General features: G+C 51.5%; 35 protein-coding genes and 2 CRISPR repeat arrays (2 of these 37 cut by a window edge). Of the genes, 22 read left to right on the forward strand and 13 right to left on the reverse strand.

What is annotated here, in order from left to right; translation table 11 throughout:
• The 5 genes from Q2J34_RS07625 to Q2J34_RS07650 all read right to left on the reverse strand — a co-directional run.
• Positions 1-814, reverse strand: partial view of a diaminopimelate dehydrogenase gene (locus Q2J34_RS07625; RefSeq protein WP_300969793.1) — the 5' portion only. Its footprint begins 95 nt before the window's first position; only the first 814 of its 909 coding nucleotides appear in the window; its start codon is at positions 812-814; its stop codon lies beyond the left edge, outside the window.
• A 29-nt stretch (positions 815-843) separates the two neighbouring features.
• Positions 844-1704, reverse strand: coding sequence for a KPN_02809 family neutral zinc metallopeptidase (gene ypfJ / locus Q2J34_RS07630; protein WP_298887906.1), 861 nt, complete (start codon positions 1702-1704; stop codon positions 844-846).
• Complete coding sequence (gene lipB / locus Q2J34_RS09905) at positions 1701-3254, reverse strand: lipoyl(octanoyl) transferase LipB (protein ID WP_306424755.1); 1554 nt, start codon at positions 3252-3254, stop codon at positions 1701-1703. Before lipB ends, ypfJ begins: the two co-directional genes overlap by 4 nt.
• 5 nt (positions 3255-3259) lie before the next feature.
• Complete coding sequence (gene murB, locus Q2J34_RS07645) at positions 3260-4303, reverse strand: UDP-N-acetylmuramate dehydrogenase (RefSeq protein WP_298887908.1); 1044 nt, start codon at positions 4301-4303, stop codon at positions 3260-3262.
• A 91-nt stretch (positions 4304-4394) separates the two neighbouring features.
• Positions 4395-4874, reverse strand: coding sequence for an SPOR domain-containing protein (locus Q2J34_RS07650; RefSeq protein WP_298887910.1), 480 nt, complete (start codon positions 4872-4874; stop codon positions 4395-4397).
• Positions 4875-5291: 417 nt separating this feature from the next.
• On the opposite strand from Q2J34_RS07650, the gene ruvA reads away from it, so the two are divergent.
• Positions 5292-5900 carry a Holliday junction branch migration protein RuvA gene (ruvA, locus tag Q2J34_RS07655; RefSeq protein WP_298887912.1) on the forward strand — a complete coding sequence of 203 codons (609 nt, stop codon included), beginning with the start codon at positions 5292-5294 and terminating at the stop codon, positions 5898-5900.
• A gap of 152 nt (positions 5901-6052) precedes the next feature.
• Positions 6053-13528, forward strand: a complete 7476-nt coding sequence (gene sov, locus Q2J34_RS07660; RefSeq protein WP_300969796.1) for a T9SS outer membrane translocon Sov/SprA — start codon at positions 6053-6055, stop codon at positions 13526-13528.
• A 221-nt stretch (positions 13529-13749) separates the two neighbouring features.
• Here the strand turns inward: sov and Q2J34_RS07665 are convergent, their stop codons facing one another.
• On the reverse strand, positions 13750-13971 hold the full coding sequence (locus Q2J34_RS07665) for a hypothetical protein (protein WP_298887916.1): 222 nt from the start codon (positions 13969-13971) through the stop codon (positions 13750-13752).
• Between the two features lie 1085 nt (positions 13972-15056).
• Positions 15057-15900: direct repeats of the CRISPR family, unit length 37 nt; unit sequence CTCGCAGAGCATCTTCCATTAGAACAAGGATTAAGAC.
• A gap of 365 nt (positions 15901-16265) precedes the next feature.
• On the opposite strand from Q2J34_RS07665, the gene Q2J34_RS07670 reads away from it, so the two are divergent.
• From Q2J34_RS07670 to Q2J34_RS07735, 14 genes are all read left to right on the forward strand, one after another.
• On the forward strand, positions 16266-17303 hold the full coding sequence (locus tag Q2J34_RS07670; RefSeq protein ID WP_300969017.1) for an IS110 family transposase: 1038 nt from the start codon (positions 16266-16268) through the stop codon (positions 17301-17303).
• Positions 17304-17924: 621 nt separating this feature from the next.
• The gene (locus Q2J34_RS07675) at positions 17925-18593 is read left to right on the forward strand and encodes a CRISPR-associated endonuclease Cas6 (protein ID WP_298887918.1); all 669 of its coding nucleotides are present in this window, start codon (positions 17925-17927) and stop codon (positions 18591-18593) included.
• A 15-nt stretch (positions 18594-18608) separates the two neighbouring features.
• Entirely contained in the window at positions 18609-20105 is a 1497-nt protein-coding gene (locus tag Q2J34_RS07680; RefSeq protein WP_298887919.1) for a Cas10/Cmr2 second palm domain-containing protein, read from the forward strand.
• Between the two features lie 11 nt (positions 20106-20116).
• Complete coding sequence (locus tag Q2J34_RS07685) at positions 20117-20659, forward strand: RAMP superfamily CRISPR-associated protein (protein ID WP_298887920.1); 543 nt, start codon at positions 20117-20119, stop codon at positions 20657-20659.
• The gene (locus tag Q2J34_RS07690) at positions 20659-22131 is read left to right on the forward strand and encodes a hypothetical protein (RefSeq protein ID WP_298887921.1); all 1473 of its coding nucleotides are present in this window, start codon (positions 20659-20661) and stop codon (positions 22129-22131) included. The genes Q2J34_RS07685 and Q2J34_RS07690 overlap by 1 nt, the downstream gene beginning before the upstream one ends.
• Positions 22132-22148: 17 nt before the next feature.
• The gene (locus Q2J34_RS07695) at positions 22149-23549 is read left to right on the forward strand and encodes an RAMP superfamily CRISPR-associated protein (RefSeq protein ID WP_300969797.1); all 1401 of its coding nucleotides are present in this window, start codon (positions 22149-22151) and stop codon (positions 23547-23549) included.
• A complete protein-coding gene (locus Q2J34_RS07700) occupies positions 23546-23947 on the forward strand; it encodes a TIGR04423 family type III CRISPR-associated protein (RefSeq protein ID WP_300969798.1) in 402 nt (133 codons plus the stop codon). The genes Q2J34_RS07695 and Q2J34_RS07700 overlap by 4 nt, the downstream gene beginning before the upstream one ends.
• Before the next feature lie 6 nt (positions 23948-23953).
• Positions 23954-26305, forward strand: a complete 2352-nt coding sequence (locus tag Q2J34_RS07705; protein ID WP_298887925.1) for a TIGR03986 family type III CRISPR-associated RAMP protein — start codon at positions 23954-23956, stop codon at positions 26303-26305.
• A gap of 2 nt (positions 26306-26307) precedes the next feature.
• Positions 26308-27303: a Card1-like endonuclease domain-containing protein gene (locus Q2J34_RS07710; RefSeq protein ID WP_298887927.1), complete on the forward strand. Its 996-nt coding sequence runs from the start codon at positions 26308-26310 to the stop codon at positions 27301-27303.
• Positions 27304-27308: 5 nt separating this feature from the next.
• Positions 27309-29009, forward strand: coding sequence for a TIGR02221 family CRISPR-associated protein (gene csx2 / locus Q2J34_RS07715; RefSeq protein WP_298887929.1), 1701 nt, complete (start codon positions 27309-27311; stop codon positions 29007-29009).
• A 136-nt stretch (positions 29010-29145) separates the two neighbouring features.
• Complete coding sequence (gene cas1, locus Q2J34_RS07720; protein WP_298887931.1) at positions 29146-30126, forward strand: CRISPR-associated endonuclease Cas1; 981 nt, start codon at positions 29146-29148, stop codon at positions 30124-30126.
• A gap of 2 nt (positions 30127-30128) precedes the next feature.
• The gene (locus Q2J34_RS07725; RefSeq protein ID WP_306424756.1) at positions 30129-31136 is read left to right on the forward strand and encodes a CRISPR-associated primase-polymerase type B; all 1008 of its coding nucleotides are present in this window, start codon (positions 30129-30131) and stop codon (positions 31134-31136) included.
• A 199-nt stretch (positions 31137-31335) separates the two neighbouring features.
• On the forward strand, positions 31336-31632 hold the full coding sequence (cas2, locus tag Q2J34_RS07730; RefSeq protein ID WP_298887935.1) for a CRISPR-associated endonuclease Cas2: 297 nt from the start codon (positions 31336-31338) through the stop codon (positions 31630-31632).
• 752 nt (positions 31633-32384) lie between these two features.
• A CRISPR array of direct repeats spans positions 32385-33081; the repeat unit is 37 nt; unit sequence GTCTTAATCCTTGTTCTAATGGAAGATGCTCTGCGAG.
• Between the two features lie 427 nt (positions 33082-33508).
• Complete coding sequence (locus tag Q2J34_RS07735) at positions 33509-35194, forward strand: IS1182 family transposase (protein ID WP_300969006.1); 1686 nt, start codon at positions 33509-33511, stop codon at positions 35192-35194.
• An 803-nt stretch (positions 35195-35997) separates the two neighbouring features.
• On the opposite strand, the gene Q2J34_RS07740 is transcribed toward Q2J34_RS07735, so the two are convergent.
• From Q2J34_RS07740 to Q2J34_RS07770, 7 genes are all read right to left on the reverse strand, one after another.
• Positions 35998-36477: an ATPase gene (locus Q2J34_RS07740; protein ID WP_293964855.1), complete on the reverse strand. Its 480-nt coding sequence runs from the start codon at positions 36475-36477 to the stop codon at positions 35998-36000.
• A 37-nt stretch (positions 36478-36514) separates the two neighbouring features.
• The gene (locus Q2J34_RS07745) at positions 36515-38344 is read right to left on the reverse strand and encodes a V-type ATP synthase subunit I (RefSeq protein WP_300969803.1); all 1830 of its coding nucleotides are present in this window, start codon (positions 38342-38344) and stop codon (positions 36515-36517) included.
• Entirely contained in the window at positions 38341-38961 is a 621-nt protein-coding gene (locus Q2J34_RS07750; protein WP_297173865.1) for a V-type ATP synthase subunit D, read from the reverse strand. Before Q2J34_RS07750 ends, Q2J34_RS07745 begins: the two co-directional genes overlap by 4 nt.
• A gap of 8 nt (positions 38962-38969) precedes the next feature.
• On the reverse strand, positions 38970-40310 hold the full coding sequence (locus tag Q2J34_RS07755) for a V-type ATP synthase subunit B (RefSeq protein ID WP_007365952.1): 1341 nt from the start codon (positions 40308-40310) through the stop codon (positions 38970-38972).
• A 23-nt stretch (positions 40311-40333) separates the two neighbouring features.
• Positions 40334-42103, reverse strand: a complete 1770-nt coding sequence (locus tag Q2J34_RS07760; RefSeq protein WP_300969807.1) for a V-type ATP synthase subunit A — start codon at positions 42101-42103, stop codon at positions 40334-40336.
• Positions 42104-42111: 8 nt separating this feature from the next.
• Positions 42112-43098: a DUF2764 family protein gene (locus tag Q2J34_RS07765; protein WP_300969809.1), complete on the reverse strand. Its 987-nt coding sequence runs from the start codon at positions 43096-43098 to the stop codon at positions 42112-42114.
• Between the two features lie 80 nt (positions 43099-43178).
• Positions 43179-43772: a hypothetical protein gene (locus tag Q2J34_RS07770; RefSeq protein ID WP_293964851.1), complete on the reverse strand. Its 594-nt coding sequence runs from the start codon at positions 43770-43772 to the stop codon at positions 43179-43181.
• 1240 nt (positions 43773-45012) lie between these two features.
• Here Q2J34_RS07770 and Q2J34_RS07775 point away from each other — a divergent pair.
• The 6 genes from Q2J34_RS07775 to Q2J34_RS07800 form a co-directional block, all read left to right on the forward strand.
• Positions 45013-46236 (forward strand): DUF4876 domain-containing protein, encoded by a 1224-nt coding sequence (locus Q2J34_RS07775; protein ID WP_298887612.1) that lies wholly within the window; start codon positions 45013-45015, stop codon positions 46234-46236.
• 275 nt (positions 46237-46511) lie between these two features.
• A complete protein-coding gene (locus Q2J34_RS07780) occupies positions 46512-49331 on the forward strand; it encodes a TonB-dependent receptor (RefSeq protein WP_300969811.1) in 2820 nt (939 codons plus the stop codon).
• Between the two features lie 6 nt (positions 49332-49337).
• Positions 49338-51014 carry a DUF6850 family outer membrane beta-barrel protein gene (locus tag Q2J34_RS07785; protein WP_300969814.1) on the forward strand — a complete coding sequence of 559 codons (1677 nt, stop codon included), beginning with the start codon at positions 49338-49340 and terminating at the stop codon, positions 51012-51014.
• 66 nt (positions 51015-51080) lie between these two features.
• Positions 51081-52649, forward strand: coding sequence for a hypothetical protein (locus Q2J34_RS07790; RefSeq protein WP_300969816.1), 1569 nt, complete (start codon positions 51081-51083; stop codon positions 52647-52649).
• Between the two features lie 36 nt (positions 52650-52685).
• Entirely contained in the window at positions 52686-55616 is a 2931-nt protein-coding gene (locus tag Q2J34_RS07795; protein WP_300969818.1) for a hypothetical protein, read from the forward strand.
• Between the two features lie 50 nt (positions 55617-55666).
• Positions 55667-57671, forward strand: the 5' portion of a protein-coding gene (locus tag Q2J34_RS07800) for an InlB B-repeat-containing protein (protein WP_300969820.1). Its footprint extends 3281 nt past the window's final position; the window shows 2005 of its 5286 coding nt (coding positions 1-2005); the start codon lies at positions 55667-55669; its stop codon lies off the right edge, out of view.

Raw genomic sequence — 57671 nt, forward strand, 5'->3', positions numbered from 1 at the left:
GCGTAGCACGGGCGGAGGCGACCATCATTTGGGCGGTTAGGGCGGGGTTGTTGATCTGCATCTCGAAGGTGAAACGCTGGTTGTGCGTTACGCCCGATACCCCTTTGCGCATCATGTGTACGCCATGGCCTACGTCCTCCAAGGCAGCGACTGAGGGGACAATGGTGACGATTGTTTCGTCATGAGCGAAGTAATCATCAGCGAGTATCGCTTGACGCACTTGCTCCTCGTTGGCTCCTGCCTCTAGCTCTACATAGACCTGTCGGCGGTGCTGTCCGTAACCTACGGGAAGCGTCATGGAGAGCGCATCACGGACACCTGCAATGGCACGTGCCGCGACGGAGTGTCCCATGCTCATGCCTGGGCCGAAGTCTGTGTAGGTGATTCCCTCGGGTGCCATCGCCTGCATCAAGGTGCGGACGATCGAGTCGCTCCCGGGGTCCCAGCCAGCGCTGATGATGGAGACTGCTTGATGCTCCTGAGCTACCGCCATCAAGTCGTGGCGTAGCGTGGCTATCTGGGTATGTATGTCGAAGCTGTCTACCGTGCAAATGCCCTGCGCAAGGTAACGCTTGGCATAGTCAGGCACGGAGCGTGTCGGTACGGCTAATATAGCGACATCTGCTTTGGGTAGGGTGTCATCCTCTCCGTACACGGCAATGCCGTGAGCGGTCAATACTTGGCTTTGAGGATCATTCTTAGAGCGACGGACTACACCGACCAGCTCCATGTCGGGAGCGGTGCGTACGGTGGTCACAACTTGCTTGCCTACGTGTCCGTAGCCTACGACGAGTACTTTTATCTTTTGGTTCATCTGTAATCTGCTATAGAATTGGTTGTTGCTTACAAGCGGTAACGGCTTGCGCCATCCAAGCTGCCTGTCTCAAAGCCAGAGCGAAAGGCTTGCATGCGCTGTGCTGAGGTACCGTGTGTGAATGAGTCTGGGACGGCGTAGCCCTGCGCCTCTTTTTGCAAAGTGTCATCGCCGATAGCGTTGGCAGCTGTGAGTGCATCCTCGAGGTCTCCAGGCTCGATGAGTATGATGCCGAGTCGCTGGGCGTGGTATGCCCATACGCCAGCAAGGTAGTCAGCTTGCAACTCTAGCTGTACACTGGCGCGGTTGTACGCTTCCTGAGAGACATGCCCTTGCTGTTGGTGCAACTTGTCGGAGATGCCGAGGAGGTTCTGCACGTGATGCCCTACCTCGTGAGCGGTGACATAAGCCATGGCTAGGTCTCCCGGCGCTTTGAAGCGAGAGGCGAGTAGATTGAAGAAGTCTAAGTCAATGTAGACGGTCTGGTCGGCCGGACAGTAGAAAGGTCCCACCTCGCTGGTAGCTCCTCCGCAACGGCTCTGCACCTGATCGGTGAAGGTCACTAGTGTCGGTGCCGCATAGGAGCGTTGCAATTCGGAATTGAAGAGGTCTGTCCACACGTCGTTGCAACTGTTGAAGACGCGTAGCGTGAAGACTTTGAACTCTTCGTTTTCGTTGACACGCGAGGGGTCTACCTGCTCCGTCTGCGAGCCAGGCAAGACATTGTTTGCCACCTGCATCAGTCCCGTGAGGTCTACGCCGAAGAAGAGGCTGGCGAGGACGATGACGATACCGCCGATGCCACCTCCGAGGGCTAGTCCTCTGCCAGAGATGCGTCCGCGTCTATCTTGGTAGTTTGCTGAGCTATCGTTGGGTCTAAGCCATTTCATAGTATGTCATCGTTAGGTAGGTGGTACAGAAGGTGCGTGAAGTGCTTGCGAAAGAGTCCCTCCAGCTGGTGCTTGACTAGCGGAAAGTAAACTTCCCCACGACCTATCTCTTGCTCCATCGAGGTGACCCCCTTGTCGGTAAAGCCACACGGATTGATGAGCTGGAAGTAGCTTAGGTCGGTATTGACGTTGAGCGCGAAGCCGTGCATCGTTACATAGCGAGAGGTGTGCACGCCGATCGCACAGATCTTACGAGCTTGCGGTGTGTGTGCATCGATCCAGACGCCCGTAGCACCCTCGAGACGCTCTGCACGAATGCCGTAGAGGTAGAGCAGGTCGATGATGCACTGCTCCATCGTGTGGATGTACTCCTTGATCCCCACGCCGTAATGCTCTAGGTCAAAGATCGGGTAACCGGTGATTTGCCCAGGACCATGGTAAGTGATGTCGCCACCACGCTCTATCTGGACTAGCTGAATGCCTTTAGAGTTGAGCAGAGCCTCCGAAACGAGCAGGTTCGTCTGCTTGCCATGCTTGCCAATGGTCAGCACCGGCTCATGCTCGCAAAAGAGTAGCACGTCCTCAGGCACCGTCTGATGCGCTACCTTGGCATCAATACGCTCCTGCCAAAGCCGCAACTGCATCTCCAGTGCCTCTCGGTAATCGATCCTACCACAATCCCGATAGGTAAAAGGTTCGGCACCGCTCCGCACTAGCTTGTCTGGTGTAGGTTGTGGGGTATAACCCGTCCCCTCCGTGTAGCGTAGGGTCAATCCGTCGTAGCCCACGTAGACCCCCTCGGGCAGTCGCTTTTGTAGCTCTGCCGTAGGCGGCGCATGGTGCGAAAGGTGAATGATGTAGCTGCGCTGTGGCTGAACCCGAGCGGTCAGCTCAATAGCCTCCTCGATCGTTTGGTGCGTCGGGTGAGGCTTGGTGTAGCGCAGTCCATTGACAAAGAGTAGCTCCACGCCTCGGAGCTTCTCTAGCTCCTCTGGGGTGATGCTCTTCAGGTCGGTTAGGAAGCCAAAGCTCCCGATGCGATAGCCTAGTATTGGTTGCTTGCCGTGCATCACCCGTATCGGCTCTATCGTCAGGTCGTAGAGTGTAAACGGCTCTAGCGACGAGATGGGGTGTAGCGTCAGGTGTGGCGTGCCGGGATAGCGATGAGGCCCGAAGTAGTAGTGCAGTCGGGACTTGATCGACTCTAGTACGTTAGGCTCTGCGTAGATGGGTAGCTCCGTGCGCCACGAGATAGTGCGCAGGTCGTCCAGCCCTCCGATATGATCGTAGTGCTGGTGCGTTAGGATGATCGCATCTAGATGGTCTATGCCCGCTAGGAGTGCTTGCTGCCGAAAGTCTGCGCTACAGTCGATCAGTATTCGTTTGCCTGCAGGTGAGACTACCAGAGCCGATGTACGGGTGCGCTGGTCGCGCGGGTCTAGGCTGAGACAGGTGCGACAGTAGCAACCCACCTCAGGTACGCCTGTGCTGGTACCTGAGCCTAGTAGCTCGACGATCTGTGGCGAGGGGAGATTGTGGCGAGAGGGCATAGGGCTCAGTCTATATAGCGCACCTCGGGATGTAGTGAGATGCCGAACTTACGACTCACCTCCTGCTGCACATGCTCTGCTAGTGCGACTACCTCTTGGCCTGTCGCTCCGCCGTAGTTGACGAGGACGAGCGGTTGCTTGTCGTAGACTCCCACAGCACCTGTGCGGTAGCCCTTGAGTCCTATCTGGTCTATGAGCCACGCTGCTGAGAGCTTCACCAGCCCCTCGTTGTGAGTAGGGTAGTGAGGCACGGGCGTGTCGTATTGCTTTGCCAGCTCCTCGTACTGCGCTAGCGGTACGATCGGGTTCATGAAGAAGCTCCCGCCATTTGGTATCTCCTCAGGGTCGGGCAACTTAGCACGGCGAATGCGTATCACCTCTTGGCGAATCTCCTCAGGCGTCGGCATCGTGTCGCGACCCTCGAAAGCTTTTGCCAGGGAGGCGTAGCTCAGATTGCAGGTCGGTTCGGTGCTTAGTATGAAGTGCACGTGTGTGACGATGTAGGAGTGGTACTGCGGATCTTTGAAGATGCTGTACCTATATTTATAGTCACATAGGGCGCTCGGTATGCGGAGCTTCATCCCTGTCGCTAGGTCGACCACATCGACCGCTACGATGTACTGAGAGACTTCGCTCCCGTAGGCACCTATATTCTGTATGGCAGCAGCGCCCACGGTGCCTGGTATGAGCGATAGATTTTCTATACCATAGAGACCCCGGCTGAGCATCAGCTCCACAAAGTGATCCCAGACGATGCCACTACCCGCCCGCACATGCTGCTGCCCTGGGTGGGTCAGCGCACTCTCGGTCTCATCGTAGCAGTGGAGGTCGTCGATCTGCGAGTAGAGGATGACGCCACGATACTTATCGTGCGTAAAGAGCAGGTTGCTCCCAGCACCTATCGGTAGATAAGGCTGTGAGACAAAGTACTCATCACGTGCCAGCTTCTGAAGATCCTCAGCACTGCTGTAATTGATCCACCAGTCGGCGGTGGTCTCTGTGGCAAATGTGTGGTACTCCCGAAGCGGTTGATGCTGTATGATCTCCATAGTTTATAGTGTCCGAAGAAGGAGCCTTAGAGTCTATCTATGTAAACTCTAAGACTCCTATTTTATTGTATGGCTATGTGGGGAGACCCGATTAGCGGATCTTCTCCAGAATCCAAGCGTCCTGGAAGTCAGGAGCGAAGCGTCCCTTGACCTGCTCTCTTGAAGCCTCAGCCTCACGGCGGTTGTCAAAGCTAGTGATGATAACGCGGAGCATACCAGCCTCGTTCTGACCGAGTACGGGGTTGTAGCCCTGAGCCTGTAGACGCTCCTTGAGCGAGTAAGCGTTGGTGTGGTTTTGGAAAGAGCCGACGACCACGTTGTAGGTCTTGAGCATGTTTGCGTCCTCACCCTGGACAGCCTCTAGACGCTCACGACGTAGCTGGATGTCTGCGACTGGCTCACGAGCGACGACAACACTAGCGGGAGTCGTTTGCTCTGGAGCTTGCTGTGTGGCGACTTCACGCTGCTTAGCCTTCTCATACACCTGACGATAAGCACTTTGCTTAGGTCCGCATGCACTCACTGAGAGCAGGAGTAGGGCGGAGGATAGGAGGATTAATGCCTTTTTCATATCTGTATCTTGTTTGAACTTGTTGATTCGTTGCATTCTACACGACAAAGGTAGTAGTTTTTGCGCAAATACCACTATCTTTGTGGACACTTACTAGAGCTGAGGCATTGCAGAGCAAGGATTGCTGGTGTAGATCGATGCTTTTCGACTTAGGAGAGACCAATTCCTACGGAGGAATTTTCAAATCTCCACGTGGAAAATAAAAAACTCCTCGGAGGAATGAAATGAAACTTCGGAGGAATGAAATGAAACTTCGGAAGAATGAAATGACAAGTCCGAAGAATTTTTTATTTCCCACGTGGGTGTTTCAAAACAGCTACCGAGGGATTTCGAATTTCCTCAAGAGCAATTTGGAGAGGGTCTCGAATTGCGATGCAGTAAGCTCTAGCTTAGATACTTACTCAAGACAAGAAGATTATGATTGCATACTTGCGTGGCACGATAGATACGCTCACACCGACCAATGCCTATGTGGACTGTAACGGGGTGGGTTACGATGTCAATATATCGCTCTCTACTTATGATACGCTGCATGGGCTGGAGCGTGAGGCGCCTGTGCGGCTCTGGATCACGGAGGTGATGCGTCAGGGGGAGGTGTGTGACCTGTACGGCTTCTACACGAGGGAGGAGCAGGCGCTCTTTGCGAAGCTGATCACCGTCTCTGGTGTGGGTCCCGCTACGGCTCGTGTGATCCTCTCTAGTCTGGCACCGCTGGAGCTGGCGGAGGTGATCGAGAGTGGCGATGACAAGCGGCTCAAGACGGTCAAGGGCATAGGACTCAAGACGGCACAGCGCATCATCGTGGATCTCAAGGGCAAGCTCCCCGAGACGCTGACAGATCGTGACGATGTGACGGCGGGTATCGGTTCGCGGGCTGCTCGTGAGGTGGCTGAGGAGGCGATCTCGGCACTCAAGATGCTGGGCTTTGCCGAGGCGAATGTGCGCAAGGTGGTGAAGCAGATTATGACTGTCAAGCCCGACACACCCGTAGAGCAGGTGATCAAGCAAGCGTTGGCACAGCTTTGACCTAGGAGGCTTGGGTACAACAAAACGGGCCCCCGAGCGTTACATTACTGACTCTATATTATAGTAGACACTAGATGATCCCTAGGCGCAGGATACTATGTGCATGGCTTGCGTTGCTCTGCGCATTGGTGGGTATGGTGAGGTTGTTCGCTATGCCACCGCTCTCTGTATCTGCTACGGAGCATCCTGCGCAGCCGGATAGTCTGCGCTACCCAGTGCAGCCGACAGCGCCCGAGTCGTATGAGTGGCTCGAGCAGGAGTCGGCGGTCGATCTGCGCACGCCGAGCGTGGTGACGCACGAGTTTGTCTACAATCCCGCTACGGGCCTTTATCTGCTGGTTACTAAGGTGGGTGGCAAGCAGGTAGGCACGCCGATCCCCTACACGCTGGAGCAGTACGTCGCCTATGTGGAGCGCAATGGCGTGCAGAGCTACTTCCTGGAGCGTGCTGCGCAAGATGAGAAGGAGCAGCAGGGCAAGGGGTTCAACCCGTTTGACTTTGGCTTCGAGCTGGGTCCTGCGGAGAAGATCTTTGGCCCTGGTGGCGTGCGGGTGCGGACACAAGGCTCTGCGGAGGTGTCGATGGGTGTCAAGAGCAATGCTACGGACAACCCCTCCATACCGATTCGTTCACGGAGACACACTTTCTTTGACTTCGACCAGAAGATTCAGGCCAATGTGCAGGCATCGGTGGGTACGAAGCTTAACTTCAATCTGAACTACAATACGCAGGCTACTTTTGACTTCGACAGTAAGAAGCTCAAGCTGGCCTATGAGGGCGAGGAAGATGACATCATCAAGGTGCTGGAGGCGGGCAATGTGTCGCTACAGTCGAAGAACTCGCTGATACAGGGCGGTGCATCGCTCTTCGGCATCCACAGCAAACTGCAGTTTGGCAAGCTCGATGTGGACTTCGTCGTGAGCCAGCAGGAGGCGGAGACGAAGCGCGTCTCGACAGATCGTGGGGCGCAGACGACGCCCTTTGAGTTTTCGGCCAACCAGTATGACGAGAATAGGCACTTTTACCTAGGACACTACTTCCGCGACCACTACAACAAGGCGATGTCTACGCTGCCCTTTATCTCTTCGGGAGTTAAGATCAACCGCATCGAGGTATGGGTGACCAATAAGCGGGGCAACTTTGACGAGGCGCGCAACATTGTCGCTTTTACCGACCTTGGAGAGGCAGATCGTGTGACAGCTCGTGGCGTTACGACGACAGGATCGACACAAGGACTGCCTGCCAATCAGGCGAACTCACTCTACAGTTGGCTACTCGGACAGCCTGCTCTGCGCCAAGTGGATCAGGTGAGCCAGATACTGGAGGGGCAGCTGCGTGGCGGTATAGACTATACGAAGATAGAGAGTGCTCGCCGTCTGAATGCCAACGAGTACCGCATCAACGACCAGCTCGGTACACTCTCGCTGCAGGTGCGTCTCCAGCCGGATGAGGTGGTGGGCGTAGCCTTTGAGTACACTTATCAGGGCAAGGTCTATCAGGTGGGTGAGTTTAGCTCGGACCGCTCGGATCGTACGGCTGACAACCTTTTTGTTAAGCTACTCAAGGGCGCATCGATGACCCCGACGGCTCCTTACTGGCCCTTTATGATGCGCAACGTCTACAGCCTCGGGAGCAGCGTCTACAATCTCAAGGCAGATCACTTCAAGCTCGACGTCTTCTACCGCAACGATAGCACTGGCACCGCTGTACCTTATATTAATGAGGGTAAAGTGGCGGGGCAACTCCTCACACGGGTCTTGGGAATGGATCGTCTGGATTCGCGCAATGAGCCACACCCTGATGGAGTCTTTGACTTTGTCCCCGGCTATACGGTTGATGCGGAGCGGGGACTCGTCATCTTTACCTCTACGGAGCCTTTTGGTAGTTACTTGGCCGAGCAGATAGGCGATCCCGCCATTGCCGAGCGATACGTCTATCGTGAGATCTACGACACGACGATGGTCGCAGCGCAGCAGGTGGCTGAACGCGATAAGTTTATCTTGCGAGGTGAGTACGAAGCGGCAAATAGCGGGCAGATATCGCTCGGAGCGATGAATGTGACCCCAGGGTCTGTGCGTGTGACCGCTGGTGGAGCGACGCTCGTGGAGAATGTGGACTACACGGTCAACTACGCCATGGGTACCGTCACGATCCTCAACGAAGCAATCCTCAACAGTGGTACGCGTGTCGATGTCTCTCTGGAGAATAGGGGCTTCCTCAACCTGCAGCGCAAGACGGTGCTGGGCTTGGACCTTAACTATCACTTTACGCCAAACTTAACGCTGGGCGGTACCTTTATGTATCTCAGCGAGATGCCACTGACTGCCAAGCCGGTCATGGGGCGTGAGTCGATGCAAAACAGCCTTTGGGGACTCAATCTCTCGTGGCGCACCGAGTCTCAGTGGCTGACGCGTATCCTCGACTACATCCCGCTCCTAGACTTGACCAAGCCGTCGGAGGTCGCGCTCAATATGGAGTTTGCTCACCTGATCCCAGGGCACTACGAGGGGCGCTACACCAAGGGGCATAGCTATATTGACGACTTTGAGACGTCGCAGAGTAGCATTGATCTGCTCAACCCCTACGCTTGGATGCTGAGCTCTACGCCGTGGCACGACCCGGCAGACGGGGCGGCCGATCTCTTCCCCGAGGCTCGAATGGTCAATGATCTGCGTTACGGCAATCGGCGAGCCTTGCTCAACTGGTTTTACATAGACCCGATGCTGAATCGTGCTGGCTCTTCGCTGACGCCTTCTTACCTGCGCAACAATCCCGACATGCTCTCCAACCATTACTCGCGAGAGGTGCGTATGTCGGAGCTGTTCCCCTATAGAGATGAGAACTTTGCCCAGCAGTCCTACCTGCAGACGCTCTGCCTCGCTTACTATCCCAATGAGCGTGGCCCGTACAACCTCAACAGCGATCAGGTCGGTAGCGATGGTAAGCTCATGAACCCCACCGAGAACTGGGGCGGTATGATGCGCAAGATAGACCAGAGCGACTTTGAGGCAGCCAATATCGAGTACATCGAGTTCTGGATGATGGATCCCTTCATCTATCCCGAGACGGCACCGACGAGTGGCAAGCTCTTCTTCAATCTGGGCGAAGTATCGGAGGAGGTGCTGAAGGATGAGAAGAAGTTCTTTGAGAACGGTATGCCGCTCAACGATGATCCCTCGGCAACCATCGAGACAGTCTGGGGGCGCGTGCCTATTCGTCAGACGGCGGGCTACTCCTTTGACAATGCTGCTGGGGCGCGTAGCAAGCAGGATGTGGGCTTCAATGGACTAAGCTCTGAGCAGGAGAAAGCTTTCCCCGCTTATGCCGACTACCTCTCCGCAATCCGTGGCAAGGTGTCGGGCGAAGTGCTCGAGCAGTGGCAGGGCGATCCGATGAGTCCGCTGAATGACCCGGCGGGTGATAGCTTCCGTCACTATCGCGACGAGCGATATGATCAGTTACAGGCTTCTATCCTCGAGCGATACAAGTACTACAACGGAGTCGAGGGCAATAGTGCTGAGGCGACCAATGAGACTGGCTCCTACAGCGTGGCGAGCCGTGTCGTGCCTGATGTGGAGGACATCAACCAGGACAACACGCTCAACGAGCAGGAGCGTTACTTCGAGTACGAGATAGCGCTTTCGCCAGCCGAGATGCAGGTGGGGCGCAACTACATCGTTGACGAGCGCTCGGTCAATGTGAAGCTCGCCAACGGCAAGCAAGAGACGGTCAAGTGGTATCAGTTCAAGATCCCCGTACGAGAGCCGACCCGCAGGGTAGGGGGCATAGCCGACCTCAAGAGTATCCGCTTCATGCGCCTTTACCTGACGCAGTGGGACAAGCCTGTCGTACTGCGCTTCGGTACCTTCAAGATGGTGCGTGGCGAGTGGCGACAGTATGACCGCCCGCTACACGCTCCCTCCGTCACACCTATATCTAATGGCACGATGGAGGTCAATACGGTCAACATCGAGGAGAACGGTGACCGCAAGCCAATCAACTACATCCTCCCGCCAGGCGTCTCGCGTAGCGTCAGCCCCAGTCAGGCGCAAGCTATTCGTCAGAACGAGCAGTCGCTCAGCTTACGCATCAAGCGACTAGCTCCAGGCGATGCACGAGCTGTCTACAAGAATACGGGACTAGACCTACGTCGCTACAAGCGCATTGAGCTATTTGTCCATGCTGAGGAGCTGCCCGAGGAGGGGACGCCCACGGGCAATGGCGAGATGACCGCTTTCCTCCGCTTAGGCTCTGACTACACAAACAACTATTACGAGTACAGCGTCCCTCTAGAGCTGACCCCCTTCGGCACTTACAGTGACAATGCTAAGGATAGAGAGATGGTTTGGCCACGGGATAACAAGGTAGACTTCCGCTTTGACCTCCTCACGGGACTCAAGATGCGACGCAACGCTGCCCAGGCTAATGGCGAGACCGACCTCTACACGCCTTACTCGGTACCCGACGCTGAGCGTCCACGCAACACGATCACCGTGATGGGTAACCCCTCGCTGAGCAATGTCAAGACCATCATGATCGGTGTGCGAAACAGTGCCGGGCAGATCAAGAGTGCCGAGATCTGGGTCAATGAGCTACGCCTGAGCGAGTACCAAGAGCAGGGCGGCTGGGCAACCAATGCTGATCTGCAGGTGCAGCTGAGTGACTTAGGCTCGTTTAACGCTCGAGGCTCTTACCGCACGGCGGGTTTTGGCGCACTCGATCAGTCACTCGCGCAGAGGCAGCTAGAGGATACGGGCTTCCTCAACCTCTCGACGCAGGTGGAGCTGGGTAAGTTCTTCCCCGAAAAAGCGAAGGTGCGCATACCGCTCTACTACAGCTACCAAGACGAAGTGATCCGTCCGCAGTACAACCCGCTAGACCAAGACCTGCTCCTCACGGAGGCTCTCGACAATGCCGCCAACGAGTCGGTACGCGACTCCATCAAGACGATGGCACTGACACGGACACAGGCTCATGCCCTGTCGCTCTCCAATGTGGGGGTCAACATACAGAGCAAGACCCCGATGCCGTACGACCCAGCCAACTTCACGCTTGGCTACTCAATGTCGTGGGATGAGAAGAACAGCCCCGAGATTGTCTACGACCGCAATCGTACGTGGCAAGCTACAGCGCAGTATCAGTACACGCCCGTGGTGGCTCCGTGGAAGCCTTTTGCCAAGCTACAACAAGGCAAAGCCTCCTCCGAGGCGATCCGCACCGTCTCCTCGACGCTGAGAGGTTATCAGATCAACTATCTCCCCTCACGAATCGCTTTCAACAGCTCCATACTGCGCAACTACAGCGAGCATCAGGTGCGCAACCTTGTGCCTGGTGGCGGTGCTATGGCTGACTGGTCACTACCCGCTACCTTCGTGCAGAACTTCGTCTGGCAGCGTGCCGCAAATGTTGTCTGGAACCCCACGACCAATCTCAAGCTCTCCTTTAACTCTGGCACCAACGCCCGCATCGTAGAGCCACACGTACAGGTCAATCGTGAGCTAGCTCCCGACGACTACACGCTATGGCGCGACTCCGTCTGGCAGAGCATACGTAGCTGGGGACTACCGATGCAGTACAACCAGACTGCCAACGCCACCTACACGCTCCCGCTCGCACTCATTCCCTTTATGGACTTCGTCTCAGCCACCGCCACCTATATGGCTTCGTACAATTGGGATCGCGGAGCTTTGACCCAGCAGGGCGCCTCCATGGGCAATGTGGTGCGCAATCAGATGAAGCTCGACGGACGGGTCAACATCCTCTTCCAGACACTCTACCGTAAGTTCGACTGGTACAAAGATTACGAGAAGCGACAGAACAAGAGCAGCAGCCGAAACAACCGCTCCGCCTCCCGCCGAGATGCTCGTACCAGCCACTCAGATCAGGAGTCAGAGGACAAAGCTCCCGCAGCAGCACAGCGCAAGAAGCCTGCGCCACTGCGCTTCACCAAGGAAGTGGTCCTACGTCCCGACACGACGATTACCATCAACCACCAGCTGGGCAGTGCTAAGCCGGAGGTGACCGCCAAGGATTCGCTCGGACACAACTACCCCGTCAAGTATGCCGTGGTCAATCCCAACAGCATCACCGTCACCGGCACCGACTCCGTCACGATCCGGGTCAACGTCTACGCAGCCGACAAAGCTCGTGAGATGCGCATGGAGCGTCTCTACCCATACATTGATGCGGGTATCTCCGTGCTCACCTTCCTGCGCGATATCTCGCTCACTTACACCCGCACTTCGTCGCTCCACTTGCCCGGCTTCCTCCCCGACATCAAGGCTGCGGGCGGACAGGGTTATCCGATGCAGGGCGTGATGGCTCCGGGCCTTGCTTTTGCTTTTGGCTTTACAGACAACGACTTCGTTCGTGAGGCGGCGCAGCGTGGTTGGCTGCTCAAGCAGGCGGAAAACATCAACCCCGCCATGTATTCTATCTCGGAAGATGCTACGGCACGTCTCAATCTCGAGCCCCTCAAAGACCTCAAAGTGACGCTCACCTGGGACTACCATACCAATAGGGCGGTGCAGACGCAGTATATGTTTGAGGGTACTCCCGAGACTTACAGCGGAACCTTTACCGCCGGGACCATCGGTCTCAAGGGCTTCTTCGCTAGTGCTAATGCCAGCAATGGCTACAAGACGAGTACCTTTGACAACCTCCTCAGCTATCAGCAGGAGATGGTGCAGCGACTGACTAACCAGTACAGCGCTATCGCTGGAGCTGACGCGCCCGAGGTGCGACCCAATAGTCCCGATGTCCTGATCCCCGCCTTCATCGCTGCTTATACGGCTCGTGGTCTAGACGGGGCGACGCCTTTCCACTCGATCTGGCGCACCCTCCCCAACTGGAGCATCACCTACACGGGGCTAACTAAGATTCCCGCACTGGCAGACCTCTTCCGCAACTTCTCCCTCTCCCACACCTATCGCAATAGTTATAGTGTGGCAAACTACAACTCCTTCATCTCGTGGCAACCGATAGAGCCGGAGCTACGTATGGGCTACATAGAGATGCCCGCTGATGATCCTGCTGGTGGTGCCAATGGGATGCGTCGTGTCGCTTCTTCTCCCTACGATATCACGCAGGTCTCTATCCGTGAGTCTTTTGCTCCACTCATTGGGGTTGAGATGACCTTGCAGAGTGGACTGGGACTCAATGCTCGCTGGAATAAGTCGCGAGACCTGATGCTCAACCTCACCTCCTTCCAGGTTATCGAAAACAGCCGCAACGAGATATCTGTTGGGATCAACTACAAGATTGATGACTTCAGCAAGCTCATCGGCATCAAGCGTCGGGCACCTCAGCGCACGGGAGCACAGGCGCAGGGAGGCAAAAAGGAAAATCCGCTCTTTGCTTCGGGTGGTGCTATGACCCTGCGCTGCGAGTACTCGTACAATCACTCCTCGATGCTCATTCGCAAGATTCAGGAAGCCTTCACGCAGGCAACCAATGGCAACGTGGCGCACGTCATCAAGTTCAGTGCCGACTACGCTCTCAGCCGTATGCTCACCATACGAGGCTACTTCGACTGGAATATGAATCACCCGCTCGTGAGCACCGCTTCCTTCCCCGTGAACAACACCTCCTTCGGCGTCGCCCTCCGCATCAGCCTCACTCAGCAGTAACACCAGCCACCAGCCAAGAGCTAACGGCCAAAAGCCAACAGCTAACGGACGCCACAGACGCCACTAGCCGTGACTGAATCCTGTAGGGACGCACGATCTGTGCGTCCGTTGTAGTACAGCGATACGAGTAGCCCTTTGACATAACGGACGCCACTAGCCGTGACTGAGTCCCTACACGGCGCAGTAACACCAGCCAAGAGCTAACGGCCAAAAGCCAACAGCTAACGGACACCACGGACGCCACTAGCCGTGACTGAATCCTGTAGGGACGCACGATCTGTGCGTCCGTCCCTGTCAAAGCGAGACGAGTAACCAATGACGTGTGACGATGATACGAATAACCCTTTGTAGGGACGCACGGTCGTGCGTCCGTTGTAGTACAGCGATACGAGTAGCCCTTTGTAGGGACGCACGGCTCGTGCGTCCGTCCCCGTTAAAACCACGATGCTGTAACCTTTGACACAATGGACGCTCGACCGAGCGTCCCTACAAAGGGTTATTCGTATCGTGTTGTTTCCGTAGTATATACGAGTTCCAAAAACGGTTCCCCTCTTGGAACTTTTTAGTTCCAACGGAGGAACTTTTCGTTTCCTAGGCTGGAAATCGAGAATATCCACGTGGAAATTTTCAAATCCCCACGGAGGGATGAAATGATCCCCACGGAGGGACGAAATAAAACTTCGGAGGAAATGAATGACGCCCACGTGAAGAATAAAAATAGCCACGTGGAGATTTGCTGTTTTCCATGTGGCTGTCGAATTAGAGATTAGAAGTTAGAGATTAGAGATGTGCGTCCGTACTAGCGAATTACTCGTGAGATCGCTCAGGGCTGACGCATTATAATTGCTCTGTCAGAAGCTACACATTAGCGACAAGCGAGGAGTAGATGAGGAGGCTGTTGCAAAAGTCAATAGTCTCATGAGGTCACTATATATAGTGTGTCACCCCTGCCCTCTAATCTCTAACTTCTAATCTCTAGCCTCCATTTACATATCTTTACGGGGAAATTCGTCCAACACCCTCCTTTCTCGAATATCCACGTGGGGAATCTCAAATCTCCACGTGGATATTTTTTATTTTCCACGTGGGCGTGATTCATTTCTTCCGAAGTTTCATTTCATTCCTCCGAAGTTTCATTTCATTCCTCCGAAGAATTTTTTATTCTCCACCTGGATATTTCGAAATATCCACGTGGAAATCACTTTTCCCCGACACGGTGCCATTTCGATATGTAGTCGGCTCTAAATTATTGTAACGAGCCGACGTTGAATTTCCCCAGCCAAGACTGACGCATTATAATCGCTCAGTTAGGAGCTGCACATGAGCGACAAAACGAGGAATAGGGAGGTCGATGAGCTCATTGTATACAGTGCGTCAGCCCTGAGAGATCGCTCACTGAGGGTAAGGCATAGTCTGGAAAATTCGTATATTTGCAAGCGGTTAGGTACACTTTTTCCTCGAAAATCAAGCGGATTTCTCGAAAATGGCACTGTAACCGACTGACACTCAATGCGTCTTAAAATTAGCTCTCGCAGAGCATCTTCCATTAGAACAAGGATTAAGACTTCTTGGAAGACCTTTTAGTGGTCTTCTTTGGCTGTCTCGCAGAGCATCTTCCATTAGAACAAGGATTAAGACTCGATGGCTTTACGCATTACCACCTTGAGGTTCTCTACTCGCAGAGCATCTTCCATTAGAACAAGGATTAAGACTTGGCTTTGAGGGCTTGCCAGCGGGCGGTCGTGGTCTCGCAGAGCATCTTCCATTAGAACAAGGATTAAGACAGTCTTATCTCTTTGCCGTCCGTTAGGTTGTAGATTCTCGCAGAGCATCTTCCATTAGAACAAGGATTAAGACTCTAGCACCTCTTTGCTTGCGATTCCTGCGTACTGCTCGCAGAGCATCTTCCATTAGAACAAGGATTAAGACAGATAGAGCAGTGTTGTATCGGGTTGTCTGTCTGTCTCGCAGAGCATCTTCCATTAGAACAAGGATTAAGACTGAAATTATTCTAAATATAATACAACCTTCTCCACATCTCGCAGAGCATCTTCCATTAGAACAAGGATTAAGACTCCTAGATATCCGTTGATCCTCCTGCGAATCTCCTCGCCTCGCAGAGCATCTTCCATTAGAACAAGGATTAAGACGCCCCCTCGGGGAGACGGCCACCCATGAGCTGAGCTACTCGCAGAGCATCTTCCATTAGAACAAGGATTAAGACCATAGTTTTGATTGGTTTTAATGATTAGGCAAACAATCTCGCAGAGCATCTTCCATTAGAACAAGGATTAAGACCCCTTGAGGTCGCAGCTCTCTAGCTTTGCTCTTAGGTCTCGCAGAGCATCTTCCATTAAAACAAGGATGTTGAGGAGAGAGGTTGGGACGAATAAGAAGAGGAGACTGTTGTGTCAACAGGCTCCTCTTGTTGGTATACGTCTTGCTTTGACACAACGGACGCACGAGCCGTGCGTCCCTACTTTAAGTTTGCAGAGTGAAAAGAAATCGACCCGAGAATAGGTCAGTTGAACGGGTTGTTTTTACCTTTGTTGTAGTAAGGTAAGGACAGCAACCAGAGGGTAATCTATCGTCCCTACGAGGCCTTGAGCCTAAGCTCTGTTAGAGACCCTCTGGAGTTCAGCTACTCGAGACTTATTAGAAAGAGAGGACCAGAGCCTAATTAAAGTAATAGCCTAATGTAGCCTAGCTGCCTTATCAAATATTCAAGTACAAAGTTATGAAATACTTTTTCATCGGCATCGATGTATCCAAAGAGAAACTAGACGCCACAATGATTCACTACGAATCTGAATCAGACAGCGAGCAGCAGCTCGCCTACACTACAGTAGAAAACAACCCTAAGGGGTTCCGGAGCCTCGTCTCTTGGAGTAAGAAGAACGCTGGTCGAAGAGTCAAGACCGACACCATGCTCTTCTGCTGTGAGACTACAGGAGGATACGATCGCGCACTCTGCGACTGGCTCTACGGCAACGGCCTAAACATCTGGCGCGAAAGTGCTCTGCAGATCAAGCGCAGCATGGGTCTGCGCAAAGGCAAGGACGACAAAGCCGACTCAGAGATGATCGCTTACTACGCCCTACGCTTCCGCTCCCAAGCCACTCTCTATAAACCTCTGGACGGGAACATGCGTAGCCTACGTGACCTCTTTCTCTATAGGCAGTCTCTAGTTGCCGAGAGACAGGCTAAGATGGTTAGTTCCAAGGAAAAACAGCACATCTCTAGCAAGTCTAAAGTCGACAACTTCATCTACCGAGATGCTCAGAAGGGCATCGACATCCTGACCAAAAGCATCAAAAAGTGCGAGTGCCGAATGCTTGAAATCATCAAGGAAGACGAGGAGATGTACCGCAACTACCTGCACCTCATTTCCTGCAAAGGAGTGGGCCTCATCACCTCTGTCATGCTGATCATCTACACCGACAACTTCAAGAGCTGGAATGCCAAGAAGATGGCTAGCTACTGCGGTATAGCACCCTTCTACGAGAGCTCTGGGAGCTCAGTCTTTCACAAAGCCAACACAAGTGGCTACAGTAACCGACGGCTAAAAGGAATCTTGACCCAAGCAGCCCGAAGTGCCATAACGTATAACCCAACATTAAGACAATACTACCTACGCATGAAAGCCCAAGGCAAGCCCTACGGGGTCATCCTCAACAATGTCAACAATAAGCTCGTACACATTCTCTTCTCGTTGGTTCTGCACGACTGCGACTTCGAGCTGGACCACGAAGCGAAGAGAGCTCTTCGAGCCTAGTCCAAGGAAGGAAAGTCTCCGCTCGGGGAGCGCCCCCGCGGCAAGGGGTGGGAGCCCCCACCCCGACGAGCGGTTCACCCGAAGAGAAGCGAGTCCTCCGAGTCAAGTTCAGAAAGGAAAGTCTCCGCTCCGGGAGCGCCCCGCGGCAAGGGGTGGGAGCCCCCACCCCGACGAGCGGTCCCCCGAAGAGAAGTAGACCGAGCTTGCGAAACGAGAAAAAACTTCGCTTTTTACTTGCACATGAACTTAGAAAGCAAAGGGCTACACGTCGGGCTACTCGTATCGATTTGATACAACTAGACGAGTAACGATATTGTATGGGCGGACCTGCGTGTCCGCCCATATGGCATACAACGCTCTGACGAGAACGGGCGGACACATAGGTCCGCCCCTACAAAGGGCTACACGTCTCGCTTTGACACAATGGACGCCCTCCGACTAGATACGAGCCGTGCGTCCGTACATCATTGTTACTCGTCTCGTCGTTCGGGAACGGACGCACTGCGTCTATACAAGTTCTTTTTTGTTATCTTTGCGGAGAGACACATTTATAACTCTTTAAGAGCTTATAAGGAAGCATAGAGGGGACGTAAAGGTGTAGACCAAGACTTAGCAATAGATATGGGCGAACTGAGAACGTTGCAAGTGCGATTTGACACACCGATCGCAAGATGGGAGCTACCGCTACTGCGTGGCGCCATCATCAGCTTGCTGTCTCGAGACAATACGATATATCACAATCATGAGGCTGGGGGGCTACGCTATGCTTACCCGTTAATCCAGTATAGACAGATCGATGGCAAGGCGGCACTGGTCTGTGTGGCCGATGGTGTGGATGCGCTCGGGGACTTGCTCCAGGCGGAGAGCCTAGAGACGATGATCGGCAAGCGTCACGTGACGCTAAGGATAGAGCATATCGATGCGGATAGACATGAGGTGGAGATGCGTGACGTGCCGGTGATCTATCAGCTGAGTGACTGGCTACCGCTGAATGATAAGAACTACAAGCTCTTTGAGCGTGAGAGAGGGCTGGTGGCTCGTGTACTGAAGCTGCAGCAGATCCTCACGGGCAATATACTCTCGATGCTCAAGGGGGTGGGCATCTTCGTCCCTTCGCAGCTCGAGACGGAGATTACAGCCATGACACCTATGCGATCTGTGAAGTACAAGGGCGTGCCACTGGTGACACTGGACATACAGTTTGCCGCCAACGTATCGCTGCCCGATCAGATCGGATTGGGACGGCACGCTAGTGTAGGCTTTGGAACATTGACAAGAATTAGGAACTAAATAAAGGACTTACTCATGGGATACTTATATGGTGCCTCTGTGCAAGGGATCCAAAACTTTATCTTTCAGACGAATGAGCTGAAAGATATCGTGGGGGCCAGTGAGCTGGTGGCGCAGATCTGCACGCAACTCTTTCGCGAGACGGTCGGAGCGCCCTATCGTGATGAGGCTCTGATCATCGGTGCTGCGGGAAATGTGCGCTACTACTTTGACGATCTAGAGGTCTGTGCTAAGACTGTGCGCGACTTCCCTCGTCGTGTGATGATCGAGGCGCCTGGCATCACGATCAGTCAGGCTGTCGTAGAGATGACGGGAGACTTTCCCGATAGCATCAATGAACTGGAGGAGAAGCTCCGGGGCCAGCGTAACCAGCCCCAACCTAGTCTGACGCTCGGTGCGCTAGGTATGAAGCGATCCAACAAGACGGGGCTACCTCTAGTTGCTCCTGAGGGGCAAGATAAAAGTGTCGATATGACGACAGCTGCTAAGAGACGCTATATTCACGCTCTATCGCTCGCTAAGAAAAGCTTTTATGGCACTGCTAGTGATAAGAAGGTGGATGCTGATCGATACCCTTATGACATCGCAAAGCTGACGGATAGGAACGACTGGATCGCTATCGTCCATGCAGATGGCAATAGCTTGGGTCAGATCGTACAGAGTATCGGGGGAGACATGGCGCAGTACCGGCGCTTCTCCCAGCTACTAGACGAGGCTACCGAGCGTGCTGCCAATGCAGCCTTTGAGAAGCTAGGAGTACGAGAAGGCGACTCCTATCCACTGCGTCCTGTCGTACTGGGTGGTGATGATATGACGGTGATCATACGTGGTAGTCTGGCTATAGCGTATGCACAGGAGTTCATTCGTCAGTTTGAGTATCATACGGGGCAGGGAGAGCTAGGGCAGATCGTGCATGGTGCCACGAGGCTGCCCTGTCTGACGGCCTGTGCTGGGATTGCTTTTATCAAGTCTTCTTACCCCTTCCACTATGGCTATAAGCTAGCGGAGGAACTCTGCAGTGCAGCTAAGCATGATGCCAAGTTTCACTTAGCTGCTGGGGAGAGCATCCCCTCGTGCTTGATGTTTCACAAGGTGGAGGATAGCTACGTAGAGAGCTATGCGGACATCGTTGAGCGTGTGCTAATGCCTACAGATGCTCTCTCCTTTGCATTCGGGCCATACTACTTAGCGGAGCGCGCTGACTACTTCACCATAGATGAGTTGTTGTCGTACTGTGAGCGACTTCAGAAGATAGACGATGAGGGTGTCAAGTCAGGGCTACGCCAGTGGCTCACGCACATGCATCGGAGTGTAGACTTCGCTAGTCAGCATCTAGATCGTATGAAGAGTGTGTATAGTGGTGCTAGTAGTAAACTGGTCACAGAGCTCTGCACAGCGAAATGTAGACGAAAAGAAACTGATGATAAGGACACACCGAGGGTGGTGACGGCATATCCCGCCTTTGATGTGCTCTCGCTGTATAGCATTATGAATGTGGTGACAAAAGATTAGAAACGGAAGCGATGAAGTATCAAGTAGAATTCTTCTCTAACTGGCACTGTGGCTCTGGTCAGGCGGCTGGAGCTGATGCTGATGAGCTGGTCATAAAGGACCCAGATGGGCTCCCCTTTATCCCAGGCAAGACAATCAAGGGATTACTACGTGAGGCTGTGGCTAGCGTGCTACACTTCAGGGGGAGTGACGATATGACACTTGTTGACGAGCTCTTCGGTAGTGAAAACCAGCAAGGCAAGCTACACTTTACCAATGCCTCTCTGAGTGATGCTCTGACACAGCATATCAAAAACTCTGAAGCGTGTAAGGCACTACCCTCTATGCTATACTATACCCTGGCCTCTACGGCGATAGGAGATGATGGCCTAGCTAAGGATCATAGTCTGCGACGTATCCAGACGACTATCCCGTGTACGCTATATGGCGAGATCATAGGCTTGGAGTCTGAGGAGCAAGAGGCGCTAATGGAGGACGCTTTGCACTTTGTCAAGCGACTAGGCTTAGGTAGGAATAGAGGCTACGGCCGTTGCAAACTTTCTAGAGTAGAGTAATGATGGAGGTATTGAAGTTTAAGTGTGAGCTGCTGTCTGATATCGTACTCAACGATACGCCAGCTACCGAAGGTAAGGCGCAGACACTACCCTTTATCCCTGGGAGTAACTTCCTGGGCGTAGTAGCTAGCAAGCTATATGATAAGGAGGATGAGCGTAGCTTCTTGATATTTCATAGTGGTCATGTGCGGTTTGGAGATGCCAACCTCTCTCTAGGAGATCGCCGTAGCGTGAAGATCCCCGCCGCCATCTATAGTCCCAAGCGAGACGGTATAAAGCGGGGGGGCTATGTAAACTATCTTATCCCTGATCCAAGCAGTGTAGAGATGAGAGCGAAGCAACTCAAGCAGGAGCGCAATAAGTTTTATGTCTTCGATGAAAGTCAGGCCTATGAGGTTAAGGTGGATAAGAGCTTCTTCATCAAGTCTGCCTATGACTCAGCGAGACGTCGTGCTCAGGACGAGCAGATGTTTGGCCTAGAGGCACTGCAGCGGGGCGTGACGCTATACTTCTCAGTCGAGATAGATGAGGAAGCGCAAGCTTACCGCGAGGAGATCATCACGGCACTGGCCGGGCAGCGACATATAGGACGCTCCAGGACGGCTCAGTTTGGACTCGTGGAGATCTCTCCGTATGACTTCGAGGAGCCGACGAGTACGGATAAGGCTGTCGAGCTAGGGACGGCTGGTCGGTGCGTAGCCGTCTATGCGGACTCTAGACTGATCTTCCTTGATGACAACGGCTATCCGAGCTTTCACCCCACGGCTCAGGAGCTAGGCATAGAGGAGGGGCAGATCCTGTGGGACAAGTGTCAGGTACGCACCTTCCAGTATGCCCCGTGGAACTACAAGCTCCGCGCCTATGACTCTGACCGATGTGGCTTTGAGAAGGGGAGTGTCTTTATTGTTCAGACGAATGCGCAAGGGCTACATGATAGGTACATCGGGAGCTACTGTAACGAAGGCTTCGGGCGAGTCCTCTACAACCCCGCCTTCCTCCAGGCAGACCCTACTACGGGGCACTCTAGCTATCGCTTTATGAAGCCCTCTACGAGTCAAAAAGATAATGCTGCTCCTGCTCCTAAAGACTTGCCTGCACTCACTGGGGCTGACCAGTTGCTGTGGAACTATCTAGAGAGTAGAGTCTCTCGTCAGAGCGAGCAAAACGAGGTCTGGAATGTGGTAAATAGCTTTGTCAAGGAGCATGGAGGACGCTTCAAGAGAGAGGAAGCCTTTGCCTCTCAGTGGGGCTCTATCCGCAACTTGGCTATGGTCGCAAATACTCCTGACAATTTGATTGGGGCTATCGAAGGCTATCTCAATCATGGCGTAGCAAAGGATAAGTGGGAGAAGAACGGGCGCAAGAAGGTACTAGATAAGTTCCTAAAAGATCAAAAAGATAGTGGCTCTCTGCAAGAGCTCGTGATCAACCTAGCCTCTATGATGGGCAAGCACTGCTCAAACAACAACTAACCCCTCTCTGAGAAGATATGGCACAAACATTTTATCCAATCCGATACACAGCGCGGATCATCATCGAGACCACCAGCCCGCTATCCATAGGGTGTGGAGATAAAAACATAATGACCGATGCGCCAGTCCTGCGAGATGTCAATGGCTATCCTTTTATACCAGGTACTTCGCTCTCAGGTGTGATACGTCACTCGCTAGAGTCTCAAGAGCTAGGCAACACCCTCATGGGTTGGCAAGACCCGCGGGGTGGTGAGGGCTCTCGTCTCATCATCAGCGATGCTAAGATCCTCAACAGCCGTGGAGAGGTGGTCGATGGCTTGGCACCCCGTGATACAGCAGATGCTGTACTTGAGGCTTATCAGGTGCTACCGATACGACAGCATGTACGTATAGGGCAGCGAGGCAGTGCGGAGCAACGAGGCAAGTTTGACGAGGAGGTGGTCTTCCGGGGTACGCGCTTCTGCTTTGATATGGAGCTTATTGCCGTGGAGGATCGAGAGGAGGCGGACTTTCTTAAGATTATTGACACGATCGGCTCCGATGCTTTTCGCTTGGGAGGCGGTAGTCGCAAGGGCTTCGGGAGTATACGGGTGATCTCGGCTCTCTATCGCAAGCTAGACCTAAGCCAGGAGAGCGATCTGAGACTTTATCTAGACAACTCCTCTAGTCTGCGAGACGGACGAGAGGGCTTCGCATCTTACGAACTAAAGCCTGTCGCGGGTGAGGCTACGCTTCACTATGAGGTCTCATTGCAGCCTGTAGACTTCCTTATGTTTGGCTCTGGTCTTGGAGATGATGAAGCGGACAAGGTCTACGTCTCTGAGCAGCAGATCGTATGGGATCAGGAGGGAGTAGGCTCTATCCAAGAGCGTACAGCATCGATCCTCATCCCGAGTTCTTCGGTCAAGGGAGCTCTATCGCATCGCACCGCTTACCACTACAATAAGCAGTGTGGCATCTTTGCCGACAGGCTGGAAGGGAGCGACTTAGAGAAGGAACATACGGGTCAAAACAACAAAGCTGTGCGTCTCCTCTTCGGAGGCGAGGGAGATAGTCAGGGTCGCGACAAGCGACGTGGCTGTGTACTCTTTACCGACCTCTTTATGGAGCGTCCAGATAGTACAGAGGATCATGTCTTCAATCATGTCAAGATCGACCGCTTTACAGGAGGAAGCGTCGGAGGCGCACTCTTCTCTGAGAAGGCGGTCTATACCAACGCTCAGGAGATCAAGCTAGACATCTTCGTCGACAAGCAAGCTCTAGAGCAAGAGGAGACTGGGCAAGTTAGCGAGGCTATCACCGCTTTCGAGAGTGCTCTGAGAGATCTCTGTAGCGGGATGCTTCCCTTAGGGGGTAACGTAAACAAGGGGTATGGACGATTCAGTGGTTCAATCAAAAGAAATGGCGAGACACTATGAGAGTAGAGATTCAAGATATTAATACCGAGCTGCGCTATGAGGGCTACCTCTGGCTGAGTAATGCTGATGCACCCATAGAGTATAGCGACAGCCCTCTGGATATGACGCTCTTTGAGGGGGCTAACCCATTCATCAGAGAGGGTTACCTATATAGTCAGGAGGGTAAGTGCTCCCTAACTATCAAGCACGCTGATGGACACTATCTAATCAATCAGTATGATGTCCTAGAGGAGGATCTCAATGACCCAGAGGTGGAGCAGCTTCGCTTCGTGACTCATCGGATGTCTCAGCGCTATCTCAAGTTCCTTCGCTACTGGAGGGAAGATAAGTCGCCTGCTTGCTTAGACCTCCCCGTGAAGGTCTTCGACCGCATCGTATTTGTTGGATTTGAAAAGTAATACGCTATGTCAGTACACGCACCATTTAACTTCATACCTCTGTCCGACCAGGTATACTTTCCCTCGTGGGCAGATCAGATCTCACACGATGTGCCGTTTTCTGATGGCGTAAGTGGCAAGATTCGGCTTACGATTACGGCTGAGAGCGATATCTTCGTCCGAAATGGACAGAGCAAGGATGCTGAGGACAACCGCTTTAGCCAAGTCTCAGGTCGTTACTTCATCCCGGCCACCTCTATCAAGGGGGAGGTACGCAATCTTATGGAGATCATGAGCTTCGGTAAGATGAATCTCGACACACGGGCCAAGTTTGCACAGAGAGAGTGGAATAACACAGCCCTCTACACAATAAAGGATCCAAATGTGCAGAGGAATATCTGTTGTGGCTACCTGCGCAAGAAGGGTGATGCCTACGAGATCGTAGACCATGGTAAACCGCTTCGCATTAGTCATAGCGATATAGATGATTGGTTTGGAGGAGAGGTGCTAACGAGCCACTTTAGTCGTAATTCGCACATCGATATCAATAAGACGAAGGAAGTGGATGGTCAGACATTTGACCCTAAGACAGCAGCCTTTAAGTATCATCTCTTTAAGGATGAGGATCTCGAAAATCTCTCCTTCACTGAAGTCCGAACCAACACCTTCACCTATGTGACCTGTGCAGATTGGGGAGAGTTTACTGGCGACATAGTCTTCACTGGCTCTCCAGACCAATGGACGGAGGAGCGTGGTATGAACGCTGGCAAGTATTACGAGTTTGTCTTTCCGTCACAGGGGACGAGGTGCTATAGCCTCTCAGAGGAGGAGTTTGAGCATTACGAATTCATCTACAAGGACTCTGACGACTGGAACTACTGGAAGTCTCACCTTACAGACACAGACAAGGGTGTGCCTGTCTTCTTTCGTGCAGAGGACAACCAGATCAAAGACTTCGGACTGGCACTGCTCTATAAGTTGCCCTACGACAAGACGCCTTATGACTTACTTCCTCAGGCTCATCAGGAGGAGTCAACGCACGATCTCGCCGAGTGCATCTTCGGCTACACCGGCAGGACGGACAGCTTGAGAGGGCGTGTACAGTTTTCCAATGCTTTCTCTACAAATGCTGAGCCCAGCGAGGAGGTTACGCTAGTCTTGGGGACTCCGAAGGCCTCTTACTATCCAATGTATATCGAGCAGACGGGGAGTAATGGTCGCACGGGTCAATATCAAACGTACAACAATGGCCGTCTTGCAGGCTGGAAGCGTTATCACGTCAGGAATGGTGTGTGGCAGAAGAGCCTAGGCAATGAGAAGCTTGACTCAACGCTCACACCTGTTCGCAGTGGTGCGACCTTTACAGGTGATATCGTTTTTCACAACTTGCGTCCTATTGAGCTGGGTGCGCTACTCTCGGCACTAACATTTCATGGCAAGCCCGATCTCTACTACCACCAGTTAGGTCAAGCCAAACCCTACGGCTATGGACGCTGTCGCTACTCAGCGATACTGGAGGGTGAGGGGCTTGAAGAGCCGAACTACTATATGGGTCACTTCGAGCATGAGCTGAGTGATAATCTCGGCACATCTTGGCATCAGTCACCTCAGATTAAAGAACTCTTTGCGCTTGCGGGTAGTGCGGTATCTAACGAGACAGAAGAGTACAAGTATATGCGCTTGTCTACGGATCCTAGAGTTAATGAGTTCCAGGATGCCAAAGGTGGACAAAATGGAAGAGGCGATAAGTACTACTTACCCCGCTTTAGCAAGCTATCCCTAAGACATGCCTCAGGTCCAGACTCTCTATCAGAGGGTATTAAAGAGCAGATCAAAGCTCAACAGTTAGAGACCCTAAAGGCCGAGTACAATCAACGCCTAGCAGAGCTTGATACCCTATCCCTAGAGGAGGCCATACGGCAAGCAGAGCGGGTATTGACGCGTTTGAACGAAAAGATGGCACACCGCATGGATGGGGACATACGCGCTTTTTATCAAGACTTCAGAGAGACGTTTGAGGCTAAGAAGAGTGCGCTTGAAGATCTGCAACGTCAACAAGCGGAAGAGAAAGCTCAAGCAGTGGAGAGCGCAGCCCGCTATGAAGCTGGCTTGGAGGGTAAGCTAAGTGCTACGAAATCTCTAAATGCCAATCTAACCGACATCAAGAAATGGCTGGAGGCTGTACAGGAGCAAGAGGGTCGCAAGGCACTCAACGAGGAGGAAATTAAGCTCATCGCTCAAGTCTTCCAAGAGTCCTACGACACGGCTAATGCCAAGGGTAAAAAGACTTGGAAGAACGGTAGTGCTAAGCGTACAGTGGCGAAGGTGCTGGGACAAGACTTGGCAGATGAAATCTTTGGGCTTCTAAGTATTAAGTAGCTATGAGCAAGACCATCGTATCGATCCTGAGCGATCATCTCCTGCCCAACTTTCTTTTCATCAAGGAGATGGAGGGGCAGTATAGCGATCTGCTCTTCGTGAGTACCCCACAGATGGAGATGCAAGAGAAGGCGATGCACCTCGAGGTAGCTTTAGGTCGTAAGGAGGGGAGTGTGCGGCGCATTGTCGTCGCCAACGATAACTATAAGGAGATCCTAGACGCCCTGCGTGCGGAGCAGCTCTCTGGTAGCGTAGAGTATGTTGTCAACATAACGGGTGGCACCAAGACTATGTCGCTCGCTGTGCATGAGTACTTCTGTCAGTTCAACGCCAGCTTCGTCTATGTCCCAATAGGCAAAAACAGCTACTACGACTTCTCTACGGATCAGACCCATTCGCTGGATTATAGGGTCAGTCTCAATGAGTACTTCACACTCTACGGCTTAGCGTATGACTACGACAATGACTTAATCTGTGACGCACAGAGACCATTCAAGCTCTTCAACGAACAGAAGATGAGCAACTTCTACCTCACCAAGGAGCTTAGATCCGCTCAGACAGCCCCACGACCAGAGCTGCGTCGGTACCTCGGAGGGGAGTGGTTTGAGGAGTATGTCTATCTACGCATCAAGCGAGACTTCAAGCTGAGAGACGAGGATATAGCTAAGTCGGTCAAGATCTGCCGTCTCTCCTCTACGTCCAATGATAATGAGCTAGACGTGGTTTTCGTCAAGGACAACGCCCTCTACGTCATCGAGTGCAAGGTCTCCATGACAGGCTACGGCAAGGAACCCAAGTCTGTGGTCGACGAGTACCTCTACAAGCTCGCAGCCATCAGCAAGGACTTCGGGCTACGAGTCAACTCCTACATCTTTACGCTACACCAGATGTGGCGCTTCGCAAAGGCTACACAAGAAAACATGAACAAGCGTATGCGCATCTTAGGCATACGAGACATTATCGACGGCCCTAAACTAACACAACCCCTAAAACTGTAAGACCAATGCCACACCGCAAAGTATTCATCTCTATACTAGGAACGGGTAATTATGGCTCGTGCCAATATACACAGGGAGACTTCACCTCCTCTGATACACCCTTTATACAGAAGGCAACGCTGGAGTTTCTCAATGTAAAGGAAACGTGGACGACACAAGACATCGCTTACATTTTCCTCACACCTACTGCTAGGACTTCCAATTGGCAGGAAACTCCAGTCTATAAGGGTGGAGAGAAAAAAAGCTACCGAGGACTGGCCCCCATACTAGACGAGATGAAGCTCCCTTGTCCTATCGAGACCGTTGACATCACTGAGGATGGTGATGAGCAGGGACTATGGAGCGTCTTTCAAACTATCTACGACAAGCTCCAGGAGGGCGATGAGCTATACATCGACATCACTCACAGCTTCCGCTACCTCCCTATGCTACTGCTCGTACTATGCAACTATGCGAAGTTCTTAAAGCAGACGAAGATCGTTCACATCTCATACGGAAACTATGAAGCAAAGGCATCCGTCAAGCCCCTTGTTGACTTGATGCCACTCGTTGAGGTGCAGGACTGGACCTTAGCAGCCTCAGAATTTCTGCGTAATGGACGTACCGCTAGCTTCACGGCATTGGTTAAAGAAAGAATTCAGCCAATACTCCAAGAAACAAAAGGACAAGACGAAGATGCAAGGGCTTTACGTCAATTCATAGACAGACTAAAGCCTCTCTCTCAGAGCTTAATTACCGTCAGAGGTAAAGCAATCATTGATGGGGGTATATTTAGAGACCTAAATGACTCTGCTCAAAATCTGAAAAACACCCTTATCCCTGCGATGGATCCATTGATTGACAAGATCAAAGACTCCTTCTCAAGCTTTGCCCCGACAGCCAATATCAAGAACGGCTTTGAGGCTGCTCGGTGGTGCTATGATAAGCAACTCTACCAGCAGAGTATCACAATCCTACAGGAGACTCTTAAGGGGTATACAGCAAAACAGGCCGGCTACCCATGCGATGAACAACAATATCAAGACCTAGCGGGTACTGCTTACAATATAGCCTTTAAAGAACGACCTGAAAGTGAATGGAAGCTAGACAAAAACAATGACGACCAAGACGACTTGAATAGAAGGAAAGTCATTGTCAAGAGGATGCTCTCCTTGCCTCTAGTTCAGGAACTCTCTGGGCTCTATGATGAGATTGCTCAACTAAGAAATGACTTCAACCATGCGGGTTTTCGCTCCAATGCTAGCAACGATATTCCAACGCAAATAAAAAAGAAGATGGATCGTTTCTTCCAAGCTCTTGAGAACGATAAGCTCACTCCGGCATCTCCACTTACTCCAGCACCGCCACTCTTCCTGAATCTCTCCAATCACTCGTCAGACAAGTGGAGCAAGGCTCAGCTTGATGTCGCAAGAGCGTACGGCGAGGTGGTGGATATGTCCTTCCCTGAGATAGATCCAGGAGCGACTACAGAGGAGATTCACAGGCTCGCAGAGGAGTATGCAGATAGGATTACGAGTAGCTACCTAGGTCGTGACTTGATGACTGTCCACCTTATGGGCGAGATGACCTTCTGCTTTCGCCTTGTCACCCTGCTACACGCACGAGGCGTCCGCTGTGTCGCATCGACTACGCAACGCAAGACGAGCGAGCTACCAGACGGCAAGAAGGAGTCTATCTTTGAGTTTCAGGCATTTCGAGAGTACTAAAGCAGATCCGTGTGTCAACTCTCTACAAGCGACTCTACCTCGTCGATGAATTCTATATAGAGGGTTACAACAGTGTCTCTCTAGACAACCCCAACATCGTAGCTATACTATAAGAAAGACTTTAGAGCGGAGTAATATGGAGCTAATACTAAATACTTATGGCATCTCTCTCAATCGTGATAATGAGGGTTTTGTCATCTCATCTCATGATGGTAAGCAGCGAATCCCAGCTCAGAGTGTCAAGAGTATACAGGTCTGTAGAGGGGTGCAGATAACGAGTGATGCAGTCATGCTAGCCCTCGAGCATGAGATAGAGATCATGTTTATGGATCAGACTGGTACACCTATAGGGCGTGTATGGAGTCCACGCTACGGGAGTATCTCATCAATACGTAAGGGGCAACTTAACTTTAGCTATTCGCACGATGCGGTTGATTGGATTAAGAAGATTGTCAGCCAAAAGATTGAGAATCAGCAAGCCATGATGCTCCTTCTCTCTACCCCTGATCAACCTAGTCCCACTACAGAAAAAAGTGTCAGACGACTAGAGGACTACCGTAAGAAGATCAGTATGCTAGAGGGTGAGGTTGTCCACGATATCGCTGCTACACTACGAGGCTGGGAGGGGCAAGCTTCTCGTATATACTTTGCCACGATAAATGAATACCTCCCCGAGCCCTTTCGCTTTGAGGTCAGGAGTCAGCGCCCAGCCCTTGATGTTGTCAATGCTTTTCTCAATTATGGCTATGGCATTCTCTATGGACGTATTGAAGGGATTATGATCAAGGCTGGCATTGATCCGTATATTGGCATTATGCACCGAGACAACTATAATCGACCAGTCTTGGTGTACGACATCATCGAGCTATATCGTATTTGGGTAGACTATGTTGTTTACACACTAGTAGCGCAAGGTGTCGTTACAGACGAGTACTACTCAGTACGTTCTGATGGAAGCTACTGGCTTGAACCCTTGGGGCGTCGTATACTTATTCAGTCGCTCAATGATTATATGGACGAAGTGATCGCCATAAAGGGCGTAAGTCGCTCCCGACTTACCTCTATGAAACTCTATATCCAGTCTCTAGCACAGAAATTTAAGCAGTTTGAGCGATGAATATGTACGGCACCAATATTCAGTCTCCTGCAGATGAACTCAGAAAGGTGGAGGAGGAGCGTATCTTCCATAGTTTGCGTCATCCTAAGCCAGAGATTGTAGCTCGCATACAGCAACTGCGGATTATCTACTCCATAGATGTCAAGCAATATGCGAACCTAAAGCGACGGCTCCCATATTTTGTCTGTGGAGTCTTTGCGCCACCTTATCGCTGCAAAGATCACTTTGCCTATACAGAGACTTTCATTGTAGATATAGACCATATAGCATCCAAGGGGTTGTCGCTCACATCCTTGCGTCAGCGTATTCAATCAGATCCACAGGTTATGATGTGCTTTGCATCACCTAGCGAGGATGGTCTCAAGGTGATGTTTCGCCTCAAAGAGAGATGCTACGATGCGGGGCTATACACGATATGCTACAAAGCTTTTATTCGAGACTTTTCCTTGAGATACGACTTACAGCAGGTGATTGATGCTAAGACCTCTGATGTGACTAGAGCGTGCTTCATCAGTATGGACCCCGAGGCTTACTTTAATGCAGACTGTGATGTCGTAGATTTTGAAGCCCTTGTCGATTTGTCCAATCCCGTGGCTATCTCCGATTTAAGGCATACGCTTGCTACTGATACTCAACCCGAAAAAGCAAAAACAAAGACGCATCAGCCGAAAGATCCTGACACTGCAGTTATGGAGCAGATCAGACAGAGACTCAACCCTAAGCAGGCTAAACCTTTGGAGCCACAACCCGTAGTGGTGCCAGCCATACTCAATGATCTCATCGATGATATCAAAAGTTATATAGAGGAGACGGGTCTACGGGTCTCCGAAGTGATAAACATACAGTATGGTAAGAAGCTGCGAGTCTCTTTGGGCTTAAAGCAGGCTGAGGTTAACCTCTTCTATGGTAAACGAGGATTTAGTGTGGTCATCTCACCGAGGCGTGGCACCAATAGTGAGCTCAACGATTTAGTCGCAGAGCTCTTGCGTAGCTTTATAGACACCCATTAAGCATCGAAGATTTGTTATGCGCAAGCCACGTTCACCGATCTCTCCCATAGAAGCACTACGCAAGCTCGCACGATCAGGACTACAAAACTCGCCAAACCCCAATCGCCACATCGAGGGACTGGATCCCCTGGCAACTCTAGAGAGTCGCATAGTCTCTCTACTAGGTATAGCAACCAAACCCTCAAGACCTGCGACAAGTATGATCTTTTTCGTAATGTATGATATAGAGAGTGACAAGGTACGCCGTCTTGTCGCCAAGTACTTAATAGGCAAGGGTTGCACACGCATACAGCGATCCATCTTTCTCGCAGACCTCGACAAATCACTCTACGACCAGATCAAAGTGGATCTAGCAGAGGTGCAGTCGCTCTATGACAATCATGACAGCATCATCGTCTGCCCAGTATCGACTGATCAAATCAACTTGATGCACGTAATCGGACAGCAAATAGATATAGATATCATCACCCATCAGCGTAATACGCTATTCTTTTGATCAATCCCCCCCATATATAGGAGTGGTGCTACCTTTTTGGAGCCTGTTGACTTTGCCAACAGGCTTCTTCTGTATGACGGGCATGTCATACATCTGTGGTGAAAGTCCACTCGGGGCGTAGTTGCCAACGAACCCCATAGCGACTTGCAAGTTTCAAGGGGCGACCCTTGGGAGAGAAGAAGCAATAGCGAAATCGTGGCCTGACGAACAGAAACCTAATACTAAGGCGTATCAAGCGGACAAGCTGGCCGAAGGCAGTGAAGTTCCCAAAGGCAACCGTAACCTTGATGCGTAAATTAGGCAGGTAAACGATGAAAGATGTATGGCTTATCCCGTGAGGCCCCGGTAGTCCATTAAGGATAGTAACAACGAATACCGAGGAGTCAGCAGAGGTCGAAGTAGCCGTTCTCGTGCAGAACAAGGCGAAGGACCGAATAATTCGTAACGTTAATCAAGAATGTATGTTCCGATGTCTTTGCTGACGAGTGGCAACGTTCAAAACGTCAATGCGAGCGCCCACATAGAGCTAAGCACGTATGCATTGGAAACGGAAATTAAGAGAGACGGAAGATGAAACTAATCGAACATGATTAGCCACTCTTTGAAAACGAATTAAACCGCCGTATGCCGAACGGCACGTACGGTGGTGTGAGAGGAAAGGAAACGAAAGTAGGTCAGAAAACTTTCGTTTCCCGACCTACTCGATTTGGTATGACGGGCATATCATCCCCCCCTAGATGATCATTCAGGGGAACTTAATCCTTGTTCTAATGGAAGATGCTCTGCGGGAGTACACTAGATGAGCTAAAGGCGCAACTCAATATGTCTTAATCCTTGTTCTAATGGAAGATGCTCTGCGAGGACTATATCGAGTACGTAATATACGAGACAAACAGTGTCTTAATCCTTGTTCTAATGGAAGATGCTCTGCGAGCAATAAGCCATTGGAGGTTATTAAGTCCCCCAAGACGTCTTAATCCTTGTTCTAATGGAAGATGCTCTGTGAGAGCGAATAAGAATATGGAAACAACAGAACAGATTAGCGTCTTAATCCTTGTTCTAATGGAAGATGCTCTGCGAGGTACCGAGCGCATACGCAAGTGTACTCCGCATCTGAAGTCTTAATCCTTGTTCTAATGGAAGATGCTCTGCGAGTCCTACGTATTTTCAGGGGATCTTCTCTTAGAAGAGTCTTAATCCTTGTTCTAATGGAAGATGCTCTGCGAGCGCAAAGGAAATTGATTACAGCGCAAATTGCGTTGTGGTCTTAATCCTTGTTCTAATGGAAGATGCTCTGCGAGTGTTTCCAAATTAGCGGAGAAGCTTGAAAACCAGCTGTCTTAATCCTTGTTCTAATGGAAGATGCTCTGCGAGTTTATAAAAAAAACTTCCCAGATGATGAGGTAGTTTGTGTCTTAATCCTTGTTCTAATGGAAGATGCTCTGCGAGAGCTAAATTTAAGACGTGCTGAATTTCAGTTGGTTACAGTGCTATTTTTGGAAAATCCGCTTGATTTTCGAGGAAAAAGTGTACCTAACCACTTGCAAATATACGAATTTCCCAGACTATGCCTTACTATCAGTGAGCGATCTTACGAGTAATCCGCTAGTACGGACGCACATCTCAAGACGCTCATTGTGTCAACGCGAGACGTGTAGCCCTTTGTAGGGGACGCACGGTTCGTGTTTAGCGAAAGGGCGTCCATCGTAGTACAGCGAGACGTTGCCGTGTAGGGGGCTGTGTCAAAAGTCTCTCCCCCAGCAGAAAGTAAAAGACAGAGGATCTTGCATCTTTCGGTGTTTATTTTAGAGCTAAACACTTGCTTATCTAGTTAGTTTTTAGTAACTTAGCAGAATAAACGAGAGGTTCCTAACTAATGGAAAAACGACACTTCCGACCCTATATACAGAATCAGATAGTCCTTTTCCCAGAAAGAGTCGACAAGGACATTGCCGAGGATGATCCTGTGCGTTTCATCAGTGCTATTGTGGATGGTTTGGATTTAGAGCCATTCAAAAAACTTTACTACACGATGGGTCGCAGCCCCTATCACCCTAAGATGATGCTCAAGGTGATCATCTACGCCTATATGAACAATGTATACTCCTGCCGTGAGATGGAAAAGCGCCTCCTCAGAGATACGCATTTCATCTGGCTCGCTGGTGGTGAGAAGCCTGACTTCGTCACGATCAATCGCTTTCGCAATCGTGTCAAGCGAGAGATCAATGAGATCTTTACACAACTGGTACTCCTACTAGCAGAGAGAGGTCTGATCTCTTTAGATGTTGAGTATATCGATGGGACAAAGATCGAGTCTAAGGCAAACAAATACACCTTCGTTTGGCGAAAGAACGTAGAGCGCTATCGGTCAAACCTGATGGAGAAGTTGCGTGTCCTACTGCAACAAGTCGATGATGTCATCATCCAGGATCAGCAAGCCAAGCCAGAGGTCGTAGAGTTTACTCCGACTGAGCTGACCTCTATCGTGGAGGAGCTCAAGGAAGCTCTTGACAAGGAACCCGCTCCTGAAACCAAAGAGGCGAAAGCCGAACATAGAAAGCGCAAAAAGCAGATTAAAACCTTAGAGGAGCACCGAGACAAGCTAGCTGAGTACGACCAACGTCTCGACCAACTAGGCAAGCGCAACTCTATGTCTAAGACTGACCCCGATGCGACTTTTATGCGTATGAAAGAAGACGCCAAAGGTAAAGGTCTCGCTAAGCCTGGGTACAACCTACAGATTGCTACAGAAAACCAAATTATCACAGACTATGCTCTCTTTCCCAACCCCTCGGACACCTGTACTCTCATACCATTTGTAGAAAGCTTTCAAGAGCGTTACGATCATCTGCCGACCACGGTTGTAGCTGATGCAGGCTATGGTTCAGAGGAGAACTACCGCTTTATGGACGAGTCTGAAATGGATGCTTACGTCAAGTACAATTACTTTCATCAAGAGCAGCGTCCACGCTACAAAAACAACCCCTTTCTCCCAGAGCATTTATACTACAACGCTCAGGAAAACTATTACGTCTGCCCGATGGGACAGCATCTAGAGTTCCGTGAGACTACGACCACAAAGACCAGCACGGGCTATACTTCAGAGAGCTCTATCTACGAAGCAAAAAACTGTAGAGGTTGCCCATTACGAAGTCAATGCTACAAAGGAAAAGAAGATAGGCGCAAGATCAGCGTGAACCATCGCCTTAACAGCTACAAGCAAAAAGCTCGTACACTGCTCACCTCAGATAAAGGCATCAAGCATCGAAAGCGACGATCTGTGGAACCCGAGTCAGTCTTTGGACAGATGAAAAACAACATGCACTATCGGCGCTTCCGTCACTTCGGTCAAGACAAAGTTCTGATGGACTTTGCCTTTTTCGCCATAGCCTTCAATCTCAAAAAAGTGGCTGCCCAACTCAAGAAAACGCAAGAAAATGACCCTTTACCCTCTCAAGACGCCACTTCGAGAGGCAAAGAGGGCGTTGAGCGCTCCGAGACGATCACTTTTACACACTTCAAGCCCTACTTGTCGAAAAACGTCTTCAGCATCGCTGCTTAACAAAATTCCCAGCCTCCCCCCTCTCTCAAACGACAAATGGACTATTGACACAGCCCCGTTGCATCAAAGGTCACAGCGTCGTGGTTTTAACGGGGACGGACGCTCAGATCGAGCGTCCCTACAGGAGTCGTAGGTGTGTGCGTCCGTTGCATCAAAGGTCACAGCGTCGTGGTTTTAACGGGGACGGACGCTCAGATCGAGCGTCCCTACAGGAGTCGTAGGTGTGTGCGTCCGTTGCATCAAAGGTCACAGCGTCGTGGTTTTAACGGGGACGGACGCTCAGATCGAGCGTCCCTACAAAGGGCTATTCGTATCGTGCTGACTCTGTAGTATATACGAGTTCCAAAAACAGTTCCAACGGAGGAACGGAAAGTTTCCTACGTTGGAAAACTAACTTTCCAAGGCTGGAAAGTTTTTGGAAAACTGTAGGCGGGGCGCATCGCCACGTGTGAGATTGGCGGAGCGGAGAGCTGGTATTGAGCTTTGTGGGCGATAGAAATAAGGAGACTGTTGCATAAAGGCGAATCGCTGTGTTGCTTTCGGGATTCGGCTTCGGTCACATACGGAGGTATGCTCCCTGCAGATCTTACCCTTAGTGCCCTTGCGCTTCATCCTTTCTGCAAAGTCAGGACAATCTTGCAAGCAAGATTGTGCGACTGTTGACTTCTGCAACAGTCGCATAAGACAAGTCCCCGACAGAGCTAGCTCTGCCGGGGACTTGTCCGATAGTTGGTTGGGGCTATCTAGTAGCCCCTATGTATAGAGTATGTCGCTAAAGCAACGGGGACTCTGTCTAGGTGTCTCTATGCAGCGAGGAATAGACCTCTGACGACACCGAAGGTTAGGATCGATACGAGTAGCGCTAGGATGGCGTACAGCTCAGGGAAGACGGCCATGACCATCGTTGCTCCGAAGAGGTTGTTGCCAGCACCGATACCCTTGATACCATTGGCGCAGACCTGAGACTGACGGATGGCTGAGTAGAGACCTACTACACCTAGGCTGAGCCCAGCGGCAAAGATAGCCCACGCAGCACCAGCACCGAGTGCACCAGCGGTGAGAAGATCCTTGATGAGGGTGTTGGCCATAAAGAAGCCGACGAAGCCGTACAGACCCTGAGAAGAGGGTAGAGCGGAGAGTCCGATGTACTGACCGAGGGCATCGGGGTTCTTTTTCATAGATCCGATGGTCGCATTACCTGCGATGGTAACTCCGATAGAGGAGCCGATACCCGTTAGGATGACCATGAGGGCTACGCCTCCGTATGCAATTAGTTCGTTCATGTTATGTATATCTGTTATTGATTTGATTATTGCTTGTTTAGTTGACCTTAAAGGGGGTGTAAGGCTTACCACCACCCTCGAACTCGCTGTTCTTGTAGTACTCCACAAAGGTGAGACGCAGCGGGTGTACGAGCGAGCTGATGATAGCTAGTCCGAAGTTGAGCCCATGTCCGAAGAGTAGGATGAAGACCATCACGAGCCAGTTAAGCCCGACGGGAAGTCCCTCAGACATAGAGACCGCTAGGTTGTTGAAGACACCTCCCAGCACGCCACTCGTCAGTCCAATCGCAAAGAGACGGATGTAGGAGAGCGTGTCTCCGAGTAGTCCCGAGGCGGTATTGTAGCTTGCCCAGAGTGAGGAGCCGATGTTGAGGAAGATGTTTTTGCCAGGGCTGTTGTAGAAGACCACAACGAGTCCTGCAGCTATCGCCAGTCCGTAGAATATGTTGGTGACGTAGCTCGGTATCCCTGTCGCAGCCATCGGCAGTGCCACGGCCATGATGAGGGCAAAGATGACGATGACCCAAGCGTACGAAGAGAGTGCATACTTGAGACCTCGCTGCTTCTGTATCTTGACGGCTGCCACGGTCTTAGCAAAGAGGATCTGAATGATACCCAGCACGACCGAGAGGAGCATGAGGTTGTCCTGATTGAGGAAGTAGTCGTTGCGGACGCTACCTAGTACGGAGCCATCGTTGGCCCATGGCATGACCATACCGAAGACGGTGCCGAGTAGCGAACCGACCACGACGGTGGTGCCTCCGAGCCACTGCGCTAGAGAGCAAATGTCTTTAGTCGATTGCCCCTTGACCTTGCGCTTGAAGATGGTCGCCAAAAGGAAGATGACGAGTCCATAGCCTGCATCTCCAAAGCATAAGCTGAAGAAGAGCATGAAGAAGGGGGCAAAGAGTGGCGTCGAGTCGAGCTCCGAGTAGTTGGGCAGGGAGTACATCCGCGTGATCGGCTCGAAGAGTCGACTGAAGCGGTTGTTCTGGAGCTTGATGGGGATCTTGTCCTCATCGAGTATCTCCTGCTCAGCATAGTAACAGGGTAGCTGATCTAGCTCTTGTCGCACCTCGGGGACGATCTTGTTCGGTATCCACCCCTCGAGGAGCATGACTTTGTCATCCGCCTCGCCAGTAGCCTGTAGGAAGGCGTTGCTCATCTGATACTTGTCCTGGAGGAGGAGGTCGTAGCCCTGCAAGTCCTCTAGGTGCTGATCGATAAACTCCTGTATTTCGGTCTCAATCTGCTCGGCACGCTGCTCGAAAGAGGCTAGTCGCTCGGCCAGTTCGCAGGCGGTGTGGGTCGGAGCTTTGATCTGCTCCGCCTCGATGCGCTCTGTACTCTTGTCACCGACGGTGATGAAGTAGTGATGCGAGCGTCGGGTGTCGATGATGATGGCGTTGTGCTCCTCCTCCCAGTGCTCTTGGTACTGAGCTGTGGGGATGATGTAGAAGCGGATGGGGTAACCCGCTTGCTGGAGTCGCTCTAGTTGCTGGACGTCATACTCGCCCCACGGCTCCCAGTAGTCATTCTCCCGCTGTTGGCTCTCGATCTGAGAGGCTATCTGGCGACGATCCTCTAGGAGCGCCTCGATCTGCTGTAGGAGTGCCTCGCCCTCCTCTGTGCTAGCGGGCTTGCGGGGAGCGCCGATGGGCTGCTCCTCAGAGCGCTTGCGAGAGAGTGTGCGGATGAGGTCTGACAGATGACGACGCGCCACAACGATCTCTTTGATCTGTTCGCTCTCACTGGTCGGCTTGTTCTCCTTAATATGCACGACCCCTAGGTCGCGTAGCTTGAGGAGGAAGCTGTCGTAGTCTTGGTGATAGACTAGGAAGAGGTACTTATCTATTTTCTCTATCATTGTGCTAGTCGCTCTTTTTGTTTGGCAGCACGAATCTCTAGATTGGTGCGCATGATCTTTTGCGAAGCTTTGGAGAGACTCTCCTCATCCTCTAGATAACGCTTGATCTTGAGTATAGCGTCTTTGTAGCCGGGGATCTGAACCTTCTCAAAGAGGTTGACCTTTTGCGTAGTCTTACGACGAGCATACTCGAGATACTCTAGCTTGAGATTGAGAAACTCTGCCTCGATGCCCAGCGTGGCTAGTGCCTTGAGTAGCTCGACGCCCTGAGCAAACCAGGAGGGATGGCTAAAGAGGCTAAAAGGCTTCACCTCGTAGTCTATATTGTCTAGCACAGGGACGATGACTCCGGCTATCTTCTTTGTCGATAGCTTGACATCGGTGACGCTGACTAGCGTAGGGTCAAACTCGTCCCACAGAGCCACCATATCCTGGTAACCCTGTATGCCCTGCTCTAGCTGCTCATTGAGAGCATCTATCTCACGGCGAGCTTTCTTGACCTCTAGACGCAGGGCGCTCTCCTTGCTCTTGATCGTGGGCAGGGTGCGCTCTCGCATCTTAAGCTGTTTCTGCTGCTGCTGTAGCGAGGTCTTGTTGTACTGAAACTTGATCGCCATCTCTCTCCCTAAGCTTTGTCGACCTTACTATCTGTAGGCCAATACTTATCCACAAGACTCTGACGTATGCTCACCTCAGCGGGTGTGAAGTACTTGGCAAAGAGACTCCACGCATGGTCGAGCATCTCGGTCGTGTTGAGGTTGACGTCGATAGCTAGGAGGTCGTTGGCATAGTCCTTAGCGAAGTCTAGCGTACGCTGGTCGTAGTCTGTCAGGTCAAAGCCGTTTTCCAGCTTGGTCTGAGCATTGGCCGCATCGGCATAGAGACGTACGCCTGCATTCATCACCTGCGGGTGGTCTTCGCGTGTCTTCTTGCCAATAACTAGCTGCTTCAGACGAGAGAGCGAGCGGAAGGGGTCTACGATCACCTTACCGATGGAGGAGTCACGACGCAGATAGAGCTGACCCTCGGTGATGTAACCCGTATTATCTGGCACAGCGTGCGTGATGTCGCCGCCCGAGAGGGTCGTCACAGCGATGATCGTGATGGAGCCGCCGTCGGGGAACTGCACCGCCTTCTCATAGATCTTAGCCAAGTCGGAGTAGAGTGAACCTGGCATGGAGTCCTTAGAAGGGATCTGGTCCATACGGTTCGAGACGATCGAGAGCGCATCAGCGTAGTTGGTCATATCGGTCAGGAGGACCAGCACCTTCTCATGCTTCTGCACGGCAAAGTACTCAGCAGCCGACAGAGCCATATCGGGGATCAGTAGACGCTCCACAGAGGGGTCTTCGGTCGTATTGATAAAGCTCACGATACGATCCAGAGCTCCCGCATTGCTAAAGGTCTTCTTATAGTAAAGGTAGTCATCGTTCGTCAGACCCATACCACCGAGGATGATCTTGTCGCTCTCGGCACGAAGTGCTACGAGTGCCATCACTTCGTTAAAAGGTTGGTCAGGGTCCGCAAAGAATGGGATCTTCTGTCCCGTCACGAGTGTATTGTTGAGGTCGATACCTGCGATACCAGTGGCGATTAGCTCAGAGGGCTGGTCACGACGTACAGGATTGACCGAGGGCCCGCCGATCTCTACATCCTCTCCCTCTAGCTGTGGACCGCCATCGATAGGCTCTCCGTAAGCGTTGAAGAAGCGTCCAGCCAATTGGTCACTTACCTTGAGAGCTGGAGCCTTGCCGAGGAAGATAACCTCAGCATTGGTTGGAATGCCCTCAGTGCCTGCGAAGACCTGTAGAGTTACTTCGTCTTCATTGATTCTAACCACCTGAGCGAGCTTGCCATCGATTGTAGCTAGCTCGTCATTACCTACTCCCGTAGCGTGAAGCATGCAGGTAGCTTTGGTAATGTTGGTGATGCGTGTATATATCTTTTGAAAAGCTTGTGTAGCCATTGTGAGACGTTAGATGCTAGAGGTTAGATATTAGAGGTGGCGTGCGTAGACTGCTGCTCGATCAGCTGCTCGTACTGCTGCTGATACTTCTTGAAGTCTTCACTCTGAAACTCCGAGTAGTTCATCTGCTTGAGGTAGTTGATGAGTGTCTTGAAGAAAGAGCTCACCTCGTTGAAGTCCTCAAAGTTCAAGTCCGTGTGGCAGATCTTAATCACTCTGTCGAGCATATACTTCTGACGCTCTAGAGGCGTGTTGCAGTCGATATCGTCAAAGGCATCCTGCTGTAGGATCACAAAGTCTATCAACTCAGACTTCCAGAAGGTCACGTGGTACTCTACGGGTACGCCATCATCACCGAGGATGTTGATCTGCTCTGCGATCTCCTTGCCACGCTGCATGCGAGTCTTGATCTCGTTCACCTTGTCCAGCCAGTCAGAGCCTAGGTCTGCCGTGATGTACTCCTTAAGCTCGGGGTACTCGATATACTTAGAGTAACTGTCGATCGGGTTGACAGCGGGGTAACGCTTACTATCAGCGCGCTCCTGCTCTAGAGCATAGAAGCATCGAGCCACCTTCTTCGTATTTTCCGTGACAGGCTCCTTAAGGTTACCACCTGCTGGAGAGACCGTACCGATGAAGGTCACAGAGCCCGTCTCGCCGTTGTTGAGATAGACGAAGCCGGCACGAGCGTAGAAGTTTGCCACGATAGCCGACAAGTCCATCGGGAATGCGTCTGGTCCAGGCAACTCCTCTAGACGGTTAGACATCTCACGCAGAGCCTGTGCCCAGCGAGAGGTCGAGTCTGCCATGAGGAGTACACGGAGACCCATCGAGCGGTAGTACTCAGCGATGGTCATAGCGGTGTAGACCGAAGCCTCACGAGCAGCCACTGGCATGTTACTGGTGTTAGCGATGATGATCGTACGCTCCATCAGCTTGCGGCCCGTGTGTGGGTCTTCGAGCTCTGGGAACTCGGCAAAGATCTCCACCACCTCGTTAGCACGCTCACCGCAGGCAGCCATGATGACGATATCAGCCTCCGCCTGCTTAGAGATAGCATGCTGGAGGACCGTCTTACCCGTACCAAAAGGACCAGGGATAAAGCCCGTACCGCCCTCTACGATTGGGTTCAGCGTGTCAATGGTTCGTACGCCCGTCTCTAGAAGCTTAAAGGGACGAGGCTTCTCACTGTAGACCTGGATAGGCACCTTGACCGGCCAGCGCTGGATCATCGTGATGTCATGCTTCTTGCCCTCAGCGTCCACGATGACAGCAATCGTCTCCTCGACAGTGTACTGACCCGCCGGCTTGACACTCTCGACCGTGTAGCTCCCCTTCATGACGAAGGGTACCATAATGCGGTGCGGCTGGTGATTTTCGTCCACCTGCCCCAGCCACGAGCCAGCCTGTACCGTGTCGCCCGCCTTAGCAATAGGCGTAAAGTCCCACTTCCTAGTCGTGTCTAGTGGGTGGGTGTAGTCACCTCGCTTGAGGAAGACACCATCCATCTTGTCTAGGTCGTGCTGCAGACCATCATAGTTCTTGGAGAGCATACCTGGTCCCAGTGTCACTTCGAGCATGTGCCCAGTGAAAGAGACCTTGTCGCCCACCTTCATACCACGAGTACTCTCGAAGACCTGTACATATACGCTTGCACCGATCACCTTGATCACCTCGCTCATCAGCTCCACCCCGCGTACGGTGATGTAGCATATTTCATTTTGCGATACGGAACCATCGACCTCTACCGTGACGAGGTTAGAGACGATTCCTTTTACCACACCGTTTGTCATTGTATCTATTATTTCTTTTGTTTGCGTTTGAACTCCTCTAGCGAGGTGGTGCTCTCATGTTTGAGCTGAGAGACTATCTGACGGAAGACTTGCTCGCCCGTCTCTTCGTTGAGTGATACCCAGCGCTCTAGGATCTCCAGCTCTAGGTAGTAGGCTAGGAGATACTCTATGTCAAAGGGCTTGAAGAAGGTCTGCTCCTCGAGCCAATCCCAGCGAAGCCGGTCTATCAGCTGCTCGCGACGAGCAATGTCCTCCTCGCGACTGATATTGACCAACTGCTGTATCTGAGGAAATAGCTCCTCCGTAATGCTAAAGTCCGCAGCCTGCGAAGTGCGCAGATGATGCTGCAGCGTGCCTCCGCCGATGATATACTCCTTAGGGTCAAAGCCCAGCTGCCGACTGGTGTAGGCGGCTAAGATGTTCTTGATGTTAAGGTTGAACTCCGCCCACTCGGCTACGAATCTATTCTTCTGATGCATCAGATAGTCGTAGTACATCGCCATGAGCTTGTCCTGCTCTAGGCGTAGCTGCCAGATCGTGTAGGGCTCCTCCGCTTGCTGCAGCTCCTCGCGCATCTCAGCTCGCTCCTCCTCTAGCTCCTCCTCCAGCTCGGGGTCGGGGAGACGCATCTCGATGTACTCCTTGATGAAGTCGGGGAGGTGCTTCGTGCGGGGACGCTTCGTGCGCTGCTGTACAGCTATGATATAGTCAGCCAGCTCCTGAGCATCGATCGTCTCTAGTGGCTCCTTAGGCTCCAGCTCGATCTCTGAGGGGTCATCCTCCCAGTGGATAGAGTCGTCCGAGAGCCACGCATCGATCGTCTCCAAGATCTGCGGTATCTCCTGCTCCATGAGGAGTAGGTCTAGGAGGCGTCTGTCACGCGTGGTGAGCTCCTGTCGTAGCTCCGCCTGCAGCGCATCCGTCTGTATCGGTAGCTTGCGGTCGTCTACTCCAATGTTTGGCAGACCTGCGATGGTCGCGTAGTACTTTGCCATAATATCTTCGCTAGCGCATAGTTAAGTGGCGTGTAGAGAGTCTCTAGGCACCCCTCACCTATACCTTATATATAGCTTGCTTAGAAAAGCTCCTCCACGAGACGAGGACGTAGGAAGCTCTTGAAGAAGTTGACAAACTCCTCCTCACCGAAGTTGACCTTGTACGAGCCATCGGCAGGTGCTACAGAAAAGCCAGCACCCTGAGCCGACCCCGTGCGGATCGTTACCTGACCGCTATCTAGTAGTGCCTTAGCATTGCCGAGCATATACTTCTCCAGTGCCTCGGCGTTGGCAGTCTCGATAACCATCGGCTCACCGACCGTCCACTGCTGAACGATGGCGAGCATCAACTTCTGCATAAAGTCTGCATCAGTCGTCATCGCCTTGACATTGTCGCGTACGATGCGATCGGTCAGACTGTCTGCGATGGTACTCTGCGTAGAGCTAACCACCTGCTCCGCGTATAGCTTGAGCTCTGCTTGGGTGTTTTTAGTTAGATCTGCTGCCTGACGCTGGGCATCATTCACGATGCGCTGTGCCTCGGCCTGTGCGGTAGCGACCATCTCGTCGCTCTGCTGCTTAGCCTTGGCTAAGATCTGAGCAGCCTCTTGATTTCCCTTTTCTACCCCTTCGTGGTAGATCTTGTCGGTGAGTTCCTTAATCTTGGAGTCCATCTATATGTAGTCTATGTTTTTTGCATGCCTTGTAGAGTACACCAGCAGCGAGTCTCTGCGTGGGCGTCTACGCTTACGAGGACAAAGGTAATAATTTGCTCCAACAATTACAACGCTTCGACGCTCTAGAGTGAAAAATGTTTCTAGACCTGCTATCTCGAACTTTTGTCGGACAGCAATAACTCAATTTCGACCAATCTATAGTTTCCTTCGTATGAAACTCAGGGCTGACGCATTATAATCGCTCTGTCAGGAGCTACACATAGCGACAAGCAAGGCATAGATGAGGTCACTATATATAAATGTGCCACCCATGGATTGGCTGTTAGCTATTGGCTGTTAGCTATCGGAACCATCGGAGCTATCAGAGTGATTGGATCTCTAATCTCTAGCTTCTAATCTCTAACTTCTAACCTCTAACCTCTAATTCCTATTTACATATCTTTACGGGGAAATTCGTTCGATTTCCTCCTTTCTCGAATATCCACGTGGGGAATCTCAAATCTCCACGTGGATATTTTTCTTTTTCCACGTGGAGGCGAATCATTTCTTCCGAAGTTTCATTTCATTCCTCCGAAGTTTCATTTCATTCCTCCGAGGAATTTTTTATTCTCCACGTGGGGATTTCGAAATATCCACGTGGGAATCACTTTTCCCCGACACTGCGCCGTCTCAATATGTAGCCAGTTCTAAATTATTGTAGCGATCCGGCGTCTAATTTTGCCCAGACAGGTCTGATGCATCATAATCGCTCTTGCAGGAGCTACACATGAGCGACAAGCGGGGCTTGGATGAACTCATTATTATAATGCGTCAGCCCTGGTATGAAACTCTAGTTTCCTACCTATGAAACTTAGTTTCACCCGTATGAAACTTTAGTTTCACCCAAGTGGTACTGATAGTTAGCTCACTTCTGCAGAACGCTCTACTCGATACTCCCTCAAAAAGCTTTCACCAGACAGCAATAATTACATATAATGTGTCAGCCCTGCAACGCCCTCGTAATTACCTTACAATTGGGAGTGAATTGTCGGTCGTTTGTACCCCCCCTGTACTGTGCGCGGCTCACTCCATCTATTTAGCTATCCTAGAGGCTGTAAAATACCTAAAGATAGGGTTGTAGAGCGTCTGTAGGGTCTCTACCTTTGCAAAGGATTTCGGTGGGGTGACGACTTAACTTGAGCACATGCTCGCTGAATCTAGAAGTTTATAAAGCACCAAATAAATCAATCCTAAGACAATGAGAATACCTAAGATTACATCAATCACACTAGTGCTGATCGCACTCTCCGCCCTCATACTGGGTGGCTGTAAGGAAGATCCGAATAACCCCGAGCCCAATAAAGGTACACAGTGCAAAGTGACTGTGCAGCTGGGGCTAGACAAGGAGGTCGAGCTCGCCAAGCTCATGCTCACTGTCACCGACAGCCGCACGCTCAAGAAGAGCGAGACGGAGGTCGACAAGAAGAGCCGTACCGTAGAGATTACTCTCGACAAGGGCACCTATAGCTTTGCCGTATCTGGTGAGACTGTGGATCACCGCACGCTCGTGGGTGCTAAGGAAAACGTCGTCGTCAGCGATGCTATGACGCTCTCCATACCAGTCCAGATAGGTGAGGCTCCTACGCCAGAAAAGTCTCAGCTCATCTTCGGTGACATCTTCTTCAATGGCGAGACCAATGCTCGTATGATGCACCCAGATCAGTACTTTATGATAGTCAACAATGGGGAGAAGACCGAGTACCTCGATGGTATCTGCTACGCTGTGACAGCTCATGGTAACCCAATGCCGGAGTCTCCCTGGGCTAATTATCTAGCAGACAAAGAGGAGCTACCCGTGGCTGGCATCTATCAGTTCCCAGGTAGTGGTAAGGAGTATCCGATCAAGCCTGGAGAGTTCAAGATTGTGGCTGCGACGGCTATCAATCATCATACGGAGGATAAGCCAAACTCTGTAGACCTCTCAGGAGCTGACTTTGAGTTTCTCTTCCCAGATGTAGAGCTTCCTGGTAGAGATGGTAAGACAGTCAAGATTACAGATACAGACAATCCTGATGTACCCAATATGAATATCATCGTAGACTGCTTCTCTAGTACGGGTATCGCACATCCTAGAGGCTTTTGGCCACCACTCCTCTTCAAGGTGGAGGGCGATCTAAGAGCGTTCCTTAAGGATCATGTCATGCAGGTAACTAATAAGAAGGGCGAAATGGAGAACTACTACACCATCCCTGTAGACCTTATCCTAGATGGCGTGGAGACGGGTTGCGAAGGACAGTTCGAGACGCGTGCGCTACCGATTACGGTAGACAAGGGGAACTTCTTCGTGACGGGCTGTCACCGTCAGGAACTAGCACATCGCAAGACCGAGATGCGCAATGGTCGCACTCATTGGATCGATACTAACGACTCAACCAACGACTATGAGCGTGTACAGGGGCAAAACGCTTATCCTAAGAAGTAAGAGACTCGCTAAGCCCATCACATCTTAATTATCTACCGTAGGGGGGCGTGCATAGATACGTCCCCCTACCTAACCTTACTGACCGCACACACACTATGAGACTGTTGCATAAAGGCGAATCGCTGCGTTGCTTTCGGGATTCGGCTTCGGTCACATACGGAGGTATGCTCCCTTCAGACCTCACCCTCAGCGCCTTGCGCTTCATCCTTTCTGCAAAGTCAGGACAATCTTGCAAGCAAGATTGTGAGACTGTTGACTTTTGCAACAGTCTCACTATGGCTATGCTACACAGACATACGCTACTGACTCTTATCACGCTTTGGCTCTTGCTCCTACCTGAGCTTAGCTTTGCCATGTCGTATACGACTCCTCCGCCAGCAATCGGCATCACAGGACGTGTACGCAATGCTAAGGACCACGCTCCTATCGGGTGGGCTACAGTAGGGATCAGCGAGACCAATCAGGGTGTAGTCTGTGATGCTGATGGTCGCTTTACCCTGCCTCTCCGACAGGGCGGTACCTACACACTGGTGGTGCGCTGTGTCGGCTTCGCCCCATATAGTCGCACGCTCTCGGTCCAGGGGCTAGAGCAGGTTGACATCTCCCTACGTAGGCTGAGCATTGAGCTTCCTGAGGTGGAGGTGCTGGGTGCCTACCGTAAGGACAAGAGCGAGGTGGTCATCGGTCAGGAGGCTATGCAAAACATACAGCCAGTCTCGATAAAAGACATTTTGCTCCTGCTCCCAGGTGCTGTGACTACGACGCCTGGCATAGGAGACTTCAAGGGGGTGACCAATCGTCAGGTAGGACAGGACGACAATAGCTCCCTCGGCACCTCAATCATGATAGATGGTGCTCCTATTACTAACGATGCCTCTCGTGTGCAGATGCAGGGGCTGACTGGTATGAGTCGCTTCTCGACCTATCTGCCAGATCGGGTGGTCACGAGGCGTAGCTCGCTCAACTCGGGGATAGATCTGCGTACGCTCTCGACCAATCACTACGACCGTGTCGAGGTAGAGCAGGGTATTAGCTCCGCCTCCGAGGGTAATCTAAGTAGTGGAGCGATCAAGCTACACCCTAAGCGTGGTGTGACGCCCTGGGAGGGGCGTGCTAAGGTAGACCCGCTCTTCAAGCTCGCTTATATAGGCAAGGGTATAGCTCTCGGCTCTACGGGTTACAACAGTCTACACATTGGTGGCGATGTGGTAGACTACCGAAGTGATCCTAGAGAGCGCCTAGAGCGCTATACAAGAGCTACAGCGCAGCTCTCCTACGCCTATCATAGAGACCTGGGTGATACTGGAGGTGTGCTAGACGTGACCGCCACGCTACACCAGACCGCCTCTATACAAAACAGCCGCACGGACGAGCTGGTAGAGCAGCAAGATGAGCGATACAATACAGAGTACTACCGCACGACACTGGTGGCTAATGCTCGCTGGTCGCCTCAGCTCTCGTGGCTCAGGACTTTGTCGTGGAGATCGACGGTGGACTATACCTACGACCTCCTCAGTCGTAAGTATCTCTATCTATCTGGGCGAGGTCCCGCTGTCATGCCTATCAGTAGGGAGATGGGACTACAAGAGGGTGAATTCCTCCCCACCTCTTACTATGCTTACTACAAGATGGACAATCAGCCCTTAGCACTTCAGACCACACTATCGGGTGAGAGTCCTATGGCCTGGCTGGCTCCTCTGCAGCAGACACTACTATATGGTGTCGACTACTCCATTGCTAAGAACTGGGGCCGAGGTGCAGTCATAGACCCTTCCCGCCCTCCTTATCCTGGTGACAATACGTTTATATGGGTTCGCCCTAACTATGCCATCCCAGCTCTCTCGAATATAGCACTCTTCCTAGAGGATCGGCTCTACGTCTCACTAGGTCGTCACCGCATAGATGGCAACGTGGGGCTACGTGCCACGCAGATGCTCAACCTACCGGACAACTATCGTCTAGCACACGAGATACTCCTCGATCCACGCATCAAGCTCTCGTGGACCTATACAGCACCCTCGGGCTTTGCCACGGCTGTGCGCCTGGGATATGGTGTGGCTCACAAGCTGCCTACGCTAGACTACCTATATCCAGACAACGTCTATCGATACTTCTCCGCTCTTAATGCCTACTACAGCGACCCTAAGAGAGACCACTTGATGACTTACGCGATCAAGCACGACCCCTCCAACCCTAATCTAAGGGCTATGAGCAATGAAAAGAAGGAGATCGGCATAGATCTCTCTTATCAGCGCTATACGCTCGCTGTGACGCTCTTTCAGGAGGATATGAATAGCGGGTACGCCTACGCTCCAGCCTATTATCCGATCACTTATCCTACCTACCGCCGTCCTATCGGAGGCTCGCTCCCGGCGGGTAAGAGACCTGTCAAGGAGGACTTCTACGAGGACCTTTACCAAGACTTTACCTCGCTCTCAACGGTGCAAAACTCTGAGCGAACGGTGAAGCGTGGTGTCGAGTACCGTCTGCGGACTCCTTACTTTAAGGCTATCCGTACACAGTTTGAGCTCAATGGTGCTTACTACCACACGCTATACGCCTCTGCTATACCCGTTATGTACCGCCCGGAGATTATCGAGTTCGACGTTAAGTACCCTTACGTAGGTATCTACGGCAAGGGGGATCATCGTCACTACCACCGTGTCAATACCAATCTATGGGCTACAACGCACATCCCCGAGTGGGGGGTGATACTGACCAATTTCTTTCAGGTGATATGGTTTAGCAAGTCTTACTATGGGCGTGAGCAGAGCCCTTATCCCTATGAGCTGATGGACCTGAATGGCCGCAAGCTACCTGTCGGTGATAAGGAGATCGCACAGATGAATGACCTCTCCTCTCCGATGCGCTATCTCAATAGATCTCTCGATGAACTCTACTATCGGGCGAATATAAAGCCGATCTCTGTACGTATGAGCTTTAAGGGTACGAAGCAACTCGGCGAGCACATCCGGCTCTCATTCTTTATCGACAACATTATAGACATCTCTCCGAAGTATCTGCAAAAAGACAAGACGACGGCTCGTGAGTGGGTCGTACCTTACTTTGGACTAGAGACCTCCGTAAAGTTTTAATACACTATGTATCTACACGCCTTCACCCACTCCTCTCTATCTATCCGTAGCTTCGCCCTTTGCTTACTACTGCTCGGCTATGTAGCGGTCACAAAGGCGCAGACGCCCGCTTCCCCCTTTATCATAGGGCAGGGAGAGGTCTATAGCTCTGCGCTCCAAAGGTACTATGCGGAGATCACACCACGAGTTGAGGATAAGCTTGCTAAGGTGCGCTACACAATCCCGACGGAGATACCGCAAGACACGACCTATGCTCTCGTGGGGCTACGGAGTAACTACCTCTCTCAGGACGGGGTCAGAGCTCCTTATGAGGGAGCCACGGAGACGGCCGGAGAGCTGGTGGCGATGGGTGTGGCAAACTTCAAGCATCGAGGTCGTCTCAGTGGCTATGTCTCTGTAGGCTTAGGCTATCAAGGCACGATAGGCTACTCAGCCATACGACAGCCTGAGTACTACCTACCATACCTTGTCGCTGACACTTCTGGCGGTGACTATCGCTATGAGCATTATATCGCAGGCGCTCTCTATGCGCTCAGACGAGGAGCCTCAGAGCTGGGCGCTGGGCTACACTTCGCTGGGGAGATAGCCTATAAGTACGAAGACCCTCGTGTCTACAATACAACTGGTACTCTCCAAGCGACCCTAGGCTACAAGCATCACTTTAGCTCGCTAGATCTATCGGCTACGCTACATGCGCTCTATCATCGTAAGTATATGAACTTATGGCTCTGGAGACCCTCACAGCAGGACAAGTTCCCGCTAACGTACGGCTTTGGGATGGTGGATGTGCAGAATACTAAAATCTTCTTTGGCACCTCTCGTATGCACTATATGGGTGGTGTGGCAGTAGACCTATTATTAAGGAGTAGACAGCGTGAGTTCGGAGCTCCTCACTATACGCTCTTACTCTCTGACCAACTCTACAAGATGCGGACGGAAGAGTCGTCCGCTGCTGGGCTCTTCGGACTCCTTAATAATAATGTGAGACTGCTCAGTAGTGTGGGGTGGGGCAGGTGTACCTTGGCTCTAGAGAGTAGCATACTACATCGTCTAGGTACCGAGTATATCTATGCGACCCATCAGCCAGACCAAGAGCATCTCACCATCACAGATCTACGCCAGATCGGTCAGCGACAGACCTATCGGCAGTCAGACTACGACGCTCAGCTCAGAGGACGCTATCAGATCCCGCTCTCCTCTAGACATCAGCTAGCTCTCTCCCTCGGCGGGGGCTATCACTATCATCAGGAGCTTTACAAGGGTAGCTCTAATCACATAGACTATAGTGTCGTGAGACCCTGGGCGGGCTGTGACTATCGGTACAGCGATCGTCTCTACACGGCTCTCTCCGTGGCGTATCGTCTACCGCTCTCATCGACTTATGTCGTGGAGCGTGGCTACAAGGATCAGCTCGACTACCAGCTGGCTTACCTGCCTCTACTGAGTAAGCTCAAGTCTGGTCTAGAGCTTAGATGGCATGGTCAGCTAGCCATACCACTGCCACGTAGCCAAGCGATGACCATAGGCGTGGATGCCTTCTACGCTCCTAATCGACTAAGCACAAGACGACCTCTCTACGAGGGTAGGCCGACTACTACCTCGGGTATATTTAGCCATCCAGAGCTGATCGGGGAGCAGGCACGCTCCTACGGAGTGCTCCTCTCCTTGACTTACCATATCTAATTCCTTTGCTTCTGCTCGTCATACCTATGGAGAGCAACTAATAATCCAATAAGCCAACAATAAGCTATGCACAAGTATATACTCTACTTCGTCTTACTCCTTCTACCGCTGACAAGCTTTGCTCAGCAGCGCGAAGCCATCAAGATTACGACAGACAAGAAGATAGGCGAAACCATTACCCTCAATATCATTGCCAATGGAGATATCACCATCGAGGGACTAAAGGGTATCTACGACCCAGCCGAGGATGTCTCTTATGAGATCCAGTCTCAAGAGATTACTTTCACAGGACCGATCACTGACTTCAACGCCAATGGGTGTGGCATTACAGACATAGATTTGTCTCGCGCCTTGTCGCTGGAGTGGCTCGCGATCAATGACAATAAGATACGCAAGCTGAACCTATACTACTGCGACTATCTAGCGCAGCTCCAGTGTGCTAACAATCTTATTAAGGAGTTAGATCTCACGCTAAATGAGCAGCTACAGCAGGTCTTTGTGGACAATAACTATCTCAAGCAACTAGATCTAAGCAACTGCCCACAGCTCTCCACGCTCAATTGTAGTGGCAATATGATCTCCACACTAGACTTTGCTGATTGTCCCTTCCTCAACCAGCTCTTCATCTACTCCAATAGGTTTATGGCCGAAGGGATAGACAGCCTCATCGCTCATCTGCCCAATCTGACACCCAATGCACAGCGAGGCTCCATCGTGGTCTTAAGTAAGGTGGATCCTTACGAGCAGAACACTATCACCCAGGAGCATATCAACCAGCTACAAGCTAAGGGGTGGACCGTCAAGTGTCGTACTAGTAGTGACATCTACCAGCCCTATGACAACAACCTCCCTGCAGATCGCTCGGATCTGTCCTTTACGACCTTTTATCCAGAGATAGAACTCGGCGAGCCTATATCCTTCACCATACGAGTCAAGGAGGGGACGGAGCTCCTCATGCGAGGGGTCAAGGGGGAGTGGCGCAATGGAGAGCGCATCCAGTATATACTAGATAAGCCCGCCATCACAGTGCGAGGAGCTATCGAAGAGATCGTAGCTGACAGCTGTAAGATATCAACGCTCTTTCTGGATCAGCTACCTATTGCTACCCGTCTAAGCTTTGCGGGCAATCAAGTAGAGGATATGTGCTTTAGGGCTATGCCGAGATTGCGCTCTTTCATCTGTAGTCAGGGGCATCTATCAGAGGTGCTCGTGCAGCAGATCGTAGACGGGCTACTGATGATCCCTGAGTCTGAGAGTCCAGCTATACTAGGTATCTATGATGACTCGGTAAGACCTGAGACGAATCAAATGCGCCCCAAGCAAGTCACTGAGGCTAAGGCTAAGAGATGGCAACCCTCCCAGTGGGATGCTTCCTCTCACACATGGATACCCTACGAGGGTAATCACAGAGCATGCGAAGCTCCACTTCAGACGGAGCCTTACCAGTGCTTTGTCGAGGGAGCTGGCATAAGGGTCAGAGGAGCAGAGCTACCCTACAAGACGCTCACCATCTACACGCTAGATGGCACACAGATCTTACAGACTACACTTACTCAAGCTGATAGCTATATACCTCTATCTAAAGGTGTGTACATATTGCGCATAGGTAGTAGTAGCCGTAAGCTCATCATCTGAAGTTGGATTTTTGACTTATCATATCTAATTCCTCTTATGAATATTCTCAAGCAATTATTCTTCCTTGCCTCTCTTGGCATAGCAACCTGCGTCACAGCTCAGAGTACCGCGGAGTCCATAACTATAACTCCTACGGGACAGTATAGCGAACTCACTGGCTATATCTCTGGTGAACAACTGTGGATTGACTTAAATGGCAATAAAACTCTTGACTCTGGCGAAGCTGTCCAGTCTGGTAAGAAGATGGTCAAGGCATTGCAAAACAACCATCTCCCCTTGACAATCTATGGCAAGACGATAACAGAGCTGATACTACAAAACAGTGAGACCCCAGATCAAATCAAAGCCATAGATCTGACCGCAGCGCACTCTCTCACTAAGCTAAACCTCAGGGGAAACCCCATCGTTGGTGAGCTTAGTCTCCAGTCTTGTCCAAGCATTGCTGAGGTCAATCTGAGAGAGACGATGCTAGAAGTGATCAATGCGACAGCTTGCTATTCGCTCACCCATCTATACGCCTCGGATAGTCCTAAGCTTCACAGCCTCCTCCTCTCAGATTGCAATAGACTATCGTGGCTCGAAGCTGATCGATGCGCTCTCCAGAACCCGATACTCAGGGGGGCCATATCGCTTTCCTCCATTCATCTAGATGACAATGAGCTGAAGGAGCTAAATATCCCGATGGCTTGTACCAATCTCAAGGTCGTTAGTGTATCCAATAATCCGAACCTAAAGGAGCTGTCTATCCGTGCACTCGCTACCGTGACTGGGCTCTACGCCTCTCGTTGTGGGCTTACTGCTATAGATCTCTCTCGAGGTGCTCTGCTAGAGAGCGTAGATCTCTCTTGCAATGAGCTTCGCGAGCTTACCCTACATGTCAATCCGACACGCCTCAAGGAGCTTCGGATCTACCAAAACAACTTCTCGTTAGAGCGTATGAAGCAACTCGTGTCTACGCTTCCTGCAGATGATAAGTCTAGAGAGGAGAAGCGTTTCATAGCTATCAATACGCAGGGTATAACGCCCCGAGAGGCAAATGTCTGCTCTAAGAGTGTTGTCTCTCTGGCGAATAGTCTAGGATGGGATGTCTATGACTATCACGGTGGTGTAGAGCAACTTTACGCAGGCTCTAGTGACCCAACGATTGACCCGACCAAGGAAGGATTTATTATTACGACTCAGCAACAACGTGGGGGAGAGCTCTCTCTTGACTTGAAGGGGAGCAATCTCTTTATAGATCTCAATGGCAACAACCTCTGCGACCCTGGTGAGAGTCTTCAGGTGGGACATAATCGCATCACTCTCTCGGAGCGAAACATCGTAACCATCTACGGATCTGACATAACAGAGGTGCGTATCCCCAATGGTCAGCTAAAGGGTGTCGATCTTGCTCAGGCTCCTCATATAGAGTCTCTAGATCTTAGTCATAACCTGCTGGAGTTTGTTGACCTATCTGCACAGCAACAGCTCAAAGAGCTAGACCTAAGTCACAACTACCTGAGAAGCCTCCTGCTACCCTCGCAAGCCCCAATGAACAAGCTCACACTAGCTTTCAATCAAATCTTTTCGATAGAGCTACCCGCCTATCACGATCTGCAGGAGCTTTGGCTTAGCAACAATAGTCTTACCTCCTTTAACCCGCTAGCCCTCAAGTCGCTTCAAGAGCTACATGTTGAAGTCAATAAGATAGATCTCATAGCAATGCGAGATCTAGTCTCACAGCTACCTACCAAGGCGACCTCAGAGACTAAGGGTAAGCTGTACGCAGTTGATACCACTGCCCCCGATGAGGGTAATCATATCTCCAAGAGTATGGTCACCACAGCACGTTCCAATGGATGGTCGGTCTACAATGGCCAGACAGCTGATTACGAGGGCGAGCCTGACCAAAAGCTCGGAGAGCGTGCCGAGCGTATTGTCATAACTGTCAGCTCCGAGGATTCCACGCTACTCTCATTCTTCCCTAAAGGGGAGGATTGCTGGGTTGATCTCAATGGCAACGATAGCTATGACCTAGGTGAGGAGATTGACGCAAGCGCAGGACGTAAGCATCAGATTAGGGTCGGCAGTAAGCAGACCTTCGTACTCTATGGTCGGCAGATTACAGAGTTGCGGATCAATGACCAAGCACATGTTTCTAAGGTAGATGCCTCCGAGGCTCACTCGATAGAGCTACTATGGGTTCGAGACAACGACCTATCGGAGATTATACTGCCTAAAGGCAAGACACTCAAAAATCTAGATCTCTCCAATAATAAGCTCTCTGGAGATATAGACCTGCGTCCCTACACTGCTCTTGAGGAGCTATTTCTAGTCACCAACGCTTATCAGGGCGTTGCTGTGTCGGGGTTGCAGCAACTAAAGGTCCTATCTCTGAGCGAGAACAAGCTCTCTACGATAGACCTTACAGGTTGTGATAACCTGCAGGAACTGTACCTAGCATCTAATCAATTCGCAAGCGTGGACTGTAGTCACCTCCACAAGCTGGAGACGCTTTCGGTCTTTAGAAATCAGATCAAGCGTCAAGCTATGCAGCAACTCATTGATGCCCTAAACGACATCGCTCCATCGTCCAAGATACGTGGCAAAATCTTCAACGTCCTCTATGTCACCAGAGATGGTCAGCCATCTCTAGAGGAACACAACGAGCTGACGCCAGAGCAGATCAAGCAGGCCGAGCAGAAGCAGTGGACCGTCAATGGCTGGAAGGAGGGTGGTGGCGTCACCGTCATCACAGCTCTTCAAGAGTGTGTCACTCCATCAGTGGATGCCTTGACTTGGTACCCGATAGAGAGTGGATGGGTCATTGCTCCACAGCATCTAGATGGTACGGCTATCCTCTCCGTCTTCTCACTCGATGGGGCACTGATATATAGAGGTCTTGCTGATCAAACGCTTGAGATACACACGCCACTTCATAAGGCTTTGTTAGTCTATGGAGATCTGCGCTATCTACTGATACGATGAGAGACTTATAGACAACTATATCATAACTTACATTTCAACAAATACAATCTATGACAAAACGAATACTTTACCCGATTGTCTTTGCCCTGCTGCTCCTTTTGGGAGGATGGGGCAGTAAGGCAAGCGGTCAGTCTAGCGGAGCGACTTATGCCGTCCGCTACACCCTGCCCAAGGGGGTCTCTGCCCTAAGATGTGTTACCTACTTCCCCCCAGAGGGCAAGGTGGTAGTAACATCAGGACGCAAGATTCCTGCGGGCGTACAGCTCACCTTTACGGCAACTGTAGAGGATGGCTATGAGATCGACCACTGGATGGTCAATGGTGAGCTCGCCCAGCATGAGCCTGAGGGCTATGGCGGTGCTAAGATGATGGAGATGGAGATGCCCGAAGAGGACATCGATGTCGTCATCGTGATGAAGGAGCCTGAGACGGCTACAGATGAATGCACAGTCACATTAGAGAGTTCCGCAGGAGGACATCTCACGGCTTTCTATGTCGATAGGGATCCATTCACTCAAGAAGAAGATAAGGTTTATGTATATAATGGCGATCCCGTACCTAAGAACATCACGCTCGAAGTGAATGCGATACCTGATATGGGGGCAAAGATCGGTAAGTGGTACCTAGATGATGTCGCTATAAGTGGATCAGAGGGGAGCACTCGACAGACCTTTGTAATTCGTAAGGATACAAAGATTAAAGTAGACTTTGAGTCTTCAGGACAGAGCTTTGAGGGGGTCGTCTTTACATTCCAAGAGGACACTCCCGAGGGCACCATTACTGCCTATTACGAGGATGACAACTTCAATCACAAAGCCTTCCACTCGGGAGATAAAGTCCCTATGGGTAAGATGGCTTACTTCACTGCTACCCCAAAAGCGGGTTACGAATTTGACTATTGGACCCTCAATGGAGAGAAAGGAAGTCCCTATCTGATGGTTGTCGACGAGCACACCTGTAAGCTTACTGCAGAAGAAGACGACACCATCGGAGCCGTCTTCAAGCGGACCGCTCCTGCAGGGCACAAGATTACGCTTACAGCTGGTGAGGGAGGTACGCTCCAGTGCTCTCTATCTAATGGTACAGAGGTACAGTCTGGCAGCACTGTCGATGACGGTGTAGCTCTACGGTTCACCGCTAAGCCTAAGAGTGGCTACAAGACTGATCAGTGGACGATCAATGGCGAGCCATTTGCAAAGGGCAAGGGCAAGAACACTATCATCCAAAAAGCTGACAAGCCACTCAATGTCGAGGTCTCCTTCCTCAAGGACATAGAGCTTTACACGGTCGAGTATGTCGCAGAGGCGGGTGGTACCATCAAGAGTGCCACATACTATGATCGTACTACTTACAACTACGTAGACTTTCAGAGTGGCAAGGAACTACCCAAGGACTCCGAGGTTGACATTGAGGTCGAGCCAAAGGCGGGCTATGTCGTAGACCTCTGGTATCTCAATGATCAGCCTATTGATGCCTCCAAGGGCAAAACTAGCCAAACCATCACGATCAGTGAGAATAGCAAGATCCGTATCACCTTTGCTACTAAGCCCAAGCAGACCGTAACGTACACAGCTAGCACTGGTGGTACCATCCAAGGTACTCTACTAGGCACCGCCTTTGACTCTGGATCTAAGCTCGACGAGGGCTCGTACATTATATTTACCGCTACACCCGATGATGGATATGAGGTTGATCAGTGGCGTATAGATGATGAGGTTATCACGCGCTATGCTGGCAAGAAGGAGATAACGGAGCGTCTTGGCAATAAGCCTCTCAAGGTGGAGGTCTCCTTCAAGAAGCTCCCTGTCACCTTCCCCGTTTTCTTCACTGCTGGTGAGGGTGGTACTATCGTAGCTACTGTAGCTGAGGGATCGGCTCAGAAGGGTATCTCAAGTGGTGATGCCATCGTTCAGTACAGCCAAGTCACATTCACCGCAAAGCCAGAGAGTGGCTACCTTGTTGATCAGTGGACTGTCAATGATCAGCCTCAACAATTCTTCGCTGGTAAGCCAGAACTCACTCGCTCTGTTCGTGAAGCTCTCAAGGTACATGTAA

It is taken from the genome of Porphyromonas vaginalis, assembly GCF_958301595.1.
In the GTDB taxonomy this organism is placed as follows: domain Bacteria; phylum Bacteroidota; class Bacteroidia; order Bacteroidales; family Porphyromonadaceae; genus Porphyromonas; species Porphyromonas vaginalis.

Bases quoted from the DNA above. Each gene is read 5' to 3' on its own strand.
- ypfJ (WP_298887906.1), bottom strand. From the start codon at position 1,704: ATGAAATGGCTTAGACCCAACGATAGCTCAGCAAACTACCAAGATAGA.
- lipB (WP_306424755.1), bottom strand. From the start codon at position 3,254: ATGCCCTCTCGCCACAATCTCCCCTCGCCACAGATCGTCGAGCTACTA.
- murB (WP_298887908.1), bottom strand. From the start codon at position 4,303: ATGGAGATCATACAGCATCAACCGCTTCGGGAGTACCACACATTTGCC.
- Q2J34_RS07650 (WP_298887910.1), bottom strand. From the start codon at position 4,874: ATGAAAAAGGCATTAATCCTCCTATCCTCCGCCCTACTCCTGCTCTCA.
- ruvA (WP_298887912.1), top strand. From the start codon at position 5,292: ATGATTGCATACTTGCGTGGCACGATAGATACGCTCACACCGACCAAT.
- sov (WP_300969796.1), top strand. From the start codon at position 6,053: ATGCCACCGCTCTCTGTATCTGCTACGGAGCATCCTGCGCAGCCGGAT.
- Q2J34_RS07670 (WP_300969017.1), top strand. From the start codon at position 16,266: ATGAAATACTTTTTCATCGGCATCGATGTATCCAAAGAGAAACTAGAC.
- Q2J34_RS07675 (WP_298887918.1), top strand. From the start codon at position 17,925: ATGGGCGAACTGAGAACGTTGCAAGTGCGATTTGACACACCGATCGCA.
- Q2J34_RS07680 (WP_298887919.1), top strand. From the start codon at position 18,609: ATGGGATACTTATATGGTGCCTCTGTGCAAGGGATCCAAAACTTTATC.
- Q2J34_RS07685 (WP_298887920.1), top strand. From the start codon at position 20,117: ATGAAGTATCAAGTAGAATTCTTCTCTAACTGGCACTGTGGCTCTGGT.
- Q2J34_RS07690 (WP_298887921.1), top strand. From the start codon at position 20,659: ATGATGGAGGTATTGAAGTTTAAGTGTGAGCTGCTGTCTGATATCGTA.
- Q2J34_RS07695 (WP_300969797.1), top strand. From the start codon at position 22,149: ATGGCACAAACATTTTATCCAATCCGATACACAGCGCGGATCATCATC.
- Q2J34_RS07700 (WP_300969798.1), top strand. From the start codon at position 23,546: ATGAGAGTAGAGATTCAAGATATTAATACCGAGCTGCGCTATGAGGGC.
- Q2J34_RS07705 (WP_298887925.1), top strand. From the start codon at position 23,954: ATGTCAGTACACGCACCATTTAACTTCATACCTCTGTCCGACCAGGTA.
- Q2J34_RS07710 (WP_298887927.1), top strand. From the start codon at position 26,308: ATGAGCAAGACCATCGTATCGATCCTGAGCGATCATCTCCTGCCCAAC.
- csx2 (WP_298887929.1), top strand. From the start codon at position 27,309: ATGCCACACCGCAAAGTATTCATCTCTATACTAGGAACGGGTAATTAT.
- cas1 (WP_298887931.1), top strand. From the start codon at position 29,146: ATGGAGCTAATACTAAATACTTATGGCATCTCTCTCAATCGTGATAAT.
- Q2J34_RS07725 (WP_306424756.1), top strand. From the start codon at position 30,129: ATGTACGGCACCAATATTCAGTCTCCTGCAGATGAACTCAGAAAGGTG.
- cas2 (WP_298887935.1), top strand. From the start codon at position 31,336: ATGATCTTTTTCGTAATGTATGATATAGAGAGTGACAAGGTACGCCGT.
- Q2J34_RS07735 (WP_300969006.1), top strand. From the start codon at position 33,509: ATGGAAAAACGACACTTCCGACCCTATATACAGAATCAGATAGTCCTT.
- Q2J34_RS07740 (WP_293964855.1), bottom strand. From the start codon at position 36,477: ATGAACGAACTAATTGCATACGGAGGCGTAGCCCTCATGGTCATCCTA.
- Q2J34_RS07745 (WP_300969803.1), bottom strand. From the start codon at position 38,344: ATGATAGAGAAAATAGATAAGTACCTCTTCCTAGTCTATCACCAAGAC.
- Q2J34_RS07750 (WP_297173865.1), bottom strand. From the start codon at position 38,961: ATGGCGATCAAGTTTCAGTACAACAAGACCTCGCTACAGCAGCAGCAG.
- Q2J34_RS07755 (WP_007365952.1), bottom strand. From the start codon at position 40,310: ATGGCTACACAAGCTTTTCAAAAGATATATACACGCATCACCAACATT.
- Q2J34_RS07760 (WP_300969807.1), bottom strand. From the start codon at position 42,103: ATGACAAACGGTGTGGTAAAAGGAATCGTCTCTAACCTCGTCACGGTA.
- Q2J34_RS07765 (WP_300969809.1), bottom strand. From the start codon at position 43,098: ATGGCAAAGTACTACGCGACCATCGCAGGTCTGCCAAACATTGGAGTA.
- Q2J34_RS07770 (WP_293964851.1), bottom strand. From the start codon at position 43,772: ATGGACTCCAAGATTAAGGAACTCACCGACAAGATCTACCACGAAGGG.
- Q2J34_RS07775 (WP_298887612.1), top strand. From the start codon at position 45,013: ATGAGAATACCTAAGATTACATCAATCACACTAGTGCTGATCGCACTC.
- Q2J34_RS07780 (WP_300969811.1), top strand. From the start codon at position 46,512: ATGGCTATGCTACACAGACATACGCTACTGACTCTTATCACGCTTTGG.
- Q2J34_RS07785 (WP_300969814.1), top strand. From the start codon at position 49,338: ATGTATCTACACGCCTTCACCCACTCCTCTCTATCTATCCGTAGCTTC.
- Q2J34_RS07790 (WP_300969816.1), top strand. From the start codon at position 51,081: ATGCACAAGTATATACTCTACTTCGTCTTACTCCTTCTACCGCTGACA.
- Q2J34_RS07795 (WP_300969818.1), top strand. From the start codon at position 52,686: ATGAATATTCTCAAGCAATTATTCTTCCTTGCCTCTCTTGGCATAGCA.